Consider the following 57,671-nt stretch of genomic DNA (forward strand, 5'->3'; position numbering starts at 1 on the left):
GGGGCATGCCGAGCCTAAGCGAGGCACCGAGTGGTGGGGCAAAGACCTTTTGGTTACTTTTGGGGCGTTTGCCAAAAGTGACCCGCTGTAAGAGCGGAACCCTAAGCCGCCGTTACCGCAGCAACGGATATGTACACCACACCACACCACACCACACCACACCACACCACAACGCCCCCACCCCCTGTTGGCCCACCTCTTGCTAAAGAATCCCCACAGGTAGCCAACGGCGGTTGCCCCCTCCACGACAAAGACGTCGCACACCCGGTTTGCCCCAGCGAACCCGGTGGCGGCGTTTTTTCGTTTTGGCCCCATAGCCCGGGGCCGATGGGGCGGCCACAGCCGCTCCATCACCAGGCCTTCTCATAAGACCCCTTACCGCTGAGGTGCGTGATGAAATCAAGCTTCTGGAAATCCGGTCACACCCCGACCCTGTTCGCCGCGTTCCTGTATTTCGACCTGAGCTTCATGGTCTGGTACCTGTTGGGCCCATTGGCGGTACAAATCGCCGCCGACCTGCACCTCACCACCCAACAACGCGGCCTAGTGGTCGCCACCCCCATCCTGGCCGGCGCAGTGCTGCGGTTCCTGATGGGCATGCTCGCCGACAAACTCTCCCCCAAGACCGCCGGCCTGATCGGCCAGGTGATTGTCATCGGCGCCTTGTTCGTCGCCTGGAAACTCGGAATCCACAGCTACGAGCAAGCCCTGCTGCTGGGCATGTTCCTCGGCATGGCGGGAGCCTCGTTCGCCGTCGCCCTGCCCCTGGCGTCCCAGTGGTACCCCGCCGAGCACCAGGGCAAGGCCATGGGCATCGCCGGCGCCGGCAACTCCGGGACGGTGTTTGCGGCCCTGCTGGCACCGGTGCTCGCCGCCGCGTTTGGCTGGAGCAATGTGTTCGGCTTCGCACTGATCCCGCTGATCCTGACGCTGATCGTCTTCGCCTGGCTCGCCCGCAACGCCCCGCAACGACCCAAGGCCAAGTCCATGGCCGACTACTTCAAAGCCCTGGGCGACCGCGACAGTTGGTGGTTCATGTTCTTCTACAGTGTGACCTTCGGTGGTTTCATCGGCCTGGCCAGCGCCCTGCCCGGCTATTTCAACGACCAATACGGCCTGAGCCCCGTCACCGCCGGCTACTACACCGCCGCCTGCGTATTCGGCGGCAGCCTGATGCGGCCTTTGGGCGGCGCCCTGGCCGACCGTTTCGGCGGGATTCGCACCCTGCTCGGCATGTACGGCGTGGCAGCGATCTGCATCGCGGCGGTGGGGTTCAACCTGCCAAGCTCCTACGCAGCACTGGCGCTTTTTGTGTGCACCATGCTCGGTTTGGGTGCCGGTAACGGTGCAGTCTTCCAACTGGTGCCCCAACGCTTTCACCGCGAGATTGGTGTGATGACCGGCCTGATCGGCATGGCCGGCGGCATCGGCGGTTTCGCCCTGGCGGCGGGCATGGGCGCGATCAAGCAAAGCACCGGCAGCTATCAGTTGGCGCTGTGGTTGTTCGCCAGCCTGGGCGTGCTGGCCTGGTTCGGCCTGTACGGCGTCAAGCGTCGCTGGAGAACCACTTGGGGCTCGGCTGCGGTGACGGCTGCACGGGTCTGATGAGCCTGCAACTGAGCTTCGCCCAAGCCAGCGCCACCGGCCCACGACAGGAAAACCAGGACGCCTTGCGCCTGGTCACTCCCGCCCCGGAGCTGGCCGCCAGCAAAGGCTACCTGTGTGCCATCGCCGATGGCGTCAGCCAATGCGCCGATGGCGGACTGGCTGCGCGCTCGACCTTGCAAGCGCTGGCCCTGGACTATTACGCCACGCCGCAAACCTGGGGCGTGGCCCAGGCCCTGGAACGCTTGCTGGTGGCCCAGAATCGCTGGCTGCAAGCCAACGGCGGCGGCCAGCCGTTGCTGACCACCCTCAGCGCCCTGGTGTTTCGCGGCCAGCGTTTTACCCTGGCTCATGTGGGTGATTGCCGGGTGTATCGCTGGCTCGATGGCCAGTTGCAGCGCCTGAGCCAGGAGCATGTGTGGGAGCAACCGGGCATGCAGCATGTGCTCAAGCGCGCCATGGGCCTGGATCAGCATCTGGTGCTGGATTTCCTCGACGGCGAGTTGCGGGCAGGCGAGTGTTTCCTGCTGCTCAGCGACGGCGTGTGGGCGACCCTGGATGACAACAACATCAGCGCAATCCTGCGGGAACAGTCGGACCTGGACCTCGCGGTAAACACCCTGGTCAGCGCCGCGCACCTGGCCGGTAGCCAGGACAACGCCAGCGCCCTGCTGGTCCGCGTCGACCAGCTTGGCGCCGCCACCCTCGGCGATGCGCTGGTGCAGTTGCAGCAATGGCCCCTGCCGCCCCCCCTGAAACCCGGCCAGCGCTTCGAAGGCTGGCACGTAGAGTCGCTGTTGGGGCAAAGCCGCCAATCCTTGCTCTATCGGGTGCGCGATGCCCATCAACAGGCGTGGCTGCTGAAGACCTTGCCGCTCAGCCACGACGATGACGTGTTCGCCGCCCAGGCATTGCTGTCAGAGGAATGGTTCCTGCGCCGGGTCGCCGGCCGCGCGTTTCCTGAAGTCCATCCAGCCAGTGGCCGTCAGCATTTGTACTACGTGATGCGTGAATACTCCGGCCAAACCCTGGCCGAACTGTTCAAGCACCAGGGCCCATTGCCCCTGGCGCAGTGGCAAACCCTGGCCGAGCGCCTGTTGCGTGCCGTCGGGCTGCTGCACCGCCGGCAGATCCTGCACCGCGACATCAAGCCGGAAAACCTGCTGCTGGCCGAGGATGGCGAATTGCGTGTGCTGGACTTCGGCCTGGCCTACTGCCCCGGGCTCTCGGAGGATCGCGCGCACCTGTTGCCTGGCACGCCAAGCTTTATCGCCCCGGAAGCCTTCAATGGCGAACGCCCTACCCCGCAACAGGACCTGTATAGCGTCGGTGTGACCTTGTATTACCTGCTCACCGGGCATTACCCCTACGGCGAAATCGAAGCTTTCCAGCGTCCCAGGTTCATTACGCCTGTCGGCGCCAGCCGCTACCGCCCCGACCTGCCCGACTGGCTGCAACAGAGCCTGGAGCGCGCAGTCGCCGCGCAACCCGAGCAGCGTTATGAAACTGCCGAGGAATGGTTGCTGGTACTGGAGCAGGCGGATCGCCGCGAGTTGAGCACGCGACCAAAACCGCTGCTGGAGCGCGAACCGCTGAAGGTCTGGCAAACGTTGGCCGTGCTGTCGTTGCTGATCAATCTGGTGCTGTTGTACTGGCTGTTGCACCACTAAGAGGCGAATTTTCTCGATACATCGCCGCCTCACTTAGCAAAACCGGCCAAAATCCTACTTGGCACAACCGCTGCATTAGCTTTCCCATCAACACACATATAGCCGCACCTTCAACGTCGAAGGTCGGGCTTCCCGAGAGAACGGGACCAGGACAAAGGCGTCCTCGCTACTTACGTAGCGGGGACGCCTTTTTTTGTTGCGCACGATTTGTCGAGCCACTGCGGAGAACGACATGAAGAAACTCAAACTGGTGATGATCGGCAACGGCATGGCCGGGGTTCGCACCCTTGAAGAATTGCTCAAGTTGAGCAGCGACCTGTACGACATCACCGTTTTCGGCGCCGAGCCCCACACCAATTACAACCGCATTTTGCTGTCGCCGGTGCTGGCCGGTGAGCAGACCTTCGAAGAGATCGTGCTCAATGACTTGAGCTGGTACCTCGATAACAACATCAAGCTGTTGCTTAACCGCAAAGTGGTGCAGATCGACCGGGTCAAACGCAAAGTCATCGCCGAAGACGGCAGCGAGGCCGAGTACGATCGCCTGCTGATCGCCACCGGCTCCACGCCGTTTATCCTGCCGATCCCGGGCAATACGTTGCAGGGTGTGATCGGCTACCGCGACATCGCCGACACCCAGGCCATGATCGACACCGCCAAGACCCACAAGCACGCGGTCGTCATCGGCGGCGGCCTGCTGGGCCTGGAGGCCGCCAACGGCCTGATGCTGCGTGGCATGCACGTGACCGTGGTGCATATCGGCGAGTGGCTGCTGGAACGGCAACTGGACAAGACCAGCGGCCAGTTGCTGCAAACCGAACTGGAAAGCCGTGGCCTGGTGTTTCGCTTGAAGGAGCAGACCGAGGCGCTGCATGACGCCGGCAACGGCCGCGTCGGCTCGGTGCAATTCAAGAATGGCGATGTGATCCCCGCCGACCTGGTGGTGATGGCTGCGGGCATCCGCCCCAACACCGAACTCGCGGAAAAATCCGGCATCCCGTGCAACCGCGGGATTCTGGTCAACGACACCCTGCAAACCTACGACCCGCGCATCTATGCCATCGGCGAATGCGCCAGCCATCGCGGGATTGCCTACGGCCTGGTGGCACCGCTGTTCGAGCAGGCCAAGGTCTGCGCCAACCACCTCGCCCAGCTGGGCTTCGCGCGCTATCAAGGCTCGGTGACCTCCACCAAATTGAAAGTGACCGGCATCGACCTGTTCTCCGCCGGGGACTTCATGGGCGGCGAAGGCACGGAAACCATCACGCTTTCCGACCCGATTGGCGGCGTGTACAAGAAGCTGGTGATCAAGGACGACATCCTCGTCGGCGCCTGCCTGTACGGCGATACGGCTGACGGCGGCTGGTATTTCCGGCAGATCCGTGAGAACCATGCCATTGGCGAGATCCGCGATCACCTGATGTTCGGTGAAAATGCTTTGGGCGATGTAGGCCACCAAGGCCAGGACAAAGCCATGAGCATGGCCGACACCGCCGAAGTCTGCGGCTGCAACGGCGTGTGCAAGGGCACCATCGTCAAGGCGATTCAGGAACACGGGCTGTTCAGCGTCGACGATGTGAAGAAGCACACCAAGGCTGCGAGTTCCTGCGGTTCCTGCGCCGGGCTGGTGGAACAGATCCTGATCAACACCGTGGGCGGCGCGGCGGACGTCAAACCGAAAAGCGAAAAAGCCATCTGCGGCTGCAGCGACCTCAACCACGGGCAAATCCGCCAGGCCATCCGCGACCAGCACCTCCTGACCATCGCCGGCACCATGAGTTACCTGAACTGGCGCACCCCGAACGGCTGCGCCACCTGCCGCCCGGCACTCAACTACTACCTGATCTCCACCTGGCCCGGCGAGGCAAAAGACGATCCGCAATCGCGCCTGATCAACGAACGCGCCCACGCCAATATTCAGAAAGACGGCACCTACTCGGTAGTCCCAAGGATGTGGGGTGGTGTGACCAATCCGTCGGAACTGCGGCGCATCGCTGATGTGGCCGACAAGTACAACGTGCCGATGGTCAAGGTTACCGGCGGGCAGCGCATCGATTTGCTCGGCATCAAGAAGCAGGACTTGCCCGGCGTATGGAAAGACCTCGATATGCCATCCGGCCATGCCTACGGCAAATCCATCCGCACCGTGAAGACCTGCGTCGGCAGCGAGTTCTGCCGCTTTGGTACGCAGAATTCCACACAGCTGGGGATTGAGCTGGAACATGACCTGTTCAATATGTGGTCGCCCCACAAGGTCAAGCTGGCAGTGTCCGGCTGCCCGCGCAACTGCTCGGAAGCGGGGATCAAGGACGTGGGAATCATCGGCGTCGATTCCGGCTGGGAGATGTACATCGGCGGTAACGGCGGGATTAAGACCGAGGTCGCCGAGTTCTTCGTCAAGCTGAAAACCGCCGAAGAAGTGCGCGAATACAACGGCGCTTTCCTACAGCTCTACCGGGAAGAGGCCTTCTACCTGGAGCGCACCGTGCACTACCTGCAACGGGTCGGCATGGAGCACATCAAGAAGGCTGTACTGGAAGACCCGGCGCGGCGCCAGGCACTGAATGAACGCCTGCAATTCTCCCTGTCGTTCGAGCAGGACCCGTGGAAAGAACGCCTGGAACAGCCGCTCCTGAAAAAGGAATTCGACACCATCCCCGTCAAACTGCTGGAGGTGCCGGCATGAACTGGCTGGATATCTGCGCCCTCGAAGAAATCAACGCCCTGGGCTCGCGCATCATCAGCGGGCCAAAAGGCGACATCGCAATTTTTCGTACCAGTGACGACGAGGTTTTCGCCCTCGACGACCGCTGCCCGCACAAGGGTGGCCCGCTGTCCCAAGGCTTGATCTACGGCAAGCGCGTGGCCTGCCCGCTGCACAACTGGCAGATCGACCTGGAGTCCGGGGAGGCCCAGGCACCGGACGTCGGCTGCGCCCATCACCACCCGGCCCGCGTGGAAAACGGCCGGGTGATGTTGGCCCTGCGGGACGCCGGTTGATGAACCGCCAGACCACCGCGTCCACCTGCTGCTACTGCGGGGTCGGTTGCGGCGTACTGATCGAGCATGATGGCTCGCAGATCCTCGGCGTCAGTGGCGATCCGAGTCATCCGGCCAACTTCGGAAAATTGTGCAGCAAGGGCTCCAGCCTGCACCTCACCGGAGACCTCGCAGCCCGCGCGTTGTACCCGGAACTGCGGCTGGGCAAAGGCCTGGCCCGCAGCCGCACCGACTGGGATACCGCCCTGGAGCACGCGGCGAACGTGTTTGCCGAAACCATCGCTGAACACGGGCCGGACAGCGTCGCGTTCTATATTTCCGGGCAGTTGCTGACCGAGGATTACTACAGCTTCAACAAACTGGCGCGGGCGCTGGTGGGCACCAACAATATCGACAGCAACTCGCGGCTGTGCATGTCCTCGGCGGTGGTCGGCTACAAGCGCAGCCTGGGGGCCGACGCGCCACCGTGCAGCTACGAGGACCTGGAGTCGAGCGACTGCGTGATGATCGTCGGCAGCAATATGGCCTACGCGCATCCGGTGTTGTTCCGACGCCTGGAGGAAGCCAAGGCCCGCCGGCCACAGATGAAAGTGCTGGTAATTGATCCCCGGCGCACCGACACCTGCGACTTGGCGGACCTGCATCTGGCGATTCTGCCGGGTACGGATGTCGCATTGTTCCATGGGATCCTGCACTTGTTGTTGTGGGAAGACTGGATCGACCGTGACTTTATCCAGGCCCATACCGACGGCCTGGTCGAACTCAAACGCCTGGTTCACGACTACACACCGCAAATGGTCACGCAGTTGTGCGGGATCAGTGTCGAGCAACTGCACCTGTGTGCGGAATGGGTCGGCACCTCGGCGAGTTTTCTGTCGTTGTGGTGCATGGGGCTCAATCAGTCCACCGCCGGCAGCGCGAAGAACAGCGCCTTGATTAACCTGCATTTGGCGACCGGCACCATCGGCCGCCCTGGCTGCGGACCTTTCTCCCTGACGGGTCAGCCGAATGCCATGGGTGGGCGGGAAACCGGCAGTTTGTCGAATTTACTGCCTGGCCATCGTGAGGCTGCCAACCCCGAACATCGGGCAGAAGTAGCCGCGTATTGGGGGGTCGACCAACTGCCGGCCAGCACCGGGCTGACCGCCATCGAATTGTTTGAACAGATGCAGGCCGGCAAGATCAAGGCCCTGTGGATCGCGTGCACCAACCCCGCCCAATCCCTGCCCGACCAGAACACCGTGCGCCAGGCCCTGGAAGCGTGTCCGTTCGTGGTGCTACAGGAAGCCTTTCGTACAACCGAGACGGCGCGTTACGCCGACCTGTTGCTGCCAGCCGCGAGCTGGGGCGAGAAGGAAGGCACAGTGACCAACTCTGAGCGGCGCATTTCCCACGTTCGCCGAGCCATCGCCCCACCTGGGGAAGCGCGCCCGGACTGGGCAATCACCGTGGATTTTGCCCAACGCCTGGAGCAGCGTCTTTGTCCCGGAAAACCGGGGCTTTTTGCCTTTGAGCAACCGGCGCAGATCTTTGATGAATACAAGCTGCTGACCCGTGGGCGTGACCTGGACCTGTCGGGTATCAGCCACGCGCTGCTGGACCGGATAGGCCCGCAGCAATGGCCATTCCCGGCCGATGCGGTGGGCGGAACACCAAGGCTGTACACCGACGGATTTTTCCCTACGGAGACTGGCCGCGCGCACTTTGTCGCCGACCCTTATCGCGCCGCCAAGGAGCAGCGTGACGCGCGCTTCCCACTCACCCTGATCACCGGCCGCCTGCGGGACCAATGGCATGGCATGAGCCGCACCGGCACCGCTGCGCAGCTGTTCGGCCATGTCAGTGAAGCAGTGCTCAGCCTGCACCCGGACGAACTGCGTCGCCATCGCTTGAAGGAAGGGGATCTGGTCAGCCTGAAAAGCCGGCGCGGCAGCGTGATTGTGGCCGTCGGCAGCGATGACAGCGTGCGTCCCGGCCAGGCTTTCCTGCCGATGCACTGGGGCGACCGTTTTCTTAAAGGCGGCGTAAATGCGCTGACCCAGCCGGCATTCGACCCGCTGTCCAAACAGCCGGAACTCAAGCACAGCGGCGTGCGCCTGGAGGCGGTGCGACTGCCCTGGCACTTGTTTGCGCTGATTGAAGGCGATGTGCAGCAACACTTCGAAGCGTTGCGACCGCTGTGTGACGGCTTTGCCTACGTCAGCCTGAGCCTGACCGGACGCGAGCGGCCTGCCCTGCTGATTCGTGCGGCGCATCACGAGGCGCCCGCCCTTGAACTGCTCAAGCAGATCGACCAACTGCTGGGCCTCAACGACGGCCCCGTGATGGCGTACGACGACCCGCGGCGCTCCATTGGCAAGCGGGTAAAGATTGAAAAAGGCCGTATCACCGCGATCCGCCTGGCTGGCGAAACCCTGGCTCGCCACTGGCTGCAAAGCCTGTGGCTGGAAGGTCGCACCGATGAGCAGTTACGCCGCTGGTTGTTGGCACCATTGAGTGCGCCACCGGGGGGCGGCTCGAGCAGCAACAAGACGCTGTGCAACTGCAAGAACGTCAGCGAAAGCGCGGTCTGCGCCGGCATTGCCCGGGGCCTGGACCTGAACGGGCTGAAGCAGGAACTGGGTTGCGGCACGCAATGCGGCTCCTGTGTGCCGGAAATCAAACGGTTATTGGCGAACGGCGAGCAGCCAATCGCGATCAGAGTGTGAGGCAAGCATATGAGCGCAAAAGTCTGGCTGGTGGGCGCAGGCCCCGGCGATCCGGAACTGCTGACACTCAAGGCGGTGAGAGCCCTGCGGGAAGCCGATGTGGTGCTGATCGATGATCTGGTCAACCCGGCGCTGCTGGAGCATTGCCCCGCTGCACGGCTGATCACCGTGGGCAAACGCGGTGGCTGCCGTTCCACCCCACAGGCATTTATCCATCGCCTGATGTTGCGTTATGCCCGGCAGGGTAAATGCGTGGTGCGGCTCAAGGGCGGCGACCCGTGCATTTTTGGTCGCGGCGGCGAAGAGGCGGCGTGGCTCAGGCAGCAAGGGGTGGAAGTGGAGTTGGTCAACGGCATTACGGCAGGGCTGGCCGGGGCAACGAACTGCGATATCTCGCTGACGTTGCGCGGTGTCAGCCGTGGCGTCACGTTGGTCACGGCCCATACCCAGGACGACAGCAGCCTCAATTGGCGGGCCCTGGCCGAGGGCGGCACGACGCTGGTGATCTATATGGGGGTGGCGAAACTGGAGGAAATCCGCCGGCAATTGCTGGAAGGTGGCATGAGCGATGACATGCCGGTGGCGATGATTGAAAACGCTTCACTGCCACAACAGCGCGAATGCCGCAGCAGCCTCGCCCGGATGCAGGATGATGCGCACGAATTCGCGCTCAAGAGCCCGGCTATCCTGGTGATTGGCCGGGTTGCTCAAGCGACGCAGGCGCTTGCGGCCCTGGCCAGCGCCACGGCCTGAGGCAAATTGCAGGCGAAAAAAAGCCCGGCCTAAGCCGGGCTTTTTTCTACAACTCAGTAATTACTGAGCTGCTTGTGCTTCTACCGAGGCTTCTACGCGACGGTTGATAGCACGGCCAGCTTCAGTTGCGTTGTCAGCAACTGGGCGGGATTTGCCATAACCAACCGAGCTTACACGGTTAGGAGCGATACCGTCTTTGACCAGGACTTGCTTAACAGCGTCAGCACGACGCTGGGACAGCTTCTGGTTGTAAGCGTCAGGACCGACGGAGTCAGTGTGACCTTCAACAACGGTGGTGGTTTGTGGGTACTGTTTCATGAAGTCAGCGAGGTTTTTCACGTCGCCGTAGCTGTTAGGCTTAACAACCGACTTGTCGAAGTCGAACTTCACGTCCAGCTCAACACGAACAACCTGAGCAACCGGAGCTTCTGGCTCTGGGGTTGGCTCTGGAGCTGGTGCTGGGGTAGGAGCTGGAGCAGTTTTGCCAGCGTTGCCGCCGAAGTTTACGCCCAGGCCAACCAGTGCGGAGTAGTCCCACTTGCCGTTGTCGATAGCGTAGTCAGCTTCAACACCAGCACGTGCGAACAGGTTGTCGGTGAAGTAGTACTTCACACCAGCGCCAGCGATAGCCAGGGTCGATTGATCGCGACCTTTGTGACCATCAGCTTCAACGTTGGTACGGCTCTGGTGGCCGAAACCGCCCTCTACGTATGGACGCAGGGAGTCGACGCCAGCTTGACCGAAGTGGTACTGGGCAGTAACGCTGCCGGTATCACCTTTGATCTTCTGGTTGCCAGTACCGTCGTTCGAACGGGTGTGGTTGGTAGTGTCGTAGTTCAGGTTGATCGACACGTCGTCGGTCAGGAAGTAACCGATGCTGGCGCCAGGATTGAAGCCGTCTTCGATATGTTTGACGCTATCGTTGAACTGCTTTTTGTAAAACAGCTGGCCTTCAACTGCGCCTTGGCCTTGTGCCAGAGCGCCGACAGAAGTGGCAGCAATAAGAGTACCAATGGCCAAGCCCAAGGTGTTTTTCAGTTTCATCCGTTAAATCCCCATCTGGTGATTGTAAAGCAGTCCCACATACCGGGGGACAACTCGGCGACAAGTCTAACAGAACTTGCCTACACGTAAGAGATATTTGCCACGCACTAAGTTTCAGTGCTGCCCGCAAATTTCTCACGTAATTTATCAAGAGCGCGTTTGTAACGCATTTTTGTAGCACTCAAACCCATATGCATGATGTCAGCGATCTCCTGAAACTCCAGCTCTGCGACAAATCGTAGCACTAGAATTTCCCGATCAATCGGATTCACATGCACCAACCAGCGATCGAGTCCGCCCTTTTCTTCCGGGGTAGGCGCCTTTTCCTCAGACGCTTCCTCAAGGGGGTCCAGACTCAAAGCATCCATCAAGCGACGCTTTCGCCGTTCCTTCCGATACTGCGTGATGCACTCGTTGTACGTGATGCTATAGAGCCATGTCTTGAACTTCGATTTTCCCTCGAAGTTCTTCAGGCCGTATAGCACCTTGAGCATCACTTCCTGACAGACATCATCCGCATCTCTATCGTTCCCTAAATACCTTGAACAAACGTTGAACAGAGTGCGTTGATACCTGCGCATCAATTCTTCGTACGCGCGTGTTACGTGAAACAGCTCCGTGTGCGAGCGCGCGACCAACTCCTCATCAGAGAGCTCACGGGGGTCATAGCGCGTGGACAGCGTTTGGGCTTTATTCAAAACAAGTCGTGCCGACAGTCAGGTCAATGTCCGCCATGGCCTGGATACCCAGGTTTGCGGCGGCGTACATTAGCAGGATTCGCCGGGTTAGCGGCTAGTCACATGCTGTTCCAGCAGGATCCGGTTCGAAAGCGACACCAGTTCGCCATCGTCCGTCAGCACTGTCGTCTTGACCGTGCCGATCTCCTCGATCTGCCCTTCGACCTCGCCCACACGCACTTGTTGCCCAACCTGATATAGCTCACGCACATAGATTCCCGCAAGAATCTGCCCGGCAATTTCCCGGCTTCCCAGTCCCATGGCCAGCGCAACGGCCAGACCAACGGTAATCAAAACAATCACAATCACATGGTTCAGCAGGTCAGTCTTGACCTCCAGCTGGCTGATCGCGACCGAAATACTGATGATAATCACCAGACCCTGGGCAATTCGCCCCAGGCCGCTGGCGTAATCCAGACCCACGCCTTCAGCCGCGCCACGCACCAGGCCATTGGCCAGTTGCGCCAGCAAAACCCCTACCAGCAACACCAGCGCGCCACCGAATACTTTCGGCAAATACAGCGCCAGCATGTCGAGCGTAGCTGAAACTCGCTCAAGTCCAAGGGATTCAGCCGCAGAAACCAGAAAAATCAGCAAAACAAACCAATAAACGATCTTGCCGATCAGTGTCGAGATCGGCACTTGCAACCCGGCACGCCCCAAAATCTTGGTCAGGCCGGTGCCACCCATCAATCGATCAAGACCCAGCTTAGCCAGCAATTTGGAAAGCAGGGTGTCAAGCAGCTTGGCCACGACAAAACCCAGCAGTACCACCACCAGTGCACCAAACAGGTTGGGAATGAAATTCGCCACCTTGGTCCACAACGCAGTCATTGCAGTTACCAGACTCTGGGTCCAGAGATCGAGTTCCATATTCATTCAGCCTTATCAGCAGTGCGTGCAAGAGGTTTACGACGGGAAACCGGTGAGACATGGGCCGAACCATTGTTCAAGGCCATCATCAACGCCGGCAACCAGCGGCCAAGCAGACCGAACAGATCCCCAGCCCCGACCTGGCGGTTGGCGGTTTTCAAGACGCGACCCAGGCAAGCATCGTCGTCCCGGTTGGACGGCGAGGCATTGAGCATGTCACGCAAAGACTGTTCGAACGGATCGTGCATAAAAAACCTCTCGCAAGTGATTTAAAAGACGAGGGTAAAATTCTTCGGGTCACATGACCTCTTTCCACGTTCAGGTCACATTCAGCTCAAACCCAACGTAACCGTCGAAACAACCACCATTGCCCGACCGCCACCGTGACCATCATCAGGCAGGCAATCAGGAACCCGTAAGGGCTGGAAGAGAACGGAATTCCGCCTACATTGATGCCCAGCAAACCGGTCAGGAAACTCATCGGCAGGAAGATCCCGGTGATGATCCCGAAGCGGTACATGGTGCGGTTCATGCGCAGGCTCAAACGCCGGTCTTCGGTCTCCAGCACAAGCCCCACGCGCTCCCGGGCCAGCTCAAGCTCTTCCAGGTAGCGGGTCAGGCTGTTGTTCAATTCATTCCAGTAGTCAGCATCGTCGTCACAGAACCAGGGCAATTTGATCCGGGTCAACTGCGCGAAAATATCCCGCTGCGGCGACAGGAAACGTTTAAGCCCGGCGGCGCGCCGACGGATCTGCAAAACGCTGCCGTGCTCCGGAGTATACCGTTCGTCGGCATCCAGTTTTTCTTCTTCGATATCGACGATTTCGGACAAGTCGCTGACCAGATCCTGAACCTTGTTGGTCAGGTACTGCGCCATATACAGGACCAGTTCCGAGGAAGTCTTCGGCCCCTTGCCGTCTGCCAGTTGCACCAGCAACTCGTCGGTGGCGCGCAATGGGCGCAAACGCAGGGAAATCACCCGCGCTGCCGAGGCAAAGATCCGCACCGAGACCATGTCTTCCGGTTCGGCGCCGGGATTGAGGTTGACCCCGCGCAAAAACAGCAGCAGTTCGGCATCCGGCAGCGGCAACAGGCGTGGGCGAGTGTTCTCCTCCAGCAGCAGGTCACAGGCGAATTCGCTGAGGCCGCTGGATTTGCGCAACCAGGTCTGGGTCTGGGGATGGCTACGGTCCCAATGCAGCCACAGGCTTTCCTGAGGCTGCAGTTGCAGCTCATCAAGCTCTGTCCGGGCAATCGAACGCGCACCACCTTTACCGTCCAGCACCAGGGCATGCACCAGCCCCCACTGCGCGTTTTCTTCCTCGAACATCCTCACCCCTGTCGGCTACTGCTGTTTATTCAGGCATTTTCAGCGGGCTGGGGGAGACGATCACACCGTTATTGTCGGCGTACACGTACTCGCCCGGGCGGAACGTCACGCCGGCGAATGTCACCGCCACGTTCAAATCGCCAATACCGCGCTTGTCAGTCTTCATCGGGTGGCTGGCCAGGGCCTGCACGCCCAAGTCGGTCTGGGCGATTACGTCGACATCGCGGATGCAGCCGTAGATCACCAGCCCTTCCCAGCCGTTTTTCGCGGCTTTCTCGGCGATCATGTCGCCCAGCAACGCACGGCGCAGGGAACCCCCACCATCGACCACCAGCACCTTGCCGGCGCCATTGAGTTCGGCTTGTTCCTTGACCAGGGAATTGTCTTCAAAGCACTTGATGGTCACGATCTCGCCACCAAAGGAGTCCCGGCCGCCGAAATTGCTGAACATCGGCTCAACCACCTGCACCAGCTCCGGATAGGCGTCACACAGGTCGGGGGTAAGGTAATGGTTCATCGAGAAACTCCTGTAGGTGAAAGAAGGTGTCAAACATCCCACTGTTTACTTACATCTGGAAACGCTTTGCCGTGAAGGTTCTTTAATCCGGGCCGAATAGTCAGGCCCATCGGATAGCAACGCAAGACCCACTGCGCGACTGAATATGACCAGAACCACCCAACGCGTCATATCTTAGCCTCTACGGCAAACAAGCGAAACGCCCCTGATAGAGCCTCGCGCTCAAACCGCTGCCAGTTCCTGCGCCTGCGCCCCCAGCAAAGGTGTAAGCGGATTTTTCAACCAGCGCGTCACCAGCGGCCACACTTCAGCCTGGGCGGCCTTGCTGACGAGCATCTCGACATGCCCGAAATCCCCGCTGAACCCTTGCTGGCGCCCCAGGCACAGGTATTGGCGATGCTCGGAGCCGACCTGCTCAAAGAGCTTGCGACAGGCCCAGTCCGGGTCCTGGTGATCGCCGGCGGCGCTCACCGCCAACAGCGGCACGTCAACCTCGGCCAGGCCTTTCCACCAATCCTGCTTACCTTCGCCAAAGCGGCCGAACAGCCCATTCCAGCGCATGGCTTCAATCAATACGCCCGCCGGCTCGTCCTCCGGGCCGCGTTTCCACCGAGCGCCGGACAATTGGCCGAAACGTTTCAAGAGCAGGCGACCGGTCCACTCCACCGGTGGCAACTTCAACGGCCAATGCGTGCGACTGACCTGGCAGCCAAACAGCGCCACCGAGGCCACTGCCGGCGCGCCAAGGTGCTGCCCACCCAGGGCCGCAGCCAGGGTTGTGCCACCCAGGGAATGCCCGATCCAGTGGGGAATCTGCCCGCTTTGCTCACGCACGAAGGCGGCAATGGCCGGCAAGTCGTAGCGAGCATAGTCGGCGACACGATTCCTGGCGTAGTCCTGGTTGCGCCGGGACAGCCCGTGACCGCGCATTTCCGGGATCCAGACGTCAAACCCTTCGCGCGCCAGGTAGGCGCCCAGGCCGATCCCCTTGGGCGAGTACCAGAAGCGGCGGTTGGAAAAACTGCCATGCAACAAAACCACCGGCACGCCCCGGTTTTCCGGGACGTCAGCCAGGCCCAGGCGGGTCACGGCCAGCTCGACGGTACCGTCAGGGCTGTTGCCGGGTTTCAGCCGATACACATCTTCACTCAGGTCGCCACGACGCTCAGCGCTGATCAAGGCGACGGGAAACAGGTTGCTGCTGCTTTGCATAATGCTCTTGCACAAAAAAGGGCGGCGTCCGGAAGGAGTTCCGCCCTGTACAGAATGAGAAATGCCGGCCAACCGCAAGGTTGACCGGCACTTTTGGGTGTTGCGTGTTACGCCTGGGCTTGACCTTCAGCCAGGAAGAACCAGGTTTCCAGTACGGAATCGGGGTTCAGCGAGACGCTTTCGATGCCCTGCTCCATCAGCCACTTGGCCAGGTCCGGGTGATCGGAAGGGCCTTGGCCGCAGATCCCGATGTACTTGCCGGCCTTGTTGCACGCCTGGATGGCGTTGGCCAGCAGCTTCTTGACCGCAGGGTTACGCTCGTCGAACAGGTGGGCGATGATCCCGGAGTCGCGGTCCAGGCCCAGGGTCAGCTGGGTCAGGTCGTTGGAACCGATGGAGAAGCCGTCGAAGAACTCCAGGAACTCTTCAGCCAGGATGGCATTGGATGGCAGCTCGCACATCATGATGACGCGCAGGCCATTCTCGCCACGGGACAGGCCGTTTTCAGCCAGCAGGTCCACCACCTGGCTCGCTTCACCCAGGGTGCGCACGAACGGCACCATGATTTCGACGTTGGTCAGGCCCATCTCGTTGCGCACGCGCTTGAGGGCGCGGCATTCCAGCTCGAAGCAGTCACGGAAGGCTTCGCTGATGTAGCGCGAGGCGCCACGGAAGCCCAGCATCGGGTTTTCTTCTTCCGGCTCGTAAAGCTTGCCGCCGATCAGGTTGGCGTACTCGTTGGACTTGAAGTCCGACAGGCGCACGATGACCTTTTTCGGGTAGAACGCCGCTGCCAGGGTGCTGATGCCTTCCACCAGCTTCTCGACGTAGAAGCCCACCGGGTCGTTGTAGCCGGCGATGCGCTTGTCGACGCTTTCCTTGATGTCCGGCGGCAGGCCGTCGTAGTTCAGCAGAGCCTTGGGGTGCACACCGATCATGCGGTTGATGATGAACTCCAGGCGGGCCAGGCCCACACCGGCGTTCGGCAATTGCGCGAAATCGAAGGCGCGGTCCGGGTTGCCGACGTTCATCATGATCTTGAACGGCAGGTCGGGCATGGCGTCGATGGAGTTTTGCTTGATATCGAAGCCCAGCTCACCTTCGAAGATGAAGCCGGTGTCGCCTTCAGCGCAGGACACGGTCACGCCCTGGCCGTCTTTCAACAGTTGGGTGGCGTTACCGCAACCGACCACTGCCGGAATCCCCAGCTCGCGGGCGATGATCGCCGCGTGGCAGGTACGCCCGCCACGGTTGGTGACGATGGCGCTGGCGCGCTTCATCACCGGTTCCCAGTCCGGGTCGGTCATGTCGGAGACCAGCACGTCGCCTGGCTGGACCTTGTCCATCTCGGACACGTCCTTGATGATCCGCACCTTGCCGGCGCCGATGCGCTGGCCGATGGCACGGCCCTCCACCAGCACGGTGCCGGTTTCTTTCAACAGGTAGCGTTCCATGACGTTGGCCGAGGTGCGGCTCTTCACGGTCTCAGGGCGGGCCTGGACGATGTACAGCTTGCCGTCGTCGCCGTCCTTGGCCCATTCGATGTCCATCGGGCACTTGTAGTGCTTCTCGATGATCATCGCTTGTTTGGCCAGTTCGCTGACTTCGGCGTCGGTCAGGCAGAAACGCGCGCGTTCGGCCTTGTCGACATCAACGGTTTTCACCGAGCGACCGGCCTTGGCCTCGTCGCCGTAGATCATCTTGATCGCCTTGCTGCCCAGGTTGCGGCGCAGGATGGCCGGGCGGCCGGCTTCAAGGGTGTGTTTATGGACGTAGAATTCGTCCGGGTTCACCGCGCCTTGTACGACGGTTTCGCCAAGGCCGTAGGCGCCGGTGATGAACACCACGTCGCGGAAGCCCGATTCGGTGTCCAGGGTGAACATCACGCCGGCGGTACCGGTTTCCGAACGCACCATGCGCTGCACACCGGCAGACAGGGCCACCAGCTTGTGGTCGAAACCCTGGTGTACGCGGTAGGAAATAGCACGGTCGTTAAAGAGGGAGGCAAACACTTCCTTGGCTGCGCGGATCACGTTTTCCACGCCGCGGATGTTCAGGAAGGTTTCTTGCTGGCCGGCAAAGGAGGCGTCCGGCAGGTCTTCGGCGGTGGCCGAGGAGCGCACGGCGACAGCCATGTCGGGGTTACCGGCCGACAGCGTGGCAAACGCGGTGCGGATCTCGGCGTTGAGCTTCTCGGGGAATTCGGCTTCCATGATCCATTGACGGATCTGGGCGCCAGTCTTGGCCAGGGCGTTGACGTCATCGACGTCCAGCGCATCGAGGGCGGCATGGATCTGATCGTTGAGGCCGCTCAACTCGAGGAAATCACGGTAAGCCTGGGCAGTGGTGGCAAAACCACCTGGCACCGATACACCGGCACCCGCAAGATTACTGATCATCTCGCCCAGGGATGCGTTCTTGCCCCCTACGTGCTCTACATCATGGACGCCGAGCTTATCGAGGGAAACTACGTACTCTACCAAGGTGATCTCTCCACTTTCTGTGTTGGAAAAGCTCAGGACGCCGGCGGCTCAGTAGGAGCGGTTACCGGCGTTTGTGGCCTGGACCTGGAAAATAAGTGAGAATGCGGCCCACTGCGGGACGGCAAAATCGCGCCTATCATATCCAAGATTCGTCATCAGCTTAAGGCCCAAGGCTCAAATGAAACGATCTGCTTTCTTTATCTCCGACGGCACCGGCATTACAGCCGAAACCCTGGGTCAAAGCCTGCTGGCGCAGTTCGAAAACATTACCTTCAGCAAATTCACGCGACCCTATATCGATAGCGTGGATAAAGCGCGAGCCATGGTACAACAAATCAATCTGGCGGCCGAAAAAGACGGATTTCGTCCGATCATTTTCGACACCATCGTCAATCAGGACATTCGTGAGATCCTCGCCACCTCCAATGGTTTCATGATCGACATCTTCTCTACCTTCCTGGCGCCGCTGGAACAAGAGTTAAGTGAACATTCGTCATACTCTGTCGGAAAATCTCACTCCATTGGCCATAACTCCAACTATATGGAGCGGATCGAGGCGGTGAACTTTGCCCTCGACAACGACGACGGCGCCCGCACCCACTACTACGACAAGGCTGATTTGATCCTGGTGGGCGTGTCCCGCTGCGGCAAGACGCCGACCTGCCTTTATATGGCCATGCAGTTCGGGATTCGCGCGGCCAACTACCCGCTGACCGAAGACGACATGGAGCACCTGACGCTGCCGAGCGCCCTGCGCGCGCACCAGCACAAGCTGTTCGGGCTGACCATCGACCCGGACCGCCTGACGGCGATTCGCAACGAGCGCAAGCCCAATAGCCGTTACTCCAGCTATGCGCAGTGCGAATTTGAAGTGCGGGAGGTGGAAAATCTGTTCCGCCGGGAAAATATTGCGCACATCAATTCCACGCATTTTTCGGTGGAAGAGATTTCGGCGAAGATACTGGTGGAGAAAGGGGTGGAGCGGCGGTTCAAGTAACTCCGCGCGCTGGCCAAGGTGCTTGTGTGGCGAGGGAGCTTGCTCCCGCTCGACTGCGCAGCAGTCGCAAACCAGACAACTGGTATTTAGTGAATGGCTTTGGGGCTGCTTCGCAGCCCAGCGGGAGCAAGCTCCCTCGCCACAGGGGTCATGCTCACAACAAGCTGTTGGGTTCACAGGTGAAACCGCCCCCCGCCCTGCCCCAGCGCCGTCGCCAGCGCATCGAACCCATCCAGCAGCAACTGATCATCCCCCGACGTATTGCAGATGCTCGCCCGAATGAATTGCGGCACCGCCGTCTGCCCCACCGCGAACGCTTCGGCTGTCGCAATCAGGTAATTGTTCTGCTTTAACTCCGCTTCGATTTCCGACGCGCGCCATGGCTCCGGGACTTCGATCCAGAAGTGCGGGCTGTTCAGGTGAGTGCGGTACTCCAGCCCGATCAACAAACCTTCCACCAGTGCCTTGCGGCGGCTGATTTCCTGGATCTGCTGGTGCAACAGGTGTTCCGCCGTGCCGTTTTCGATCCACTGGGTCGCCAGTTCCAGGGTGACCGGCGTGGCCATCCAGCAGGTGGAACGCAAGGCCGCAGAAATCCGGCTGACCAGCGCCGGCGGTGCATGCACGTACCCAACTCGCAAGCCTGCCGATACCGCCTTGCTCAGGCTGCTGATCAGAATCGTACGCTCCGGGGCAAAATGACTCAGGGGCGGCGGACGGTCTTCCACCAGCACACCGTGGGCCTCATCCTCGAGAATCAGCAGGTTGTGTTCCCGACAGACCTTCACCAATGCCTCACGGCGCGGGACCGATAGCACCGCTGTCGTAGGATTCTGGATGGTCGGCGTGCAGTACAACGCCGACACCCGGTGATTGCGGCAGACTTCATCCAGCGCCCCCGGCAGCAGCCCTTCTTCATCCATTTCCAGGCCGATCAGGCGAATGCCCAGCATGCGCGCGGCGGTGATCAACCCCGGATAGGTCAACTGTTCGGTCACCACCGTATCGCCGGCTCGCAACAGCGCCATCATTGCGCAGAGCAACCCATGTTGGCCGCCGTTCACGCAAATCACCTGCTCGGGAATCGGGTGGAAATCCCGCTGCACCAGCCACTGCGCACCCGCCGCCCGGTAACGCGGCAGCCCGGCATCCGGGGTGTAGGCACTGATGTCCTGCAAGAACTTGGCGTTGTTCGCCAGCGTCTGGAAGCTCTGGGCCAGAAACGTGGTCTCCTGCCCGGGGATGTGCATGTTGCGGCTCATATCAAAGTATTGTCGCGGCTCGTCGCTGAAGTTGCGAAAGCCTTCATCCCGCTGGCGCTCCATCCCACGCTTGCGTACGAAAGTGCCGTCGCCGACCCGCGCCACTACCAGCCCCAGGCGTTCCAGCTCGCCGTAGGCGCGGCTGATGGTGCCAATGGTGACCCCCAGATTGTCGGAAAGCACCCGATGAGGCGGCAGTTTTCTTCCCGGTTCAATCAAGCCTTCAAGGATGCCTCGCTCCATGACATCGGACAGGCGCTTGTACTTCACGCCCTGCCCGTTGGAGAGTCCTTCTCGCATAATTGACACCATGTCAATATTTGTTTTGACAGCCATCATTCGCCCTAATAGTGTGCTTTTACGGGTTCAATCACCGAATCATGGCACTCAATATAGAGGTCAATTCGGTCTCATGGAAGCAATGTCACGATGCCAATGTCCGCCGTTCTCGAAAATGCTGGAAAAACAAAAACTCACAAGCAGTGGTTGGCCGGGCTGATTACCAGTGTGATGTTCCTGATCGTGTGTCTCAGCTGGGGCACTACCTGGCTGGGCATCAAGATCGCCGTGGAAAGCGTGCCACCGCTGACCTCCGCCGGGCTGCGGTTCCTGATCGCGTTTCCGCTGTTCCTGTGTTTCGCCTGGGTGCGCCGCGAGCCGATCCTGTTTCCCCGGGAAAGCCGCTGGTTCTTCGTGTTTGTGACGCTGTCCTACTTCAGCGTTCCGTATTACCTGCTCAACTACGGCGAAATGCATGTCTCGTCCGGCCTCACCGCGCTGCTGTTCAGCTGCATGCCGGTGTTTATCCTGATTTTCTCCGCGCTGTTCCTGCGCGAGCGCATCTACTTTTCCCAGGTGATCGGCATCGCCATCGGGTTCGGCAGCCTGTACATGATCATCAAGAGCCAGGGCCTGCACCTGGACCACGCCGAGTTCTTCGGCGTGCTGGCGATCCTCGCTGCGGCGATCATGCATGCCTTGTGCTACGTGATTACCAAGAAACAAGGCAGTGCCATCAGCGTGATCACCTACAACACCCTGCCCATCGGCATCGCCGGGTTGATGCTGTTTGTCGCCGGGCTGTGGTTTGAAACCCCGACCTTTGAAGACATCACCCTGCGTTCCTGGAGTGCGCTGTTCTACCTCGGGCTGGTGGCCTCGGTGGGCGGCTTTATCGTGTATTTCATGCTGCTCAAGCGCCTGAGCCCGATCATTTTGTCCTTCGTGTTCATCATCTTCCCGGTGTTCGCGGTGATCATCGGGGCCTGGTACGAGGGCGTGCAGATTTCCAGGGACCTGATGATGTATTCGGCGATCCTGCTGGCCGGCTTTGCCATCACCAAGCTGCCCATCGAAAAGCTCCTGGCGAAGAAAAACTGAGATGAAGGTCCTGAGCCCAAGCGCACTGGAGCAGATCTACGCCCACGCCGACCGCAGCTACCCCGAGGAATGCTGCGGCTTCGTTTTCGCCGATGGCAGCGTGTACCTGGGCAGCAACATCCAGAACGAGCTGCACCGCAAGAACCCCGAGATGTATCCACGCAGCGCCGCCAACGGCTACACCTTTTCGGTGGCCGACACGCTGATGATGAACAACGCGTTTCGCGGTGATAACCCGGTGGTGGTGATCTACCACTCCCACCCTGACGTCGGCGCGTATTTCAGCGACGAAGACCAGGACAAGGCCCTCTTCATGGGCGAGCCGATCTACCCCGTAAGTTACCTGGTGGTGGATGTTCGCCAGGGCAAGACCCAAGGTTCCAAGCTGTTTGCCTGGGATGGCAAACGTTTCGCCCAAAACCCCTTCAACGACCTGCAAACGGAGTTGTGCATGAACGCTGTCTCTTTCCCCGACATCCTGGTCCGCGTGGCCAAGCTGCCAGCATCGACCCTCGAGGGTGCCGGATCGACATTGCGCGAAGTCATTGAAAACCTCTGCATCGAGCACCCGCAATTGCGGGCGCACCTGCTCTACGAGAACAACCAGCTCAAGGAACACTTCCTGTTCACCGCCGAAGAGGAACTGATCGACGCCAACGACCGGTTGCCCGAAAAAGCCAAAATCGAAGTGTTGCTGGCCACTTCCGGCGGCATGGACGTCGACCAACTGAGCAACGAAGAAGTGCAGCGCTACGTGCGCCACATCACCCTGCCCGGCGTCGGCCGCGAAGGCCAGTTGAACCTGAAGAAAGCCCGCGTGCTGATCATCGGCACCGGCGGCCTCGGTTCGCCCATCAGCCTGTACCTGGCGGCAGCCGGCATCGGCACCCTGGGGCTGGTGGATTTCGACGTGGTGGAAAGCAGCAACCTGCAACGCCAGATCGTCCACGGCAACAGCACCTTGGGCCTGCCCAAGGTCGAGTCCGCCAAGCAGCGCTTGCAGGACCTCAACAGCCACATCCAGATCAACACCTACGACACCGCCTTCAACACCGACAACGCCCTGGAACTGGTGGGCGCCTATGACCTGGTGATCGACGGCACCGACAATTTCGAAACCCGCTACCTGGTCAACGACGCTTGCGTGCAGTTGGGCAAGCCGTTGGTGTACGGCGCCATCTACCGCTTCGACGGGCAGATCAGCGTGCTCAACTATAAAGGCGGGCCGTGCTATCGCTGCCTGTTTCCCCAGGCACCACCGGCGGAACTGGCGCCCAACTGCAGCGCCGGCGGGGTCATCGGCGTATTGCCCGGGGTGGTCGGGATGATCCAGGCCACCGAGGCGATCAAGCTGCTGATCGGCATTGGCGAACCACTCTCGGGCCGGCTGATGCGCTTTGATGCGCTGGCGATGAAGTTCAGCGAGATCCGCTTCAAGCGCCGCGCCGACTGCCCTTGCTGCTCGGAACTGCGCCACAGCCAAAGCATCGCCCCCGCCGTCTGCGCCGACGCCCTGCCAAGCCAACCGTCGCTGGCTGAAGAGCGCTACATCAAGCCGCGGGTGCTCAAGCAACTGCTCGAGCAACACAGCAAGGCCGACGTACTGCTGGATGTGCGGGACGCCAGCGAGCTGGAAGTGTGCAAGTTGCCGGGGGTGGTGCACATCCCGCTGGCCGAGCTCGACGGGCAACTCGCCAACCTCAGCCGCGACAACACCCACTACCTCATCTGCTACGCCGGGACCCGCGCGGAGCAAGCCGCCAGCACCTTGCTGGCCGCCGGATTCGCCAACACCAAAGTACTGCAAGGTGGCATGAAACACTGGGTTCGCGACGTCGAACCCGACATGCCTTTGTACTGATCAGCGGCCATGGGCTCTTACTTGATGTTGCATAACTCGATACTCGACGCCATTGGCCAAACGCCCATCGTGCGCCTCGAACAGTTTTCCGAAGACCTCGGCATCGAGGTCTACGCCAAGCTGGAATCCCTCAACCCCGGCGGCAGCCACAAGGCACGCATCGCCCTGGGCATGATCCTCGACGCCGAGCGCCGGGGCATTCTGATTCGTGGCTCAGGGCAAACCATCATTGAGCCCAGCGGCGGCAACACCGGCATCGGCCTGGTGATGGCCGGTAACGTGCTGGGCTACAAAGTGGTGCTGGTGATCCCCGACAACTACAGCCCCGAGAAGCAGAAACTGCTGCGCCTGTACGGCGCCAGGGTGGTGCTGTCGGACAGCCGCCTGGGCAACAATTCCCACGGCGAAAAGTGCATGGAGCTGCAGCTGGAAAACCCCAGCTACGTGATGCTCAACCAGCAGCGCAACGGCGCCAACCCGCAGACTCACCGTGACACCACCGCCCGGGAAATCATCCGCGCCTTCGGCGAGCTGCGTGTGGACTACTTCGTCAGCGGCATCGGCACCGGGGGCCATATCACCGGCATCGGCGAAACCCTCAAGAGCACCTGGCCGGCGATCCGCGTGATGGGGGTGGAGCCGGAAGAGTGCGACCTGCTCAGCGACCGCCATGCGCCGCACCATATCCAGGGCCTGTCGATCGGCTTGATCCCGAGCATTCTCAACGTCGCGATCATTGACGGAATGCTCAAGGTGTCGCGCCAGGAATGCCTCGACATGATCAAACGCATCATGCGCACCGACGCCATCAGCCTCGGGCTGTCGTCGGCCGCCAACATGGTAGCCATCGCCAAGCTGGCGCCGGAGCTGCCCACCGACACCGTCGTGCTGACCATGGTCTACGACAGTGCCGACAGCTATCTGCCCTGTTTTGAATAACAACTATTGCGGGGGTGCCTCCATGGGGGGCTTTATCGACATGCAACAGCTGCACGATGAGTTGCTCACCCACCTCATCACCACGCTCACGCCTGCGCAGTTGAAGCAGCTGGAGGCGCATCTCGCGCCGCTGATCCAGGCGGCGGCCCAGGCGGTGGCCGAAGACCTGATCGCCTATGCCTGGCGCGACCCGGCGTCCCGTGGCCGGGGCGAGCTGATCCTGGAGTCCTACGCCTCGTTCAAGGCCGTGCTGTATTACCGCCTGGCGCACCTGGTGTGGAATTTCCCGGACAAGAACAACGGCGTGTTTTCCGCCATCGCCCTGAAGCTGAGCAACCAGGGCAAGATCCTGTCCGGCGCCGAAATTCACCCCGCGGCGCGGATCGGCCGGCGCTTTGTGCTGGACCACGGTTACGGCACGGTCATCGGTGAAACCTGCGAGATCGGCAACGACTGCTACATCCTCTGCGGCGTGACTCTCGGCGCCCGGGGCATCGCCAACAACCCGGACGGCAAGCGCCACCCGCGGCTGGGCAACAACGTGGAAGTCGGCTCCGGCGCGCGGGTGCTCGGTTACGTGCTGATCGGTGACAACGTGTTCATCAGTCCGTCCTGCGTGATCACCCAGGACGTGCCGGCCGGCACCAAGGTCAAGGTGGTCAACCAGATCCAGTTGCAGAAAAACGATGAGTCGGACCACAGCAATTACCTCGGCGCGTTTGCCCTCGACGAACGCCTGCACGTGGTGGGCGAAGTCAACGCCAGCCACAAGGTGACGGTATTGGACGCTGACTTTCATCCCCTGCCCGGCCTGCTGCTGGAGCCGACAGTCAAGGAACGTCATCACCTGCAATTCCGCCTGCGGCACATCGAAACCAACGCCTACCCGCCGCGCCTGCCGCTGAACCTGAAAGTGACCGGGCCCGAATTTGAAATCACCCTGCTATCTCCTCCTGGCTTGAGCGCGATGGTTCGTCGCCTGCTGCAAGCCAGCCCACTGATCGTCGGAGGTTGAACATGTCCGTGCACACCATGGAAACCCTCGCGCTGTTCGACAGCGCGCCTTACCAGAATGCCTTCAGTGCGCGGGTGATTGCCGTCAGCGAACAGGGAATCGCCCTGGAGCACACGCTGTTCTACCCCACCGGCGGCGGCCAACCGGGGGACACCGGCCATTTCATCCTGCCCGACGGCAGCCGCGTCGACATCACCGGCACCGTGCGTGACCCGGTACTGCGCTCGATCATCTGGCACCAGGTAGAACACTGCCCCGAGCAACTGGCCGCCGGGATGCAGGTAGACGCCAGCCTGGACTGGGAACGTCGCTACCAGCACATGAAAATGCACACCTGCCTGCACCTCCTGTGCTCGATCATCGACGCTCCGGTGACCGGTTGCAGTATCGGCGCCGACAAGGGCCGCCTGGATTTCGACCTGCCGGAAATGACCCTCGACAAAGAGACCATCACCCGTGACCTCAATGCCTTGATCGAACAGGCTCATGGGGTGAAAACCCTGTCCATGCCCGCCTCGGAGTATTCAACCCTGCTGCAGATCACTCGCACCCAGGCGGTGGCGCCACCGGTCATCCAGGGGGCAGTACGGGTGATTGAAATCGCCGGGATCGATATCCAGCCCTGCGGCGGCACCCATGTGACCAATACCGAGGAAATCGGCCGGGTGTTCTGCGAAAAAATCGAGAAGAAGAGCAAACACAATCGCAGGGTGATCCTGCGGTTTGAATAACCGCCGAGCGACGACCGGGGCGCCGACGCCCTAGTCGCCGTTCGTACAGGAAACTGACAGCAAATTTATGCGCTTGTAACATTCAGAAACGTACAATCCCGCCAGCAACGCCTCGTTGCCCCTGACTCGCGAAAACAGCGCCCGCCCTTCTCGGTGGGTCATTCGTGCAGCAGCTAAGCTCACTCCCATCACGCCCCTGAACCTGAACGCTGCAGGAATGACTGCCTATGAAAAGAGTGTTCCGTCACTACATCCCTGCATCCACATTGCGCTTGCTACCCAACCGCTGGGATTTGGTCGCCCTGCCCCTGGTGATCGGCTTTTTACTGTTTTTCTCCATCACTGCGCGGGAAACCTGGGCGCCTATCGCCACCCTGCAGAGTGAAGTGATCTCGCTGGACCCGGCCAACCTGCCGGAATACGCGATGCGCACCACGATGCGCATGCTGGCGGCGATGGTTGCAGCGCTGGTGTTCACCCTGTTGTACGGCACCCTGGCCGCCAAAAGCCGGCGCGCCGAGAAACTGCTGGTGCCCGTGCTCGACATCCTGCAATCAGTACCAGTGCTGGGTTACATCTCGTTCACAGTGACGTTCTTCCTGCTGCTGTTCCCCGGGCGTGTGCTCGGCGCGGAGTTCGCGGCCATCTTTGCGATTTTCACCAGCCAGGCCTGGAACATGACGTTCAGCTTCTACCAGTCGCTGCGCATGCTGCCCCATGACCTGGTGGAAGTGTCGACCAACCTGCGACTTTCCGGTTGGCAGCGGTTCTGGAAGCTCGACGTGCCCTTCGCCATGCCCGGGCTGGTGTGGAACATGATGATGAGCATGTCCGGCGGCTGGTTTTTCGTGGTCGCCTCCGAGGCCATTACCGTCGGTGACAAGACCATCACCTTGCCGGGCGTGGGCTCATACCTGGCCCTGGCGATTGCCCAGAAAGACCTGCACGCCGTGGGCTACGTGATCCTGGCGATGATTGTGGTCATCCTGATGTACGACCAGTTCCTGTTCCGCCCACTGGTGGCCTGGGCCGACAAGTTCCGCATGGAAACCACCGCCTCCCAGGGTGCCGCGCCGCAATCCTGGCTGCTGAACCTGATCCAGCGCACGCGCATCGTCCAGCGCATCCTGCGGCCTGTCACCCGTGCCATCAGCCGCATTGGCAACAAGCGCTTCAGCCTGGCGGGCGGTGCACTCAAGGCGATGCCGGCAGAAACCCCGAAAGCGTCAAAAGTGATCGACTGGGTATGGGGCGCACTCATCGCGCTGCTGGCCGCTTATGCGCTGTACCACATCGTGCAGTACGTCGGCACCGAAGTGACCCTGGCCGAAGTCGGCCACGTATTTGTGCTGGGCTTCATCACGCTGCTGCGTGTGGCTGGCCTGATCCTGATCGCCTCGCTGATCTGGGTGCCGCTGGGCGTGATGATCGGCTTGCGCCCTGCGCTTGCGGAAAAAATCCAGCCGCTGGCGCAGTTCCTTGCGGCCTTCCCGGCGAACCTGCTGTTCCCGGTGTTCGTCATCGTGATCCTGCACTACAACCTCAACCCGGATATCTGGCTGAGCCCGCTGATTGTGCTGGGCACCCAGTGGTACATCCTGTTCAACGTGATCGCCGGAGCCAGCGCGTTCCCGAATGACTTCAAGGAAGCCGCCGCCAACTTCCGCATTCGCGGCTGGTTGTGGTGGCGCAAGGTGATGCTGCCGGGGATTTTCCCGTACTACGTCACCGGCGCCATTACCGCCTCGGGCGGTGCCTGGAACGCCAGTATCGTGTCCGAGTACGTGTCCTGGGGCCACGACAACGTGGTCGCCCACGGGCTGGGCGCCTACATCGCCCAGACCACCGCGGCCGGCGACTTCCCGAAGATCGCCCTGGGCGTGGTGGTGATGTCGATCTTCGTGGTGGCGTTCAACCGCGCTGTGTGGCGGCCGATGTACGCCATGGCTGAAAACAAACTTCGTCTGAATTGATGGGACTCGCTGTGATGACTACCTATACCGAGCATGCCGCCGACACTCCGGAAATCTACTCGTTGAAAAACGTGAACCGGGTGTTCGGCAAAGGTAAAGACGAGCTGCAAGTCCTCAGCGGCGTGAACTTGAGCCTGCACGAAGGCGAGATTGTCGGCATGCTCGGCCGGTCCGGCTCGGGCAAGTCGACCTTGCTGCGCATCATCGCCGGGCTGATTCAGCCGTCGTCGGGCGAAGTACGCTACAACGGCGCGCCACTCACCGGCCCGGCCGAAGGCGTGGCCATGGTGTTCCAGACCTTCGCACTGTTCCCGTGGCTGACCGTGCTGGAAAACGTCGAGGCCGGCCTGCAAGCCTTGCAGGTCGAGCGCAAGGAATCCCGCAGGCGCGCCCTGGCGGCCATCGACCTGATCGGCCTGGACGGTTTTGAAAACGCCTACCCGCGCGAACTGTCCGGCGGCATGCGCCAACGCGTAGGTTTCGCCCGCGGGCTGGTGGTGAACCCGACCCTGTTGCTGATGGACGAACCGTTCTCGGCGCTGGATGTACTCACCGCCGAAACCCTGCGCACCGACCTGCTGGATCTGTGGAGCGGCAAGCAACTGCCGATCAAGTCGATCCTGATCGTGACCCACAACATCGAAGAAGCGGTGCTGATGTGCGACCGCATCCTGGTGCTGTCGTCCAACCCTGGCCGGGTGGTGGCCGAGATCAAGGTGCCGTTTGCCCACCCGCGCAACCGCCTGGACCCGACCTTCCGGCAAATGGTCGACGACATCTACGCCCTGATGACCGACCGCCGCAGCGCTGACGCGAGCAGAGGTTTGCCTGAGCTGAAAATGGGCAGCCTGTTGCCGGAAGTCTCCACCAACCTGATGGCTGGCCTGATCGAAACCCTGGCCGCCGAGCCCTACAATGGCCACGCCGGCCTGCCGACCGTGGCTGAACGGCGTTTGCTGGAAGTCGACGATCTGTTCCCGGTGGCGGAGATGCTTGAGCATTTGGGCTTCGCCGAACTCAAGGGTGCCGATATCACCCTGACCGATGCCGGCAAACTGTTCGCCGACTACGGCACCCAGGAGCGTAAAACCCTGTTCGCCGAACACTTGATCCGCCACGTGCCATTGGCCGCGCGCATTCACCAGGTGTTGCTTGAGCGCAGCGGCCACCGGGCGCCACGGGTGCGCTTCGAGCAGGAGCTGGAAGATTCGATGACGGAAGCCTTTGTGGAGAAAACCCTGGAAAGCGTGGTGGCCTGGGGGCGGTATGCGGAGATTTTCTCCTATGACGACCATACCGAGACGTTCAGCCTGGATGATGTGGAAGGCAGCATGTAGGTTTAATGTGGGAGCGGGCTTGCTCGCGAATGCGGAGTGTCAGCCATACATGTATTGACTGACACTCCGCATTCGCGAGCAAGCCCGCTCCCACATTTGACCAGTGGTGTTCTTCAGATGACGAACAGGTCCACAAACCGGTTTACCGGAGTGGCCTCAAGCCGTGCCTGATCCTTGCACAGCGCAAAAATCTCGGCACTGCGCTGCGCGGTAAACCGGGTCGCCAGATTGGCCTTGAACTTGTCTTCCAGCAACGGAATGCCATCCACCCGACGGCGACGGTGGCCAATCGGGTATTCCACGGCCACCTGTTCGGTGCTGGAACCATCCTTGAAGAACACCTGCACCGCATTGGCGATGGAGCGCTTGTCGGCCTCCAGGTATTCGCGGCTGTAGCGCGGCTCCTCGACAATCACCATCTTTTCGCGCAGCTCATCGATGATCGGATGGGCCGCGTGGAATTCATCTTCGTATTGCTCGGCCACCAGGTTGCCAAACGCCAGCGGTACGGCGGTCATGTACTGGAGGCAATGATCGCGGTCCGCCGCGTTGGCCAACTGCCCGACCTTGGAGATGATCCGGATCGCCGATTCGTGAGTTGTGATCACAATCTTGTCGATCTCATGCAGGCGGTGCTTCACCTGTGGGTGCAGGGTGACTGCTGCCTCGCAGGCGGTTTGTGCGTGGAACTCGGCGGGGAAGCTGATCTTGAACAGTACGTTCTCCATCACATACGTGCCGTAGGGCTGCGACAGGCTGAAGGCGCGCTTGTCTTCGGGCTTGAGCGCCAGGTCCTTGTTGGTGTGGCTGAACAGCACGTCGTAAAAGCCCCACTGCGGCGCGCTCAACACACCGGGAATGCCCATCTCGCCGCGCATGGCGATATCCGCCAGGCGCACCCCGCGACTCGACGCATCCCCCGCCGCCCACGACTTGCGCGAACCGGCGTTCGGCGCATGACGATAAGTACGCAATGCCTGGCCATCGACAAACGCCTGGGACAGGGCCGACAGCAGTTGCTCACGGTTGGCGCCCATCAGCTTGGCGGTGACGGCGGTGGAGGCGACTTTCACCAGCAGCACGTGGTCAAGGCCGACACGGTTGAAGGAGTTTTCCAGGGCAATCACGCCCTGGATTTCGTGGGCCATGATCATCGCCTCCAGCACTGCCCGCACGGTCAGCGGTGCGTCGCCGTTGGCCAGGCGTTTTTGCGAGAGATGGTCGGCGACCGCGAGGATGCCACCGAGGTTATCGGAAGGGTGACCCCATTCGGCGGCAAGCCAGGTGTCGTTGTAGTCGAGCCAGCGCACGATGCAGCCGATGTCCCATGCGGCCTTGACCGGGTCCAGGCGGAACGAGGTGCCCGGCACCCGTGCGCCGAACGGCACCACCGTGCCTTCGACGATCGGCCCCAGTTGCTTGGTGCACTCCGGGAAACGCAGGGCCAGCAGGCCGCAACCGAGGGTGTCCATCAGGCAGTTGCGGGCGGTGTCGAGGGCATCGCGGGATTCGATCCTGAAACTCAGTACGTAGTCGGCGATGTCCTGCAGGACCTGGTCGTAGTCGGGGCGGTTGTTCTGGTCGACGTTGGCGCTCATGGCAGTACTCCAAAGTGGGTTAGGTGTGGTCCATCCTCAGGGTCAGGGTGATCGTTCCCACGCTCTGCGTGGGAACGCCGCCTTGGACGCTCTGCGTCCCGTAAAAGGGTGACGCAGAGCGTCACGGGATGCATTCCCACGCAGAGCGTGGGAACGATCGGTTAGAAAGAGTCGCCGGGGACGCGTACGAACCCTTCCATCAACACTCGCGCACTGCGGCTCATGATGGCTTTTTTCACGACCCATTCACCGTCGATCTGGCTGGCCTCGGCGCCTACGCGCAACGTCCCGGAGGGATGCCCGAACCGCACCGCATTGCGCTCCACGCCGCCCGCCGCCAAATTCACCAGCGTGCCGGAAATCGCCGCCGCCGTGCCAATCGCCACCGCCGCCGTGCCCATCATCGCGTGGTGCAACTTGCCCATGGACAGCGCCCGCACCAGCAGGTCGACATCACCCGCCTTGATCGCCTTGCCGCTGGACGCCACGTAGTCCGCAGGCCGCGCCACAAACGCCACCTTCGGCGTGTGCTGACGCTGGGCCGCTTCGTCCAGGTGTTTGATCAAGCCCATGCGCAGCGCACCATGGGCGCGGATGGTTTCAAACATCGCCAGGGCCTTAGGGTCGCCATTGATCGCGCCCTGCAACTCGGTGCCGGTGTAACCCAGGTCCTGGGCGTTGATGAAGATGGTGGGAATCCCGGCGTTGATCAGCGTCGCCTTGAATGTGCCGACACCCGGCACGTCCAGGTCATCCACCAGGTTGCCGGTAGGGAACATCGAGCCACCGCCGCCCTCTTCTTCCGCCGCTGGGTCCATGAATTCCAGCTGCACCTCGGCGGCCGGGAAGGTCACGCCGTCGAGTTCGAAGTCGCCGGTTTCCTGCACCGCACCGTCGGTGATCGGTACGTGAGCGATGATGGTCTTGGCGATATTCGCCTGCCACACCCGCACCACGGCCACGCCGTTGTGCGGAATGCGCGCGGCATCTACCAGACCGGCGCTGATGGCGAACGAACCCACCGCCGCCGACAGGTTGCCGCAGTTGCCACTCCAGTCCACGAACGGTTTGTCGATGGACACCTGGCCGAACAGGTAGTCCACGTCGTGATCGGCGCGGGTGCTTTTGGACAGGATCACGGTTTTGCTGGTGCTGGAAGTCGCGCCGCCCATGCCGTCGATTTGCTTGTCATACGGGTCGGGGCTGCCGATCACCCGCAACAACAACGCATCCCGCGCCGCGCCCGGCACCTGGGCCGACTCGGGCAAATCCTTGAGGCTGAAAAACACGCCTTTACTGGTGCCGCCACGCATGTAGGTGGCGGGAATCTTGATCTGCGGTACGTGTGCCATGGTGGTCCTCATGGGCCGGGGCGTTGACCCCGGCCGCAGTTATCAGGCAGTAACAGCCGATTCCAGGAAGTCCTGGGCAAAACGTTGCAACACGCCGCCCGCCTCGTAGATCGACACTTCTTCAGCCGTGTCCAGGCGGCAGGTCACCGGCACCTCGACACGCTCGCCGTTCTTGCGGTTGATCAGCAACGTCAGTTGCGCACGCGGGGTGCGTTCGCCGATCACGTCGTAGGTTTCAGTGCCGTCGATCTTCAGGGTCTTGCGGTCGGTGCCCGGCAGGAACTCCAGCGGCAGCACGCCCATGCCCACCAGGTTGGTGCGGTGGATGCGCTCGAAACCTTCGGCGGCAATCGCTTCAACACCGGCCAGGCGTACGCCCTTGGCCGCCCAGTCCCGGGACGAACCCTGGCCGTAGTCGGCGCCGGCAATGATGATCAGCGGCTGCTTGCGCTCCATGTAGGTTTCGATCGCTTCCCACATGCGCGTGACCTTGCCTTCCGGCTCCAGGCGCGCCAGCGAACCCTGCTTGACCTTACCGTCTTCAACCACCATTTCATTGAACAATTTCGGGTTGGCGAAGGTGGCGCGCTGCGCGGTCAAGTGGTCGCCACGATGGGTCGCGTAAGAGTTGAAGTCGACTTCCGGCAGGCCCATTTTCGCCAGGTATTCGCCCGCGGCGCTGCCCGGCATGATCGCGTTGGACGGCGACAGGTGATCGGTGGTGATGTTGTCCGGCAGCACCGCCAGCGGGCGCATGCCCTTGAGCGGACGTGCACCGGCCAGGGCACCTTCCCAGTACGGCGGGCGACGGATGTAGGTGCTCTGCGGGCGCCAGTCGTACAGCGGCGTGACCTTCGGGCCGGTGTCTTCGTGGATCGCGAACATCGGGATGTACACCTGGCGAAACTGCTCCGGCTTGACCGACGCCTTGACCACCGCGTCGATTTCTTCGTCGCTTGGCCAGATGTCCTTGAGGCGGATTTCCTTGCCATTGGCGTCCAGGCCCAGCACGTCTTTTTCGATGTCGAAACGGATGGTGCCGGCAATCGCATAGGCCACCACCAGCGGCGGCGACGCGAGGAACGCTTGCTTGGCGTACGGGTGGATACGGCCGTCGAAGTTGCGGTTACCCGAAAGCACGGCGGTGGCGTACAGGTCGCGGTCGATGATCTCTTGCTGGATCACCGGGTCGAGTGCGCCGGACATGCCGTTGCAGGTGGTGCAGGCGAACGCCACCACGCCAAAACCCAGCTGCTCCAGCTCGGTGGTCAGCCCGGCTTCGTCGAGGTACATCGCCACGGTTTTCGAACCCGGTGCCAGGGACGACTTGACCCACGGCTTGCGGGCCAGGCCGAGCTTGTTGGCATTGCGTGCCAGCAGGCCGGCGGCAATCACGTTGCGCGGGTTGCTGGTGTTGGTGCAACTGGTGATGGCGGCGATGATCACCGCGCCGTCGGGCATTTGCCCCGGCACGTCATCCCACTGGCCGGAGATGCCCTTGGCCGCCAGGTCGCTGGTGGCGACGCGGGCGTGGGGGTTGCTCGGGCCGGCCATGTTGCGCACCACCGAGGACAAATCGAAGCTCAGGCCACGCTCGTATTGCGCGCCCTTGAGGTCGTCCGCCCACAGGCCGGTGTGGCGAGCGTATTGCTCCACCAGGGTGACTTGCTCGTCTTCACGACCGGTGAGTTTCAGGTAGGCGATGGTCTGTTGGTCGATGTAAAACATCGCGGCGGTGGCGCCATATTCCGGGGCCATGTTGGAGATGGTGGCGCGGTCGCCCAGGGTCAGCGCCGAGGCGCCTTCACCGAAGAACTCCAGCCACGCACCGACGACCTTCTGCTTGCGCAGGAACTCGGTCAGCGCCAGCACCATGTCGGTGGCGGTGATGCCCGGTTGCAGCTTGCCCGTCAGCTCCACGCCAACACTTTCCGGCAGGCGCATCCACGAGGCGCGGCCGAGCATCACGCTCTCTGCTTCAAGGCCGCCAACGCCGATGGCGATCACGCCCAAGGCATCAACGTGAGGCGTGTGGCTGTCGGTGCCGACGCAGGTATCCGGGAAGGCCACGCCGTCACGTACCTGGATCACCGGAGACATTTTCTCCAGGTTGATCTGGTGCATGATGCCGTTGCCCGGCGGGATCACGTCGACGTTCTTGAAGGCCTTTTTGGTCCACTCGATAAAGTGGAAACGGTCTTCGTTGCGACGGTCTTCGATGGCGCGGTTTTTCTCGAACGCCTGCGGGTCAAAACCACCGGCTTCGACGGCCAGGGAGTGGTCGACGATCAGTTGGGTCGGCACCACCGGGTTGACCTGGGCCGGGTCACCGCCTTGCAGGGCGATGGCGTCGCGCAGGCCGGCAAGGTCCACCAGGGCGGTCTGGCCGAGGATGTCGTGGCATACCACGCGGGCCGGGAACCATGGGAAATCGAGATCGCGCTTGCGTTCGATCAGTTGGCTCAAGGAGGCATTGAGGGTTGCGGGGTCGCAGCGACGCACCAGGTTCTCCGCGAGTACGCGGGAGGTGTACGGCAGTGTGGCGTAGGCGCCGGGGGTGATTGCATCGACCGCCGCGCGGGCGTCAAAGAAATCGAGGCGGCTGCCGGGGAGCGGTTTGCGGTGTTCAGTGTTCATCGTCAGGACTCGGTCACAGTAGTTGCAAAAGGAAGAACCGGTGCTGATCCAAGGTGGAATGCGATCAAAATGTGGGAGCGGGCTTGCTCGCGAAGGCGGTGTGTCATTCAACACACATGGCGACTGTAACACCGCCTTCGCGAGCAAGCCCGCTCCCACCTTTTTGATCCGGTTTCACCCCAAGATCAGCGGTTTCTCCACTCAGCGACGTTCGATTGGCACGAACTTGCGCTGCTCAACGCCGATGTACTCGGCGCTCGGACGGATGATGCGGTTGTTGGCTCGCTGCTCGAACACGTGAGCTGCCCATCCTGTCAGCCGCGAGCAGACGAAAATCGGGGTGAACAGCTTCGTCGGGATGCCCATGAAGTGGTACGCCGAGGCATGGTAGAAGTCGGCGTTGGGGAACAGTTTCTTCTGCTCCCACATGGTCTTGTCGATGGCTTCGGAAACCGGGAACAACACGGTGTCGCCCACCTCCTCCGCGAGTTTTTTCGACCAACCCTTGATCACCTCGTTTCGCGGGTCGCTGTCTTTATAGATCGCGTGGCCGAAGCCCATGATCTTGTCCTTGCGCGCCAGCATGTCGAGGGTGCCTTCCACCGCTTCCTGGGCGGAAGAGAAACGCTCGATCATCTCCATCGCCGCTTCGTTGGCACCACCGTGCAGCGGGCCACGCAAGGAGCCGATAGCGGCGGTGACGCAGGAATACAGGTCCGACAGGGTCGACGCACACACGCGGGCGGTGAAGGTCGAGGCATTGAATTCGTGCTCGGCGTAGAGAATCAGCGACACGTTCATCACCTTGACGTGCAAGTCGCTGGGTTTCTTGTCGTGCAGCAGGTGCAGGAAGTGCCCGCCGATGCTCGGCTCGTCGGTCACGCAGTTGATGCGCTGGCCGTCGTGGCTGAAGCGGTACCAGTAGCACATGATCGCCGGGAACGCGGCGAGCAGGCGGTCGGTCACGTCGCGCTGCACGCTGAAGTCTTTCTCCGGCTCGATATTGCCCAGGAACGAGCAGCCGGTGCGCATCACGTCCATCGGGTGCGCGTCGGCGGGGATGCGTTCCAGCACTTCTTTCAGCGCCTGGGGCAGGTCGCGCAGTTTGCCGAGCTTGGCGGTGTAGTCGGCCAGTTCGGCTTTGGTCGGCAGTTCGCCGTAGAGCAGCAGGTAGGCGACTTCTTCAAACTGGGCATCGGCGGCGAGTTCGCGCACGTCGTAGCCGCGATAGGTCAAGCCGGCACCGGCCTGGCCCACGGTGGACAGTGCGGTTTGCCCGGCAACCTGGCCACGCAGGCCAGCTCCACTGAGTACTTTTGCTTCGGCCATGGTTATCTCCAATCTTGTAGTTATTAGTGAGGCGCTCGCGTTACTTCTTGGCGGCGAACAGCGCGTCGAGCTTCTGCTCGAAGGTGTGGTAGTCGATGCGATCGTAAAGCTCCATGCGGGTTTGCATGTTGTCGATCACGTTCTGCTGGGTGCCGTCGCGACGGATCGCGGTGTAGACGTTCTCGGCGGCCTTGTTCATGGCGCGGAAGGCCGAGAGCGGGTACAGGACGATGGAAACATCCGCAGATTTCAGTTGATCGACGGTATAGAGAGGTGTCGCACCGAATTCGGTGATGTTGGCCAGGATCGGCGCTTTCACGCGAGAGGCGAACAGCTTGTACATCTCAAGCTCAGTGATGGCTTCCGGGAACACCATGTCGGCACCGGCCTCGATGCAGGCGGCCGCACGTTCCAGGGCGGATTCCAAACCTTCCACGGCCAGTGCGTCGGTGCGGGCCATGATCACGAAGCTGTCATCGGTACGCGCATCCACCGCAGCCTTGATGCGGTCGACCATTTCCTGCTGGGACACGATTTCTTTGTTCGGGCGATGGCCGCAACGCTTGGCGCCCACCTGGTCTTCGATATGGATCGCCGCCGCGCCGAACTTGATCATCGACTTGACGGTGCGCGCCACGTTGAACGCGGAGGAGCCGAAACCGGTGTCCACGTCCACCAGCAGCGGCAGGTCGCACACGTCGGTGATGCGGCGCACGTCCGTCAGCACGTCATCCAGGCCGGTGATGCCCAGGTCCGGCACACCGAGGGAGCCGGCAGCCACCCCGCCACCCGACAGGTAGATCGCCTTGAAGCCGGCGCGCTTGGCCAGCAGCGCATGGTTGGCGTTGATCGCGCCGACTACCTGCAACGGGTGCTCGCTGGCAACCGCGTCACGGAAACGCTGGCCTGGAGTGGTGTGGTTATTGGAACTCATGACTCACCTCGTGATTGGGGAGCGCCGTCCGGGAAGTGACGGGCAATGTTGCGTTTGGAGGCGCCGATATGCCGGCGCATCAACAACTCGGCCAGTTCACCGTCGCGATCGGCAATCGCGTCAAGGATGCGGTGATGCTCGGCAAAGGCCTGGCGTGGACGATTGGGGGTGGCGGAGAACTGGATGCGGTACATGCGCACCAACTGATACAGCTCGCCGCACAACATTTGGGTCAGGGTGCGATTACCGGCGCCTTGAATTATCCGGTAATGAAAATCGAAGTCGCCTTCCTGCTGGTAGTAGCCGACACCGGCCTGGAAGGCCGCATCGCGCTCGTGGGTGTGCAACACCTGGCGCAGCTCTTCGATCTCGGCGTCGGTCATGCGCTCGGCGGCCAGGCGGCAGGCCATGCCTTCCAGGGATTCGCGGATTTCGTAGAGTTCGATCAGTTCTTCATGGCTCAACGAGACCACTCGCGCGCCCACATGGGGGATGCGCACCAGCAGGCGCTGGCCTTCCAGGCGATGAATCGCCTCGCGCAGCGGGCCACGGCTGATGCCATAGGTGCGCGCCAGTTCCGGCTCGGAGATCTTGCTGCCGGGGGCGATTTCGCCCTTGACGATGGCGGCCTGGATACGCCGGAAGACGTTCTCGGACATGGTCTGGGAATCGTCTTGGGCCATCACTGGGGTTTCCAGTTGATCCAGCATATTGTCGACACCTTTAAAAGCAATGCCGCAAAAACTAGCCAATCAGCCCCGAATAGTCAAAGAATAAATACACATTGTCGACAATCGTCTAATAACCCGCCTTGCACTCTATCGGGGCATGGCCGGCTGCCAGCGCTGGCGCCAGAAAACCTTCATGTTAGAATGCCGGCCACTTTTGCCTCACATCCCTGGATGAAAAGGCGCACGAGGGAGCTTGCGCAGCAATGCCAGTCGCCTTGAATTGAACATCGCACTGCACCGCGTCAGGATTTATGAGACTCAAGCCCTTCCCCCTTTTGCTTCTACTGTTTATCCCGGGCCTTGGCATTGCAGCCGAGAAGACCGTGTATGGGCTCAATGAATACGCCAAGTTGGCCGGCATTGACCTGGAAGTGGCCGCCAAGCTCGACACCGGGGCCAAGACCGCGTCCTTGAGCGCCCGCGACATCAAGCGTTTCAAGCGCAACGGCGAGTCCTGGGTGCGCTTCTACCTGGCCATCGACACCGCACACTCCCACCCCATCGAGCGTCCCCTGGCCCGCGTGAGCAAGATCAAGCGCCGCGCCGGTGACTACGACCCCGATGAAGACAAGAACTACACCGCCCGTCCAGTCATCGCCCTGGACATCTGCATGGGCACCGCTTTACGCAGTATCGAAGTGAACTTGACTGACCGCAGCGCCTTCCAATACCCGCTGCTGATCGGCTCCGAAGCGCTGAAACGCTTTGATGCGCTGGTCGACCCCAGTCTTAAATACGCGGCGGGCAAACCTGCCTGCGCCTCCGACGCTCATACCGCTGAGTAATTTGAATGCGCTCTCTTAATCTGCACCTGAAAATCCTGATCGCCGTTTTGGTGGTCTTGGGCATTTCGGTCACCGCCTATCAGATTTTCGTGCTGGGGATTCCCGTCACCGAGGACGCCACCGACGACCTGTGGAACATCGACGCCAAGGTCGAGTTCGTCGCCAGCGCCAAGGACCCGGTGAAAATCCAGATGTTCGTGCCGCCCCTGAGCCGCGACTTCGTCAGCCTGAATGAAAGCTTTATCTCGAATAACTACGGCGTCAGCGTCAATCGCCTCGACGGCAACCGCAAGGTCACCTGGTCGGCACGCCGGGCCAAGGGCAACCAGACCCTCTACTACCGCCTGGTGCTGACCAAGCGTTACAGCGGTGAAAAGGTCAAGGTCAAGGGCCCGACCTTCCGCGACAGCATCGCCGTCGAAGGCCCGGAAAAAATCGCCGCCGAAGCCCTGCTGGCGCCGATCCGCCAGCACTCGGCCGACGTCGAGACGTTTATCAGCGAAGCCATCAAGCGCACCAACAACCTCAACGACGACAACGTGAAGCTGCTGCTGGCGGGCGACCCGTCGACGCCGCACAAGGCCAAGATCGTCGAGTTGCTGCTGTCCATCGCCCATGTGCCGGTGGAAAAGGTCCACACCATCCGCCTGGTGGCCGACCAGCCGCAAACCCCGGAACTCTGGCTGCGCAGCTTCAACGGTAATGACTGGCTGTACTTCAACCCCGACACCGGCGAGCAAGGCCTGCCGGCCGACCGCCTGCTGTGGTGGACCGGTGATGAAAACCTGATCACCGTCGACGGAGGCAAGAAGGCCATGGTGACCTTCAGCCTCAACAACAGCGAAATGAACGCGATTCGCCTGGCCAAGCTGACGGACGAAAACACCGACGCCAACTTCCTCGAATACTCGCTGTACGGCCTGCCGCTGCAAACCCAGCAGACCTTCATGATCATGGTGATGATCCCGATTGGCGTGCTGGTGATCCTGATCCTGCGCAACCTGATCGGCCTGCAGACCCTTGGCACGTTTACCCCGGTGCTGATTGCCCTGGCGTTCCGAGAGACACAGCTGGGCTTCGGGATTGTGCTGTTCACCATTATTACGGCGCTGGGGCTGTCGCTTCGGTCTTACCTGGAACACTTGAAGCTGCAGATGCTGCCGAGGCTCTCGGTGGTGCTGACCTTCGTGGTGGTGCTGATCGCCGCCATCAGTCTGTTCAGCCACAAGCTCGGCCTGGAGCGCGGGTTGTCGGTGGCACTGTTCCCGATGGTGATCCTGACCATGACCATCGAACGCCTGTCGATCACCTGGGAAGAACGCGGTGGCGGCCATGCGATGAAAGTCGCGATCGGCACGCTGTTCGCCGCGTCCCTGGCGCACATCATCATGAGCGTGCCGGAACTGATCTACTTCGTGTTCACCTTCCCGGCGATCCTGTTGATCCTGGTGGGCTTCATGCTGGCCATGGGGCGTTATCGCGGCTACCGCCTGACCGAACTGGTGCGTTTCAAGGCCTTCCTCAAGGCTGACTCGTAATGTTCGGCTTCTGGAAGACCTGGAAGGCCCTGGAAGCGCGGGGGATCATGGGCATCAACCGGCGAAATGCCGACTACGTGCTCAAGTACAACAAGCGCAGCCTGTATCCGATCGTCGATGACAAGATCATCACCAAGGAACGGGCCATGGCCGCCGGCATCCACGTGCCGGAAATGTACGGGGTCATTTCCACCGAGAAGGAAATCGACAAGCTCGACGAGATCATCGGCGGGCGCAGCGACTTCGTGATCAAGCCGGCCCAGGGCGCCGGCGGTGACGGTATCCTGGTGATCGCCGACCGTTTTGAAGGGCGCTACCGGACCGTCTCCGGCAAGATCATCAGCCATGAAGAAATCGAGCATCAGATTTCCAGCATCCTCACCGGCCTGTATTCCCTCGGCGGCCACCGTGACCGCGCGCTGATCGAATACCGGGTGGTGCCTGACCAGATCTTCAAAAGCATCAGCTACGAAGGCGTACCGGACATCCGCATCATTGTGCTGATGGGCTACCCGGTGATGGCCATGCTGCGCTTGCCCACCCGCCAGTCCGGCGGCAAGGCCAACCTGCACCAGGGCGCGATTGGCGTGGGTGTCGACCTCGCCACCGGCCTGACCCTGCGCGGCACCTGGCTGAACAACATCATCACCAAGCACCCCGACACCACCAATGCGGTGGACGGCGTGCAACTGCCCAACTGGGACGGGTTCATGAAGCTCGCCGCCGGCTGCTACGAGCTGTGCGGCCTGGGCTATATCGGCGTGGATATGGTGCTGGACCAGGAAAAGGGTCCGTTGATCCTGGAACTTAACGCTCGCCCGGGGCTGAACATCCAGATTGCCAACGACTGCGGCCTGACCTTGCGCACCCATGCCGTGGAGGCTCGACTGGAAGAGCTGAAGGCGGCGGGCGTAACGGAAACACCGGAGGAACGGGTTAAGTTTGTGCAGGAAATGTTTGGGCATATTCCGGCGGTCGAGGGATAAACCCAGTGACCTGCTCCGTACACCCGCTGCCCTACCGGGCCAACCCTGCCGAATACTTTGCAGCAATCCGCCATGCGCCCGGCGCGGTGCTGCTGGACAGTGGCCGACCGGCGGCCGAGCGCGGCCGTTATGACCTGCTGAGCGCCTGGCCCGAGACGACCCTGGCGGTACTGCCCGACGAAAGCGGCAGTGATTTCCTACAGCGCCTGCGGGAAAACCTGACGTTGCTGGGTGAAGCCACGATCCCCGCGCCCTACGAACTGCCGTTTGCCGGCGGCCTCATCGGCTACCTGAGCTACGACTTCGGTCGTCATCTTGAGCACCTGCCGCACCTGGCTGTGGACGACCTGCACCTGCCGGATGCACGCTTTGGCCTGTACGCCTGGGCCTTGATCAGCGATCACCAGGCGCAGACCAGCCAACTGGTGTTCCATCCCAAACTGGCGGAAAGCGAACGGCAGCGCCTGATCGCGCTGTTCGGCCAGCCGACCATCAGCGCATCGGCCACCTTCAAGCTGCAAGGCCCAATGGCCCCGGACGTGACAGCCGACACCTACAAACACGCACTCGCCCGCATCCAGGATTACATCCAGGCGGGTGACTGCTACCAGGTCAACTTTGCCCAACGTTTCCGTGCCCCGTGCAGTGGCGATCCGTGGGTGGCCTACTGCGCCTTGCGCGAAGCCTGCCCGACGCCGTTTTCCGGGTTCCAGAGCCTGCCGGACGACGGCGCAGTGTTGAGCTTGTCGCCGGAACGCTTCGTCAAAATCAGCCAGCGCCAGGTGGAAACCCGCCCGATCAAGGGCACCCGGCCAAGGGGTGCGACGCCTGAGGAAGATGCAGCCAACGCCGCTGAATTGCTGGCCAGCCCCAAGGATCGTGCCGAAAACCTGATGATCGTCGACCTGCTGCGCAACGACCTGGGCCGCACCTGCCGTACCGGCTCGGTGAAAGTGCCGGAGTTGTTCAGCCTGGAAAGCTATCCCAACGTGCATCATCTGGTGAGCAGCGTCACCGGTGAGCTGGCGGACGATAAAGACGCCCTCGACCTGATCGCCGGCAGCTTCCCCGGCGGCTCCATCACCGGCGCACCGAAGATTCGCGCGATGCAGATCATCGACGAGCTGGAGCCGACCCGGCGCGGGTTGTATTGCGGTTCGCTGGTGTATCTGGACGTGCGCGGCGAGATGGACAGCTCCATCGCCATTCGCAGCCTGTTGGTCAAGGATGGTCAGGTGTGCTGCTGGGGCGGCGGCGGGATTGTCGCGGACTCGGAGTGGCAGGCGGAGTATCAGGAGTCGATGACCAAGGTGCGGGTGTTGTTACAAACCTTGGAAAGCCTGTAGCACCCAGCCCCTTCCTGGCTCGCTGACGTAGAGCCACGCAGCAGAAAAGACCTGAATCAGTACCGAAGTAGACGGGGTCGAAGCCGGAGGACAGCGTCCGGTTTCAACCGTCCACCAGCCGTCTGTGAAGGATCACATGAAACGACTGCCTACTTGTCAGGAAAGATTTCCGAGATTGCATCTGCCCTCAACCGCACCTATTATCTCCCAAATTGGGAGGTCGCAGCGATGCGGATAATCGCTCTGTCTGGCCTACGAATATTCTGGGAAAACCACCCTGGTTGCATGGATGCCAAAACGCCGCTGGTCGAGCTGTATCGCCATATGGAAAAAGCTGTTTACCCAACCCCTCAGGCCCTCAAGGCAGAGCTAAGGACAGCGAGCATTCTCAAAGGGGGCAGGGTTGTGTTCAACATAGGCGGCAACAAGTATCGAGTGATCATGGCGATCAATTATCAGCGACAGCTTGCGTTCATACGCTTCGTGGGGACCCACGCGCAATACGATCAGATCAATGCGGAGACCGTGTGATGAACATCAAACCCATTCATTCCCAGGAAGACCTGACCGCTGCGCTCGCGCGCGTCGAACAGCTATGGGAAGCGGAAATCGGCTCGCCCGAGGGTGACGAGCTGGAAATTCTCGCGATACTTATCGAAAAGTACGAAGCGGAGCATTTCCCAATGCCGCCTTCGGATCCCGTAGAAGCGATTAAATTTCGAATGGAGCAACTAGGCCTGACCGCCCGTGACCTGGAGCCTTTCATAGGTCCGAGCGGGCGGGTTTCCGAAGTGTTGAATCATAAGCGCAAGCTGAGCTTGTCGATGATCAAACGCCTGCATGAAGGCTTGCGCATTCCTTATGAGAGTTTGCTGGCAGGGGTCTAGGCTGTGCAGTGGCCATACCGGCCCTATCGCGGGCAAGCCCGGCTCCCACATGGGAGCGCGGTCAACATGTGGGAGCTGGCTTGCCTGCGATGAGGCGTCAGCCACGCCAAATAACTTACAGGCTCAACTGCCGATTCGACGCCTTGATGAACTCTTTCTTCAAGTCCTCAAACGTATGCACCGCCGGGAACTGCGGGAACTCGCGAATCACGTTCTCCGGCGCGTGGAACAGGATCCCACGGTCGGCCTCACCCAGCATGGTGGTGTCGTTGTAGGAATCACCGGCGGCAATCACGCGGTAGTACAGGGTCTTGAAGGCCAGCACCGACTGACGTTTGGGATCTTTCTGACGCAGCTGGTAGCTCACCACCCGGTCACTCTCGTCGGTGATCAACCGGTGGCACAGCAAGGTCGGGAAACCCAGTTGGCGCATCAGCGGCTGGGAGAACTCATAGAAGGTGTCAGACAGGATCACCACCTGGAAGCGCTCGCGCAGCCAATTGACGAACTCGATGGCGCCGTCCAGCGGCTTGAGGGTGGCGATCACTTCCTGGATGTCGGAGAGCTTCAGCCCATGCTCATCAAGAATGCGCAGGCGCTGTTTCATCAGCACGTCGTAGTCGGGGATGTCCCGGGTGGTGGCCCGCAAGGATTCAATACCGGTTTTTTCGGCGAAGGCGATCCAGATTTCCGGAACCAGCACCCCTTCCAGGTCGAGACAGGCAATTTCCACAAGACACTCCCATTTAAAGTTATTGAGTTGAGCGAGCAAAAGGACTGCCGAACTCTAGCGATTCACGCTGGCCGCCGCAACGCAGGCGGGATTTTGTTACCATCGCCCCCCTATAGAGCGCTCAGCGCCACTGACCTGTAGGAACCGTCCTGATGAACCAAGCCTTCGACGTCGCTGAACTCGCCGCGACTTACGCCAACAAATCCGCCCAGGACATTCTCAAGCTGGCCTTCAGCCAGTTTGGCGACGACCTGTGGATCTCTTTCAGCGGTGCCGAGGACGTGGTGCTGGTCGACATGGCCTGGAAGCTGAACAAGAACGTCAAGGTGTTCAGCCTCGACACCGGTCGCCTGCACCCGGAGACCTACCGGTTTATCGAGCAGGTGCGTGAGTTCTACAAGATCGACATCGAACTGATCTCGCCGGACCAGAGCAAGCTGGAACCCTTCGTCAAGGAAAAGGGCCTGTTCAGTTTCTACAAGGACGGCCATGGCGAGTGCTGTGGCGTGCGCAAGATCGAACCGCTGCGCCGCAAGCTGTCCGGTGTGAGCGCCTGGGCCACCGGCCAGCGCCGCGACCAGAGCCCCGGCACCCGCAGCCAGGTGGCCGCGCTGGAAATCGATACGGCTTTTTCCACCCCGGAACGCACCCTGTACAAGTTCAACCCGCTGGCGCAGATGACCAGTGAGGAAGTATGGGGTTACATCCGCATGCTGGAGTTGCCGTACAACAGCCTGCACGAGCGCGGTTTTATCAGCATCGGCTGTGAGCCGTGCACCCGTCCGGTACTGCCGAACCAGCACGAACGCGAAGGCCGTTGGTGGTGGGAAGAAGCAACCCAAAAAGAATGCGGGTTGCACGCCGGGAACATCATCAGCAAGGCGTAACGCCTGAGCCAGAATCCTGTACACAGAAATGTCACCATCGGTGCCATTTTTGTGTGCACTTATAAAATCCTGCACCGAAAAGTTACATCCTCCCTCGTCACACCTCTTCTTAAATCCCCGCCCCTCTCTGCACCACAAAATAAATAGCTGTTCAAACGGTCAATTTATATCGCTTTAAATTCAGTCTGTTATTTCCAATCACGCTAAAAACCAAATCGCCGTGTATTTCACCCGGCGAAAATCTGGCACGCATGTGGCTTAAGGCAAAACACACTTTGTATACAATTAATAAAAAAGATACATACACTTTGACATCAGCCGCTCTCCTGCTGATGTCCAGGAGCCTGCCGGAATGCGTACAAGTCTCTCCAATAACATCGCACTGGATCTGCCCTCCTCCACCCTGAACGCCGAGGCCACGAGCCCCGGCCCGTTGGTCCTCAGCCCGCGCCTGCACAACAAGGACCTGGCGCCTACCAAGGCCGAAGGCCGGCGCTGGGGCCGCTACAGCATCTTTGCCTTGTGGACCAACGATGTGCACAACATCGCCAACTACTCCTTCGCCATCGGCCTGTATGCGCTGGGCCTGGGTGGCTGGCAGATTCTGCTGTCCCTGGGGATCGGCGCGGCGCTGGTGTACTTCTTCATGAACCTGTCGGGCTATATGGGGCAGAAGACCGGCGTACCGTTTCCAGTGATCAGCCGCATCAGTTTTGGCATCCATGGTGCGCAGATCCCGGCACTGATTCGTGCGGTGATCGCGATTGCCTGGTTCGGGATACAGACCTACCTGGCCTCGGTGGTTTTCCGCGTGCTGTTGACGGCGGTTCATCCAGGTTTTGCCGACTACGACCACAACTCGATCCTCGGCCTGTCCACCCTGGGCTGGGCGTGTTTTGTGGCGATCTGGTTTGTGCAGCTCGCCATCCTCGCCTATGGGATGGAGATGGTGCGCCGCTATGAAGCCTTCGCCGGGCCGGTGATTCTGCTGACAGTAGCGTCCCTGGCCGGCTGGATGTATTTCCAGGCGGACGGCCACATTGCCTGGGCCATTCGCGAGCCGCTGACCGGTGGTGAGATGTGGCGCAATATCTTTGCCGGCGGCGCGCTGTGGCTGGCGATCTACGGCACGCTGATCCTGAATTTCTGCGACTTCGCCCGCTCCTCGCCGTGCCGCAAGACCATCAAGGTCGGCAACTTCTGGGGACTGCCGGTGAATATCCTGGTGTTCGCGGCCATCACCGTGCTGCTGTGCGGCGGGCAGTTCCACCTCAATGGCCGGGTGATTGAGAGCCCTACGGAAATCATTGCGGCGATACCCAACACATTCTTCCTGGTGCTGGGCTGCCTGGCGTTCCTGATTGTGACCGTGGCGGTGAACATCATGGCCAACTTCGTCGCGCCGGCCTTTGTGCTGAGCAACCTGGCGCCCAAGTACCTGAACTTCCGCCGCGCCGGGCTGATCAGCGCCACCGTGGCGGTGTTGATCCTGCCGTGGAACCTCTACAACAGCCCGCTGGTGATCGTGTATTTCCTCTCGGGGCTGGGCGCACTGCTGGGGCCGTTGTACGGGGTGATCATGGTCGACTACTGGTTGATCCGCAAAAGCCAAGTGGACGTGCCGCAGCTGTATAGCGAAGACCCGAATGGCGCTTATTACTACAGCCGCGGGATCAATTTGCGCGCCGTGGCGGCCTTCATTCCTGCCGCGGTGATCGCCATTCTCCTGGCCCTGCTGCCCGGTTTCGCCCTCGTCTCGCCCTTCTCCTGGCTGATTGGCGCCGGTATTGCAGGGCTGCTGTACCTGCTGTTCGCCAAGCGCCAGCCGTACTACGCCGATGTGAGCGGCGAAAGCATTGCAGTCGATAACGTCAGTCATTAAGTAAGGACATTCCATGCGCATCCTTGTGGTCAACGTCAACACCACCGAGTCCATCACCGAGGCCATCGCCAAACAGGCACGGGCGGTGGCGTCCCCCGGCACCGAGATCGTCGGCCTGACTCCGTTTTTCGGTGCCGAATCGGTGGAAGGCAATTTCGAAAGCTACCTGGCGGCCATCGCGGTGATGGACCGGGTGATGGCTTACGACCAGCCGTTCGATGCGGTAATCCAGGCCGGCTACGGCGAACATGGCCGCGAAGGCTTGCAGGAGTTGCTCAACGTGCCGGTGGTGGACATCACCGAAGCGGCCGCCAGCACCGCGATGTTCCTCGGACATGCCTACTCCGTGGTGACGACTTTGGACCGCACCGTGCCGCTGATCGAGGACCGGCTGAAACTGGCCGGCTTATACCAGCGGTGCGCGTCGGTACGGGCCAGCGGCATGGCGGTATTGGAACTGGAGGAAGACCCGCTGCGGGCCATGGAGGCCATCGTGCGCCAGGCTGAATTGGCGATCAGCGAAGACAAGGCCGAAGTGATCTGCCTGGGCTGCGGCGGCATGGCCGGGCTGGATGAGCAGATTCGCTACCGCACGGGTGTGCCGGTGGTGGACGGTGTGACCTCGGCTGTCACGATTGCCGAAGGCTTGGTGCGGTTGGGACTGTCGACCTCGAAGATCCGCACGTATGCGACGCCGAGGCCGAAGAAAGTGATCGGCTGGCCCGGAAAGTTCGGACATTGAAGATCCAAAATGTGGGAGCGGGCTTGCTCGCGAAAGCGGTGGATCAGTCGATGCATGTGGTGACTGTCACACCGCCTTCACGAGCAAGCCCGCTCCCACACTTTGATCCCCACAAGGATCAAATGGCGCTGAACCGCCGCCCCAACTCGCGTTCGACAAACTGCTCCAGGATGAAATCCACAAACGCCCGGGTCTTGCCGGGCAGCAGCTTGTGTTCGGCGTAGTACAGCGAGATGTTGCCGTCGTCGACATACCAGTCGGGCAGCACTCGCACCAGTTGGCCGCTGTCCAGATACGGCACCGCCATCGGCATGCTGACCAGCGCAATCCCCAGGCCCTGGGCACTGGCGCAGCAGGCAGCGCCCGAGTCGCTCATGGTCATGCGCGGCTTGAGCACCAGCGGGCGTTGTTCGCGCGTGCGGTGGGTGAGTTGCCACGAACGCACGCGGCCGGTTTGCGGTGAGCGGATCAGGATGCCGTTGCACACAGACAAGTCCTCCGGCGCGACCACCGGCTTGCGTTTGGCGAGGTATTCCGGTGAGGCCAGCAGGATCCGGTGCGCCGGCGCCAGCTTGCGCGCGACCACGCCCTGGGGCAGCTCAAAACCACCGCCGATCGCGGCATCGAAACCCTGGCCGATCAGGTCCACCTGGCGGTTATCGAAATGCCAGTCGGGGTTGATATCAGGAAAGCGCTTTAGAAACTCCCCCAGCAACGGCACCACATAACGGTTGCCGAACACCGTGCCCATGCTCACTTTCAGCGTGCCCACTGGCCGCCCTTCGGCACTGGCCAGGTTAGCCACGGCGTTTTGAATGGTGGTGAGGCTGCCGCTGACTTCTTCGAGGAAGAGCTTGCCGGCCTCAGTCAGCGTCAGGCGCCGGGTACTGCGCTGGAACAGCCTTACACCCAGGCGCGCCTCCAGCTTGGCCACACTTTTGCCCACGGCCGCCGGGGTCAGGCTCAGGTGCCGGGCAGCCTCGGCAAAACTGCCGCCTTCGGCGCTGCGCACGAAGCATTCGATACTGCCAAAGCTTTCCATATCGCCCCACTCTAAACTTTTGGTTTACACAGACTATAGCAATCACGGTCTACCGGGCGCGCCGGGTGAGGTCGATACTCGACTCCAACCTCAACACACCTTTTGGAGAACGACATGACCACACAAAACCTCAGCGGCAAAGTCGCCTTGATCCAGGGCGGTTCCCGCGGTATCGGCGCCGCCATCGTCAAGCGCCTGGCCGCACAGGGCGCTGCCGTCGCCTTTACCTACGTCAGTTCGGCTGCCAAGGCTGAAGAGTTGCAGAACAGCGTGATCAGCCAAGGCGGCAAAGCCCTGGCGATTCATGCCGACAGCGCCGACGCAGACGCCATCCGCAGCGCCGTCAACGCCACCGTCGAAGCGTTCGGGCGCCTGGATATCCTGGTCAACAACGCAGGCGTGCTGGCCGTCGGCCCGCTGGAAGATTTCAAGCTGGAAGACTTCGACCGCACCCTCGCCATCAACGTACGCAGCGTATTTGTCGCCACCCAGGAAGCCGCGCGGCACATGGGCGAAGGTGGCCGCATCATCAACATCGGCAGCACCAATGCCGATCGCATGCCGTTTGCCGGTGGCGGCCCGTACGCCATGAGCAAATCGGCGCTGGTCGGCCTGACCAAAGGCCTGGCCCGCGACCTGGGCCCACGGGGCATCACCATCAATAACGTGCAGCCAGGCCCGGTGGACACCGACATGAACCCGGCAAGCGGTGATTTCGCCGAAAGCCTGATCGGCTTCATGGCCGTGGGCCGTTATGGCCATGTAGAAGAGATCGCCAGTTTCGTCGCCTATCTGGCAGGCCCTGAGGCCGGCTACATCACCGGCGCCAGCCTGACCATCGACGGCGGTTTCGGCGCCTGAACCAACGCTGCGACATCACACCACGCTCCGACCTTGGTCGACACTGACTAACGCCAAGCATCATGCGAGACTGTTCGCCCGGGCCGGGAATGCCCGGGCGTTCTTATGTCTGGAGTTCTCATGACGCTGTCCAGCGGGCTGATCGCCGCCGTTGCCCTGGCCTATATGGCCATTATGTTTGCCATCGCCTTTTACGGTGACCGTCGCCATGCGCCGCTGCCGCCGCGGATGCGTGCCTGGGTGTATAGCCTGTCGCTGGCGGTGTATTGCACCAGTTGGACATTCTTTGGTGCCGTAGGCCAGGCGGCCGAACAGTTGTGGGCGTTTTTACCGATCTACCTGGGACCGGTGCTGCTGTTGGTGCTCGCGCCGTGGGTCCTGCAGAAGATGGTGCTGATCAGCAAGCAGGAAAACATCACCTCCATCGCCGACTTTATCGCCGCCCGTTACGGCAAATCCCAATCCCTCGCGGTGGTGGTGGCGCTGATCTGCCTGGTGGGCGTCCTGCCTTATATAGCCTTGCAACTCAAAGGCATCGTGCTGGGGGTGAACCTGCTGATCGGCGCCAGCGCCGACACTACCGGCACCCGCTCCCAGGACACGGCGCTGATCGTGTCGCTGGTATTGGCGTTGTTCACCATTGTGTTCGGTACCCGCAACCTGGACGCCACGGAACACCACCGCGGCATGGTGCTGGCGATTGCCTTTGAATCGTTGGTCAAGCTGTTCGCGTTTCTCGCCGTCGGTGCGTTTGTGACCTACGGCCTGTACGACGGTTTCGACGATTTGTTCAGCCAGGCGATGCTCGCGCCACGGCTGGAGGAATACTGGAAAGAGACCGTCAACTGGCCCTCGATGGTGGTGCAGACCGGTGTCGCGATGATGGCGATCATCTGCCTGCCCCGGCAGTTTCACGTCACCGTGGTGGAAAATATCGACCCGCAGGACCTGCGCCTGGCCAAGTGGGTATTCCCGGCCTACCTGATCCTGGCCGCCCTGTTTGTCATCCCGATTGCCCTCGGCGGGAAGATGCTGCTGCCGGGCTCGGTATTACCGGACTCCTACGTGATCAGCCTACCGTTGGCCGAAGCCCATCCGGCGCTCGCCGTGCTGGCGTTTATCGGCGGCGCCTCGGCGGCTACGGGCATGGTGATCGTCGCGAGCATCGCCCTGTCGACCATGGTCTCCAACGACATGCTGCTGCCCTGGCTGCTGCGCCGTTCCAGTGCCGAGCGGCCGTTCGAAGTGTTCCGCCACTGGATGCTGTCGGTACGCCGGGTGAGCATTGTCATCATCCTGCTGCTGGCTTACGTCAGTTACCGGCTGCTGGGGTCCTCCGCCAGCCTTGCAACCATTGGCCAGATTGCGTTCGCCGCCGTGACCCAGCTGGCACCGGCGATGCTGGGTGCGCTGTACTGGAAACAGGCCAACCGGCGCGGCGTGTTTGCCGGATTGGCGGCGGGTACGTTCCTGTGGTTCTACACCTTGGTCCTGCCGGTCACCGCGAAAAGTCTGGGCTGGTCGTTCAGCCTTTTCCCGGGCATGACGTGGCTGCATTCGCACCCGCTGGGCTTGTCTGTAACTTCTCTGACGCTGGGCACCGTATTTTCCCTGGCGGGTAACTTCACGTTGTTCGTGTGGGTCTCGATGCTGTCCCGCACGCGGGTGTCGGAGCATTGGCAGGCCGGGCGTTTTATTGGCCAGGAAATCAGCCAGCGGGCCAGCGCCCGCTCAATGCTTTCGGTGCAGATCAATGATTTGCTCAGCCTCGCAGCGCGGTTTGTCGGTGAAGAACGGGCTCACCAGAGTTTTGTGCGCTTCGCCTATCGCCAAGGCAAAGGGTTTAACCCCAACCAGAACGCCGACAATGACTGGATTGCCCACACCGAACGCCTGTTGGCCGGCGTGCTCGGTGCGTCGTCGACCCGGGCGGTGGTGAAAGCCGCCATTGAAGGCCGGGAAATGCAGTTGGAGGACGTAGTTCGCATCGCCGACGAAGCGTCGGAAGTACTGCAGTTCAACCGGGCACTGCTGCAAGGCGCCATCGAAAACATCACCCAGGGCATCAGCGTGGTCGACCAGTCCCTGCGGCTGGTGGCGTGGAACCGGCGGTATCTGGAGCTGTTCAATTACCCCGAAGGCCTGATCAGTGTGGGCCGGCCGATAGCCGACATCATTCGCTACAACGCCGAGCGCGGGCTGTGCGGCCCGGGCGAGGCCGAAGTGCACGTGGCGCGCCGCCTGCACTGGATGCGCCAGGGCCGTGCGCATACCTCCGAGCGGCTGTTTCCCAATGGCCGGGTGATCGAACTGATCGGCAACCCGATGCCGGGTGGCGGGTTTGTGATGAGCTTCACCGACATCACCGCGTTCCGCGAAGCCGAGCAGGCGTTGACCGAGGCCAATGAAGGCCTGGAACAGCGGGTGACCGAGCGAACCCACGAACTGTCGCAACTCAACGTCGCGCTGACCGATGCCAAGGGCGTGGCCGAGACCGCCAGCCAGTCGAAAACCCGGTTCCTCGCAGCGGTCAGTCACGACTTGATGCAACCGTTGAACGCCGCAAGATTGTTCTCTGCTGCCCTCTCCCATCAGAACGACGGCATGTCGCCGGATGCCCGGCAGTTGGTGCAGCATCTGGACAGCTCGTTGCGTTCGGCGGAAGACCTGATCAGCGACCTGCTGGATATTTCGCGCCTGGAAAACGGCAAGATCAATCCGCAGCGCCAACCCTTCGTGCTCAATGAACTGTTCGATACGCTGGGCGCCGAGTTCAAGGCGCTGGCTCAGGAGCAGGGTTTGCGCTTCCGCCTGCGGGGCAGCCGTTTGCGGGTCGACAGCGACATCAAGTTGCTGCGGCGGGTGTTGCAGAATTTCCTCACCAACGCGTTCCGGTATGCCGACGGGCCGGTGCTATTGGGTGTGCGGCGCCGTCGCGGCGAGTTGTGCCTGGAAGTATGGGACCGTGGTCCCGGGATTCCCCAGGACAAGCAAAAAGTCATCTTCGAGGAATTCAAACGCCTGGACAGTCACCAGACCCGTGCCGAGAAAGGCCTGGGACTGGGCCTGGCGATTGCCGATGGCCTGTGCCGCGTGCTCGGGCACCGCTTGAGCGTGCGTTCATGGCCGGGCAAAGGCAGCGTGTTCAGCGTGCGTGTGCCGTTGGCGCGCACTCAGGTCAGCGCGCCTGCCAAGCCGGCGCAGGAAAGCGGCCAGCCGTTGAGCGGTGCACAGGTCCTGTGTGTGGATAACGAAGAAAGCATCCTGATCGGCATGCGCAGTTTGCTCACGCGCTGGGGCTGTGAAGTCTGGACCGCCCGCGACCAGGCGCAATGTGCCGCGTTGCTGGCCGAGGGTGTGCGGCCGCAACTGGCCCTGGTGGATTACCACCTCGACCACGGCGAGACCGGCACCGAGTTGATGGGCTGGCTGCGGGCACAACTGGCAGAGCCGATTCCGGGTGTGGTGATCAGTGCCGACGGGCGGCCGGAGATGGTGGCCCAGGTGCATGCGGCAGGGTTGGATTACCTGGCCAAGCCGGTGAAGCCGGCGGCGTTGCGGGCCTTGTTGAGCCGGCACCTGCCGCTTTAGCCCATGTGGGAGCTGGCTTGCCTGCGATGGCATCGCCTCGGTGTATCTGGAGGAACGAGGCGCCTGCATCGCAGGCAAGCCAGCTCCCACAGAGACCGGTGACTATTCTGGCAACTGCGCCACGCCGTCTTCATCGGTCATCGCCCGTTCCAGCAGGTCGGCCGGCAGGCTTTTGCTGGCGCGGGCGCCGAGCAGCTTCAGTTGCTCGGTACGGCTCACCAGGTTTCCGCGTCCGTCGGTCAGCTTGTTGCGCGCTGCGCTGTAGGCTTTGTCCAACTGCTGCAGGCGGTTGCCTACCTCGTCCAGGTCCTGGATAAACAGCACGAACTTGTCGTACAGCCAACCGGCGCGCTCGGCAATTTCCCGGGCGTTCTGGCTTTGCCGTTCCTGTTTCCACAGGCTGTCGATCACCCGCAAGGTGGCCAACAGCGTGGTCGGGCTGACGATCACGATGTTGCGGTCGAAGGCTTCCTGGAACAGGTTCGGCTCGGCTTGAAGCGCCGCCGAAAATGCGGCTTCAATGGGCACGAACAGCAGCACGAAATCCAGGCTGTGCAGGCCTTCCAGACGTTTGTAGTCCTTGCCGGCCAGGCCTTTGACGTGGTTGCGCAAGGACAGTACGTGCTGCTTGAGGGCTGCCTGGCCGATCGCCTGGTCGTCCTCGGCGACGTACTGTTGATAGGCGGTCAGGCTGACCTTGGAGTCCACCACTACCTGCTTGTCCCCCGGCAGCATGATCAACACGTCGGGCTGGAAGCGTTCGCCGTCCGGGCCTTTGAGGTTGACCTGGGTCTGGTACTCGCGGCCCTTTTCCAGACCGGCATGTTCCAGCACCCGCTCCAGGATCAACTCGCCCCAGTTGCCCTGGGTTTTCTGGCCCTTGAGGGCGCGGGTCAGGTTGGTGGCTTCATCGGACAGGCGCAGGTTCAGCTGTTGCAGGCGCTCCAGCTCCTTGGCCAGGGAAAACCGCTCGCGGGCTTCGCTCTGGTAGCTTTCTTCGACACGCTTTTCGAACGACTGGATGCGCTCCTTGAGCGGGTCGAGCAATTGGCCGAGGCGCTGCTGGCTGGTTTCGGCGAAGCGTTGCTCGCGCTCGTCGAAGATCTTCCCGGCGAGTTCAGCGAACTGCGCGCGCAGCTCATCACGGGAACCTTGCAGGTCACTGAGGCGTTGCTGATGGCTTTCCTGTTGCTCGCGCAATTCGGCGCGCAGGGACGCGGACAAGGCATCCAGGCGGCGTAGTTCGGTTTCCTTGGCGGAACGGTCGAGGTTCCAGGCGTGGGCGGCGTCGCGGGCGTTGTCACGGTCGATCTGCAGCAGTTCGACTTCCCGGCGCACGGCGGCCAGATCAGCCTGTTTGGCAGCGTTGGCCTGGCTCAGGTCGCTGATTTCGTCACGGCTGGCGTCCAACTGCGCGGCGAGCCCTTCCTGGGCCAGTTGTGCGGTGGCCAGGCGCTCTTCGAGCAATTCCCAGCCGGCCATTCGCGCGCTCAGTCGGCGCTGAATCTGCCAGCACAGCCCCAACAGCGGCAACCCAGCAGCGGCGAGACCCAGCACAACACTGGTCCAGTCAAAAGCCATAGCGATTCCTGCCGTCACCCGAAAAGAAGAAGGTTAACCAAGCCAGCGCATTGAGGACAGCTCAGTCTTCGATCTGGCCCAGTTCACGCTGGGCGATGCGGTCACCGGCGCGGGCGGCCTGGCGCAGCAGTTCGTGGCCGATACGGCGGTCGCGGGCATTGCCGCACTCGCGGCACATCAACTGGCCCAGACGGCTTTGCGCCACCACCACGCCAGCACGAGCCGGTTGCTTGAGCAAATGCCCTGCAAAATGTTTGACGTTGGGGCTGTGGCCCAGGCGCGGGCTGTCGAGCAACCACAAGGCAACTTTCAGGGAAAAACGCTTGGGTGCGGTAACAACCTGAGGGCTGTCGGTAACAGAAGGTGATACTGAGCGAAACTTCATAAAGCACTGTGGGACAGAACGGAAGGCGCGCCACTCTACTCTTTTTTTCGTACAGGTAAAGCTGAAAAAAGCCTGCACGCCCGTTCTAGAGCAAGCGCTTGGGACAATCCACAGAAGCTGTGGATAACTCAGTGGACAACCGTTCTGTAAGTCCCGCAAAGGCCCATGGAACGGGGGCCGCAGTCAAACTGACGATTTTTTCACCAATAAAAAAAAGCTCGATTTTTCATTGACTTAAATTTTAGTTGCAGGCACCCGGGCGCTTTGCGGGGCGTATGTCAGTTCAGTTACACAGGGCGCCACCAATGTGCACAACTACCCACTCGCCGGTTATATCAACCGCGTTTTTTGCTCAGGCAGCGGCTGAGGAATGTTACCGCAGGCCCAGGACCCGAAAAGTTTTTTGCCTATCACACTTCCTTTCATCGTTTCAATCCGTTACTATCCGCGGCGTTAGTACCAAGCTGAAAGTCAATTCTGGTCGAACAACTCCCTCACGGCACCGCCGACAAAAAGGGATCGACCACCTCGATGGTTTCCAGGTATCACTTGCGACGACACGGCCTTTGAACAATGCAAAGGGTGTCGCGAAGTTTCCATACTCTGAAAGAACCAACCTGCAAATTGATCAGGATCTTCACCCCGGGCCCAGAACCTTTGCCCCTGTTGTGTTGCCTGCCCTCCTAAGTACCTACCTGCCAGCCCAAGCGCGCCAACTTAATAGCGCTTCAAACTGGCTGCTTTGTTCCAGTCGGGTTCTTCGTTCGATCAATGGTGATCAACGTCACTGGAACGTTTTAACGTTGCACGGTTCTTAACCGTGTCATTTGTAGGAACGCCAATAATATGTCCACTCAAATCCACACTCAGGATGCCATTCGCACCCTCACCAACGCTTTTGCACCAATGAACTGCCTGATCATGGCCGCTCGCAAAGGCTGCTTCAGCTTTACCCTGGTCAACGAACACGGCATCGCTCGTCACAGCGAACGCCTGTACCCCGATCAATACTCCAGCGCAGAACCGCTGCAGGCCGTGATCGATCGTACTCGCCAGGCACTGGTTGCCTGATCGACCCGAATCGCTGAAACACAAAAACCCCGGTTAAAACCCGGGGTTTTTTATTGCCTGAAATTCAGGCGCGCTAAGTTTAAATTGATATAAACGATATAACTAAATGATGAAAATATTTTAAAAACAGTCCTTTACATCGTAAATATGACACTACACTTCAACTCAAGCGGCATGATCCGCTTCCGGCGGACCTGAGATCCGATTCACCGCTGCCAAGCCCTCGCTCAGGTATCGCCGATTAATTTCATGGATTGAGGCATTTATGGGCATCGCCGCCAGCGAATTGTGTCGTTATGTGATCCGGCCCACCCTGCTTTACCTGGGTCGCCATAACCAGACGGCTGAATCCCTGCTGCTGGGCATCGCCGCCAGCCAGTCGGCACTCGGTTCAGCCCTGCACGACCGCCGCGGCCATGGCCTCTACAGCATCACCGAGCCGCGTCATCGCGCGCTGTGGGATAACTACCTGGCGCTGGACCCCGAGCGCGCCAGCCTGGTACGCGGACTCGCCAGCCAGCATGCCTTCCTCAGCGGGCCGCAGCTTGAGCTGACGGTCAACCTGCGTTACGCCACCGCCATCGCCTGGCTGCTGGTGGAACAACACCGCCCAAACCTGCCACCGGCCGACGACGTATTGGCGATGGCGCGTATCTGGAAAGAAATATTTCACCCTCAAGGCCGGCTCCGGGATTTCACCCAGGCCTGGCAAACCTGTGTTTCACCCATGAATCACGTCGCCTGTTGACCGGGCGATTTGCAAGATTCGGCTAAAAACGTTGATTTTGGTCGGATTGTCCTACAAAACCGCTCTATCTCCTGTGTTTGAGCCTATAGCGCAAACATAAATTTATTGTTACTTTCCGCAGCGGTGATCACCACGGAGTTCTAATAATGAAAAAAGTAATGCTCAAGACGACACTTAGCCTCGCCGTTGCAATGGCATCCTCCCACGTGTTCGCGAGCGGCTTCGCCCTCAACGAACAAGACGTTGCCGGGATGGGTACCGGTTTTGCGGGACGTTCTTCATCTGCCGATAACGCAAGCACTGTTTATGGCAACCCTGCCGGTATGGCTCGCCTTGAAGGCCAGCAAGTTACAGGTGGTGTTGCAGCGATTGATGCTTCCACCAACATCAAAGATGTCAGTGGTCGCTCCAGCGGTAGCAATAAAGGCGACATGGTCCCCTTCACTGCCGTTCCTTTCGGTTTCTACACCAATAAACTCAATGAGCAATGGGCTGTCGGTTTCGGCGTCTATGCACCCTTTGGCCTGGTGACTGACTACGAAAGCGGCTTCCAGGGCAAAGCATTCGGCAGTAAGAGCGAAGTGAAGGTCATCACCTT

The 57,671-nt window shown here is 61.0% G+C and carries 47 protein-coding genes (1 of these 47 running past the window's edge); 28 read left to right on the plus strand and 19 right to left on the minus strand.

Features of this window, described 5'->3' with window-relative positions; translation table 11 throughout:
* Positions 1-393: 393 nt before the first annotated feature.
* The 6 genes from HX839_RS22965 (at position 394) to cobA (ending at position 9,736) form a co-directional block, all read left to right on the plus strand.
* Positions 394-1,605, plus strand: coding sequence for a NarK/NasA family nitrate transporter (locus HX839_RS22965; protein ID WP_003215029.1), 1,212 nt, complete (start codon positions 394-396; stop codon positions 1,603-1,605).
* The gene (locus tag HX839_RS22970) at positions 1,605-3,275 is read left to right on the plus strand and encodes a bifunctional protein-serine/threonine kinase/phosphatase (protein WP_177023065.1); all 1,671 of its coding nucleotides are present in this window, start codon (positions 1,605-1,607) and stop codon (positions 3,273-3,275) included. Before HX839_RS22965 ends, HX839_RS22970 begins: the two co-directional genes overlap by 1 nt.
* A gap of 232 nt (positions 3,276-3,507) precedes the next feature.
* Positions 3,508-5,961 carry a nitrite reductase large subunit NirB gene (gene nirB / locus HX839_RS22975; protein WP_003215025.1) on the plus strand — a complete coding sequence of 818 codons (2,454 nt, stop codon included), beginning with the start codon at positions 3,508-3,510 and terminating at the stop codon, positions 5,959-5,961.
* The gene (gene nirD, locus HX839_RS22980; protein ID WP_003215022.1) at positions 5,958-6,275 is read left to right on the plus strand and encodes a nitrite reductase small subunit NirD; all 318 of its coding nucleotides are present in this window, start codon (positions 5,958-5,960) and stop codon (positions 6,273-6,275) included. Before nirB ends, nirD begins: the two co-directional genes overlap by 4 nt.
* The gene (locus HX839_RS22985) at positions 6,275-8,983 is read left to right on the plus strand and encodes a nitrate reductase (protein ID WP_177067715.1); all 2,709 of its coding nucleotides are present in this window, start codon (positions 6,275-6,277) and stop codon (positions 8,981-8,983) included. Before nirD ends, HX839_RS22985 begins: the two co-directional genes overlap by 1 nt.
* A gap of 9 nt (positions 8,984-8,992) precedes the next feature.
* Positions 8,993-9,736 carry a uroporphyrinogen-III C-methyltransferase gene (gene cobA, locus HX839_RS22990; protein ID WP_177046131.1) on the plus strand — a complete coding sequence of 248 codons (744 nt, stop codon included), beginning with the start codon at positions 8,993-8,995 and terminating at the stop codon, positions 9,734-9,736.
* A gap of 60 nt (positions 9,737-9,796) precedes the next feature.
* Here the strand turns inward: cobA and HX839_RS22995 are convergent, their stop codons facing one another.
* From HX839_RS22995 to ppsA, 8 genes are all read right to left on the minus strand, one after another.
* Positions 9,797-10,780: an OmpA family protein gene (locus HX839_RS22995; RefSeq protein WP_003215016.1), complete on the minus strand. Its 984-nt coding sequence runs from the start codon at positions 10,778-10,780 to the stop codon at positions 9,797-9,799.
* 107 nt (positions 10,781-10,887) lie between these two features.
* Complete coding sequence (gene sigX, locus HX839_RS23000) at positions 10,888-11,478, minus strand: RNA polymerase sigma factor SigX (RefSeq protein ID WP_003215014.1); 591 nt, start codon at positions 11,476-11,478, stop codon at positions 10,888-10,890.
* Between the two features lie 87 nt (positions 11,479-11,565).
* Positions 11,566-12,390, minus strand: coding sequence for a mechanosensitive ion channel domain-containing protein (locus HX839_RS23005; protein WP_008432650.1), 825 nt, complete (start codon positions 12,388-12,390; stop codon positions 11,566-11,568).
* A gap of 2 nt (positions 12,391-12,392) precedes the next feature.
* Positions 12,393-12,638, minus strand: coding sequence for a hypothetical protein (locus HX839_RS23010; protein ID WP_003215011.1), 246 nt, complete (start codon positions 12,636-12,638; stop codon positions 12,393-12,395).
* 86 nt (positions 12,639-12,724) lie between these two features.
* The gene (locus HX839_RS23015; protein WP_003215009.1) at positions 12,725-13,720 is read right to left on the minus strand and encodes a zinc transporter ZntB; all 996 of its coding nucleotides are present in this window, start codon (positions 13,718-13,720) and stop codon (positions 12,725-12,727) included.
* A gap of 25 nt (positions 13,721-13,745) precedes the next feature.
* Complete coding sequence (gene rraA / locus HX839_RS23020; protein WP_003215007.1) at positions 13,746-14,237, minus strand: ribonuclease E activity regulator RraA; 492 nt, start codon at positions 14,235-14,237, stop codon at positions 13,746-13,748.
* A 222-nt stretch (positions 14,238-14,459) separates the two neighbouring features.
* Complete coding sequence (locus HX839_RS23025; RefSeq protein ID WP_003215005.1) at positions 14,460-15,449, minus strand: alpha/beta fold hydrolase; 990 nt, start codon at positions 15,447-15,449, stop codon at positions 14,460-14,462.
* Positions 15,450-15,556: 107 nt separating this feature from the next.
* Positions 15,557-17,932: a phosphoenolpyruvate synthase gene (ppsA, locus tag HX839_RS23030; RefSeq protein WP_003215003.1), complete on the minus strand. Its 2,376-nt coding sequence runs from the start codon at positions 17,930-17,932 to the stop codon at positions 15,557-15,559.
* Positions 17,933-18,110: 178 nt separating this feature from the next.
* Between ppsA and HX839_RS23035 the strand changes: the two genes are divergently transcribed.
* Entirely contained in the window at positions 18,111-18,929 is an 819-nt protein-coding gene (locus HX839_RS23035) for a pyruvate, water dikinase regulatory protein (RefSeq protein ID WP_003215001.1), read from the plus strand.
* A gap of 173 nt (positions 18,930-19,102) precedes the next feature.
* Here HX839_RS23035 and HX839_RS23040 read toward each other — a convergent pair whose 3' ends face one another.
* Positions 19,103-20,527 (minus strand): PLP-dependent aminotransferase family protein, encoded by a 1,425-nt coding sequence (locus HX839_RS23040; protein ID WP_102370226.1) that lies wholly within the window; start codon positions 20,525-20,527, stop codon positions 19,103-19,105.
* Positions 20,528-20,677: 150 nt separating this feature from the next.
* On the opposite strand from HX839_RS23040, the gene HX839_RS23045 reads away from it, so the two are divergent.
* From HX839_RS23045 to HX839_RS23075, 7 genes are all read left to right on the plus strand, one after another.
* On the plus strand, positions 20,678-21,571 hold the full coding sequence (locus tag HX839_RS23045) for a DMT family transporter (RefSeq protein ID WP_166742189.1): 894 nt from the start codon (positions 20,678-20,680) through the stop codon (positions 21,569-21,571).
* A 1-nt stretch (position 21,572) separates the two neighbouring features.
* The gene (moeB, locus tag HX839_RS23050; protein WP_177067716.1) at positions 21,573-23,432 is read left to right on the plus strand and encodes a molybdopterin-synthase adenylyltransferase MoeB; all 1,860 of its coding nucleotides are present in this window, start codon (positions 21,573-21,575) and stop codon (positions 23,430-23,432) included.
* Between the two features lie 24 nt (positions 23,433-23,456).
* Positions 23,457-24,371 carry a PLP-dependent cysteine synthase family protein gene (locus HX839_RS23055; RefSeq protein ID WP_043225528.1) on the plus strand — a complete coding sequence of 305 codons (915 nt, stop codon included), beginning with the start codon at positions 23,457-23,459 and terminating at the stop codon, positions 24,369-24,371.
* Between the two features lie 22 nt (positions 24,372-24,393).
* Positions 24,394-25,386, plus strand: a complete 993-nt coding sequence (locus HX839_RS23060; RefSeq protein ID WP_003214992.1) for a serine O-acetyltransferase — start codon at positions 24,394-24,396, stop codon at positions 25,384-25,386.
* 2 nt (positions 25,387-25,388) lie between these two features.
* Positions 25,389-26,117: an alanyl-tRNA editing protein gene (locus HX839_RS23065; protein WP_003214990.1), complete on the plus strand. Its 729-nt coding sequence runs from the start codon at positions 25,389-25,391 to the stop codon at positions 26,115-26,117.
* A gap of 227 nt (positions 26,118-26,344) precedes the next feature.
* Positions 26,345-28,090 (plus strand): ABC transporter permease subunit, encoded by a 1,746-nt coding sequence (locus tag HX839_RS23070; protein ID WP_177067717.1) that lies wholly within the window; start codon positions 26,345-26,347, stop codon positions 28,088-28,090.
* A 14-nt stretch (positions 28,091-28,104) separates the two neighbouring features.
* Entirely contained in the window at positions 28,105-29,427 is a 1,323-nt protein-coding gene (locus HX839_RS23075; protein WP_008432668.1) for an AAA-associated domain-containing protein, read from the plus strand.
* Positions 29,428-29,540: 113 nt separating this feature from the next.
* Here the strand turns inward: HX839_RS23075 and prpD are convergent, their stop codons facing one another.
* The 6 genes from prpD to HX839_RS23105 all read right to left on the minus strand — a co-directional run bounded on the left by prpD (position 29,541) and on the right by HX839_RS23105 (position 37,987).
* The gene (prpD, locus tag HX839_RS23080; RefSeq protein ID WP_177067718.1) at positions 29,541-31,025 is read right to left on the minus strand and encodes a 2-methylcitrate dehydratase; all 1,485 of its coding nucleotides are present in this window, start codon (positions 31,023-31,025) and stop codon (positions 29,541-29,543) included.
* Between the two features lie 161 nt (positions 31,026-31,186).
* Complete coding sequence (prpF, locus tag HX839_RS23085) at positions 31,187-32,377, minus strand: 2-methylaconitate cis-trans isomerase PrpF (RefSeq protein ID WP_177067719.1); 1,191 nt, start codon at positions 32,375-32,377, stop codon at positions 31,187-31,189.
* A gap of 42 nt (positions 32,378-32,419) precedes the next feature.
* Positions 32,420-35,014: a Fe/S-dependent 2-methylisocitrate dehydratase AcnD gene (acnD, locus tag HX839_RS23090; RefSeq protein WP_134325935.1), complete on the minus strand. Its 2,595-nt coding sequence runs from the start codon at positions 35,012-35,014 to the stop codon at positions 32,420-32,422.
* A 201-nt stretch (positions 35,015-35,215) separates the two neighbouring features.
* Positions 35,216-36,343 carry a 2-methylcitrate synthase gene (gene prpC / locus HX839_RS23095; protein ID WP_177067720.1) on the minus strand — a complete coding sequence of 376 codons (1,128 nt, stop codon included), beginning with the start codon at positions 36,341-36,343 and terminating at the stop codon, positions 35,216-35,218.
* A gap of 40 nt (positions 36,344-36,383) precedes the next feature.
* Positions 36,384-37,277, minus strand: coding sequence for a methylisocitrate lyase (gene prpB / locus HX839_RS23100; RefSeq protein WP_177067721.1), 894 nt, complete (start codon positions 37,275-37,277; stop codon positions 36,384-36,386).
* A complete protein-coding gene (locus HX839_RS23105; protein ID WP_008432676.1) occupies positions 37,274-37,987 on the minus strand; it encodes a GntR family transcriptional regulator in 714 nt (237 codons plus the stop codon). The genes prpB and HX839_RS23105 overlap by 4 nt, the downstream gene beginning before the upstream one ends.
* Positions 37,988-38,259: 272 nt before the next feature.
* Between HX839_RS23105 and HX839_RS23110 the strand changes: the two genes are divergently transcribed.
* The 6 genes from HX839_RS23110 (at position 38,260) to HX839_RS23135 (ending at position 43,550) form a co-directional block, all read left to right on the plus strand.
* The gene (locus HX839_RS23110) at positions 38,260-38,793 is read left to right on the plus strand and encodes an ATP-dependent zinc protease (RefSeq protein WP_087695201.1); all 534 of its coding nucleotides are present in this window, start codon (positions 38,260-38,262) and stop codon (positions 38,791-38,793) included.
* A 5-nt stretch (positions 38,794-38,798) separates the two neighbouring features.
* Positions 38,799-40,331 carry an inactive transglutaminase family protein gene (locus HX839_RS23115; RefSeq protein ID WP_003214971.1) on the plus strand — a complete coding sequence of 511 codons (1,533 nt, stop codon included), beginning with the start codon at positions 38,799-38,801 and terminating at the stop codon, positions 40,329-40,331.
* Positions 40,331-41,317, plus strand: coding sequence for an alpha-L-glutamate ligase-like protein (locus tag HX839_RS23120; protein ID WP_003214969.1), 987 nt, complete (start codon positions 40,331-40,333; stop codon positions 41,315-41,317). The genes HX839_RS23115 and HX839_RS23120 overlap by 1 nt, the downstream gene beginning before the upstream one ends.
* A gap of 5 nt (positions 41,318-41,322) precedes the next feature.
* Positions 41,323-42,663, plus strand: a complete 1,341-nt coding sequence (pabB, locus tag HX839_RS23125; RefSeq protein WP_177067722.1) for an aminodeoxychorismate synthase component I — start codon at positions 41,323-41,325, stop codon at positions 42,661-42,663.
* A 228-nt stretch (positions 42,664-42,891) separates the two neighbouring features.
* The gene (locus tag HX839_RS23130; RefSeq protein WP_177067726.1) at positions 42,892-43,194 is read left to right on the plus strand and encodes a type II toxin-antitoxin system HigB family toxin; all 303 of its coding nucleotides are present in this window, start codon (positions 42,892-42,894) and stop codon (positions 43,192-43,194) included.
* Positions 43,194-43,550, plus strand: a complete 357-nt coding sequence (locus HX839_RS23135) for a type II toxin-antitoxin system HigA family antitoxin (protein WP_087695204.1) — start codon at positions 43,194-43,196, stop codon at positions 43,548-43,550. Before HX839_RS23130 ends, HX839_RS23135 begins: the two co-directional genes overlap by 1 nt.
* 115 nt (positions 43,551-43,665) lie before the next feature.
* Here the strand turns inward: HX839_RS23135 and thrH are convergent, their stop codons facing one another.
* Positions 43,666-44,283, minus strand: a complete 618-nt coding sequence (gene thrH / locus HX839_RS23140; protein ID WP_102368354.1) for a bifunctional phosphoserine phosphatase/homoserine phosphotransferase ThrH — start codon at positions 44,281-44,283, stop codon at positions 43,666-43,668.
* Between the two features lie 152 nt (positions 44,284-44,435).
* Between thrH and HX839_RS23145 the strand changes: the two genes are divergently transcribed.
* The 3 genes from HX839_RS23145 to HX839_RS23155 all read left to right on the plus strand — a co-directional run bounded on the left by HX839_RS23145 (position 44,436) and on the right by HX839_RS23155 (position 47,794).
* Positions 44,436-45,170 (plus strand): phosphoadenylyl-sulfate reductase, encoded by a 735-nt coding sequence (locus HX839_RS23145; protein ID WP_003214958.1) that lies wholly within the window; start codon positions 44,436-44,438, stop codon positions 45,168-45,170.
* Between the two features lie 352 nt (positions 45,171-45,522).
* The gene (locus HX839_RS23150) at positions 45,523-47,052 is read left to right on the plus strand and encodes an NCS1 family nucleobase:cation symporter-1 (protein WP_177067723.1); all 1,530 of its coding nucleotides are present in this window, start codon (positions 45,523-45,525) and stop codon (positions 47,050-47,052) included.
* 13 nt (positions 47,053-47,065) lie between these two features.
* Positions 47,066-47,794: an aspartate/glutamate racemase family protein gene (locus HX839_RS23155; RefSeq protein ID WP_003214954.1), complete on the plus strand. Its 729-nt coding sequence runs from the start codon at positions 47,066-47,068 to the stop codon at positions 47,792-47,794.
* 118 nt (positions 47,795-47,912) lie between these two features.
* Here HX839_RS23155 and HX839_RS23160 read toward each other — a convergent pair whose 3' ends face one another.
* Positions 47,913-48,836, minus strand: coding sequence for a LysR family transcriptional regulator (locus tag HX839_RS23160; protein WP_102605104.1), 924 nt, complete (start codon positions 48,834-48,836; stop codon positions 47,913-47,915).
* A 114-nt stretch (positions 48,837-48,950) separates the two neighbouring features.
* Here HX839_RS23160 and HX839_RS23165 point away from each other — a divergent pair, with 114 nt between their 5' ends.
* Both HX839_RS23165 and HX839_RS23170 read left to right on the plus strand, forming a co-directional pair.
* Positions 48,951-49,697 carry a 3-oxoacyl-ACP reductase family protein gene (locus HX839_RS23165; RefSeq protein WP_008432692.1) on the plus strand — a complete coding sequence of 249 codons (747 nt, stop codon included), beginning with the start codon at positions 48,951-48,953 and terminating at the stop codon, positions 49,695-49,697.
* Between the two features lie 120 nt (positions 49,698-49,817).
* Positions 49,818-53,288 carry a PAS domain-containing hybrid sensor histidine kinase/response regulator gene (locus tag HX839_RS23170; RefSeq protein ID WP_003214948.1) on the plus strand — a complete coding sequence of 1,157 codons (3,471 nt, stop codon included), beginning with the start codon at positions 49,818-49,820 and terminating at the stop codon, positions 53,286-53,288.
* Positions 53,289-53,390: 102 nt separating this feature from the next.
* Here the strand turns inward: HX839_RS23170 and rmuC are convergent, their stop codons facing one another.
* Together rmuC and HX839_RS23180 are read right to left on the minus strand one after the other, a co-directional pair.
* Positions 53,391-54,755 (minus strand): DNA recombination protein RmuC, encoded by a 1,365-nt coding sequence (gene rmuC, locus HX839_RS23175; RefSeq protein ID WP_173406092.1) that lies wholly within the window; start codon positions 54,753-54,755, stop codon positions 53,391-53,393.
* Between the two features lie 175 nt (positions 54,756-54,930).
* Positions 54,931-55,254 (minus strand): sel1 repeat family protein, encoded by a 324-nt coding sequence (locus HX839_RS23180; RefSeq protein ID WP_023659092.1) that lies wholly within the window; start codon positions 55,252-55,254, stop codon positions 54,931-54,933.
* An 846-nt stretch (positions 55,255-56,100) separates the two neighbouring features.
* Here HX839_RS23180 and HX839_RS23185 point away from each other — a divergent pair.
* The 3 genes from HX839_RS23185 to HX839_RS23195 all read left to right on the plus strand — a co-directional run.
* Positions 56,101-56,325, plus strand: coding sequence for a hypothetical protein (locus tag HX839_RS23185; RefSeq protein WP_003214941.1), 225 nt, complete (start codon positions 56,101-56,103; stop codon positions 56,323-56,325).
* A 265-nt stretch (positions 56,326-56,590) separates the two neighbouring features.
* Entirely contained in the window at positions 56,591-57,073 is a 483-nt protein-coding gene (locus tag HX839_RS23190; RefSeq protein ID WP_087695206.1) for a hypothetical protein, read from the plus strand.
* A gap of 146 nt (positions 57,074-57,219) precedes the next feature.
* Positions 57,220-57,671, plus strand: the start of a protein-coding gene (locus HX839_RS23195; protein WP_177067724.1) for an OmpP1/FadL family transporter. Its footprint extends 838 nt past the window's final position; the window shows 452 of its 1,290 coding nt (coding positions 1-452); the start codon lies at positions 57,220-57,222; the stop codon falls past the right edge of the window.

This window comes from Pseudomonas sp. I8001 (genome assembly GCF_013385345.1).
Taxonomy (GTDB): Bacteria; Pseudomonadota; Gammaproteobacteria; order Pseudomonadales; family Pseudomonadaceae; genus Aquipseudomonas.

Bases quoted from the DNA above. Each gene is read 5' to 3' on its own strand.
- HX839_RS23070 (WP_177067717.1), top strand. From the start codon at position 26,345: ATGAAAAGAGTGTTCCGTCACTACATCCCTGCATCCACATTGCGCTTG.
- HX839_RS23160 (WP_102605104.1), bottom strand. From the start codon at position 48,836: ATGGAAAGCTTTGGCAGTATCGAATGCTTCGTGCGCAGCGCCGAAGGC.
- HX839_RS23145 (WP_003214958.1), top strand. From the start codon at position 44,436: ATGAACCAAGCCTTCGACGTCGCTGAACTCGCCGCGACTTACGCCAAC.
- HX839_RS23130 (WP_177067726.1), top strand. From the start codon at position 42,892: ATGCGGATAATCGCTCTGTCTGGCCTACGAATATTCTGGGAAAACCAC.
- HX839_RS22965 (WP_003215029.1), top strand. From the start codon at position 394: ATGAAATCAAGCTTCTGGAAATCCGGTCACACCCCGACCCTGTTCGCC.
- nirD (WP_003215022.1), top strand. From the start codon at position 5,958: ATGAACTGGCTGGATATCTGCGCCCTCGAAGAAATCAACGCCCTGGGC.
- HX839_RS23190 (WP_087695206.1), top strand. From the start codon at position 56,591: ATGGGCATCGCCGCCAGCGAATTGTGTCGTTATGTGATCCGGCCCACC.
- HX839_RS23040 (WP_102370226.1), bottom strand. From the start codon at position 20,527: ATGGCTGTCAAAACAAATATTGACATGGTGTCAATTATGCGAGAAGGA.
- prpF (WP_177067719.1), bottom strand. From the start codon at position 32,377: ATGGCACACGTACCGCAGATCAAGATTCCCGCCACCTACATGCGTGGC.
- HX839_RS23060 (WP_003214992.1), top strand. From the start codon at position 24,394: ATGGGGGGCTTTATCGACATGCAACAGCTGCACGATGAGTTGCTCACC.
- HX839_RS23105 (WP_008432676.1), bottom strand. From the start codon at position 37,987: ATGCTGGATCAACTGGAAACCCCAGTGATGGCCCAAGACGATTCCCAG.
- HX839_RS23065 (WP_003214990.1), top strand. From the start codon at position 25,389: ATGTCCGTGCACACCATGGAAACCCTCGCGCTGTTCGACAGCGCGCCT.
- HX839_RS23155 (WP_003214954.1), top strand. From the start codon at position 47,066: ATGCGCATCCTTGTGGTCAACGTCAACACCACCGAGTCCATCACCGAG.
- HX839_RS22970 (WP_177023065.1), top strand. From the start codon at position 1,605: ATGAGCCTGCAACTGAGCTTCGCCCAAGCCAGCGCCACCGGCCCACGA.
- HX839_RS23015 (WP_003215009.1), bottom strand. From the start codon at position 13,720: ATGTTCGAGGAAGAAAACGCGCAGTGGGGGCTGGTGCATGCCCTGGTG.
- HX839_RS23035 (WP_003215001.1), top strand. From the start codon at position 18,111: ATGAAACGATCTGCTTTCTTTATCTCCGACGGCACCGGCATTACAGCC.
- HX839_RS23165 (WP_008432692.1), top strand. From the start codon at position 48,951: ATGACCACACAAAACCTCAGCGGCAAAGTCGCCTTGATCCAGGGCGGT.
- HX839_RS23185 (WP_003214941.1), top strand. From the start codon at position 56,101: ATGTCCACTCAAATCCACACTCAGGATGCCATTCGCACCCTCACCAAC.
- nirB (WP_003215025.1), top strand. From the start codon at position 3,508: ATGAAGAAACTCAAACTGGTGATGATCGGCAACGGCATGGCCGGGGTT.
- HX839_RS23180 (WP_023659092.1), bottom strand. From the start codon at position 55,254: ATGAAGTTTCGCTCAGTATCACCTTCTGTTACCGACAGCCCTCAGGTT.
- rraA (WP_003215007.1), bottom strand. From the start codon at position 14,237: ATGAACCATTACCTTACCCCCGACCTGTGTGACGCCTATCCGGAGCTG.
- HX839_RS23110 (WP_087695201.1), top strand. From the start codon at position 38,260: ATGAGACTCAAGCCCTTCCCCCTTTTGCTTCTACTGTTTATCCCGGGC.
- HX839_RS23135 (WP_087695204.1), top strand. From the start codon at position 43,194: ATGAACATCAAACCCATTCATTCCCAGGAAGACCTGACCGCTGCGCTC.
- acnD (WP_134325935.1), bottom strand. From the start codon at position 35,014: ATGAACACTGAACACCGCAAACCGCTCCCCGGCAGCCGCCTCGATTTC.
- HX839_RS22995 (WP_003215016.1), bottom strand. From the start codon at position 10,780: ATGAAACTGAAAAACACCTTGGGCTTGGCCATTGGTACTCTTATTGCT.
- HX839_RS23075 (WP_008432668.1), top strand. From the start codon at position 28,105: ATGACTACCTATACCGAGCATGCCGCCGACACTCCGGAAATCTACTCG.
- HX839_RS23055 (WP_043225528.1), top strand. From the start codon at position 23,457: ATGTTGCATAACTCGATACTCGACGCCATTGGCCAAACGCCCATCGTG.
- moeB (WP_177067716.1), top strand. From the start codon at position 21,573: ATGAAGGTCCTGAGCCCAAGCGCACTGGAGCAGATCTACGCCCACGCC.
- HX839_RS23005 (WP_008432650.1), bottom strand. From the start codon at position 12,390: ATGGAACTCGATCTCTGGACCCAGAGTCTGGTAACTGCAATGACTGCG.
- prpD (WP_177067718.1), bottom strand. From the start codon at position 31,025: ATGAGCGCCAACGTCGACCAGAACAACCGCCCCGACTACGACCAGGTC.
- HX839_RS23115 (WP_003214971.1), top strand. From the start codon at position 38,799: ATGCGCTCTCTTAATCTGCACCTGAAAATCCTGATCGCCGTTTTGGTG.
- HX839_RS22985 (WP_177067715.1), top strand. From the start codon at position 6,275: ATGAACCGCCAGACCACCGCGTCCACCTGCTGCTACTGCGGGGTCGGT.
- prpB (WP_177067721.1), bottom strand. From the start codon at position 37,277: ATGAGTTCCAATAACCACACCACTCCAGGCCAGCGTTTCCGTGACGCG.
- HX839_RS23150 (WP_177067723.1), top strand. From the start codon at position 45,523: ATGCGTACAAGTCTCTCCAATAACATCGCACTGGATCTGCCCTCCTCC.
- HX839_RS23010 (WP_003215011.1), bottom strand. From the start codon at position 12,638: ATGCACGATCCGTTCGAACAGTCTTTGCGTGACATGCTCAATGCCTCG.
- prpC (WP_177067720.1), bottom strand. From the start codon at position 36,343: ATGGCCGAAGCAAAAGTACTCAGTGGAGCTGGCCTGCGTGGCCAGGTT.
- HX839_RS23025 (WP_003215005.1), bottom strand. From the start codon at position 15,449: ATGCAAAGCAGCAGCAACCTGTTTCCCGTCGCCTTGATCAGCGCTGAG.
- HX839_RS23170 (WP_003214948.1), top strand. From the start codon at position 49,818: ATGACGCTGTCCAGCGGGCTGATCGCCGCCGTTGCCCTGGCCTATATG.
- cobA (WP_177046131.1), top strand. From the start codon at position 8,993: ATGAGCGCAAAAGTCTGGCTGGTGGGCGCAGGCCCCGGCGATCCGGAA.
- HX839_RS23120 (WP_003214969.1), top strand. From the start codon at position 40,331: ATGTTCGGCTTCTGGAAGACCTGGAAGGCCCTGGAAGCGCGGGGGATC.